The sequence below is a fragment of the Paenibacillus sp. DMB20 genome (assembly GCF_000987955.1).
GTDB lineage: Bacteria > Bacillota > Bacilli > Paenibacillales > Paenibacillaceae > Paenibacillus_AQ.
In genome coordinates, this window is record NZ_LAZU01000026.1 from 1 (window position 1) to 57,671 (window position 57,671).

The 57,671-nt window shown below is 41.0% G+C and carries 57 protein-coding genes and 5 pseudogenes (1 of these 62 running past the window's edge); 47 read left to right on the forward strand and 15 right to left on the reverse strand.

Annotation, left to right across the window (positions count from 1 at the left end; translation table 11 throughout):
* Positions 1-200, reverse strand: a pseudogene (locus XI25_RS12695) (IS110 family transposase); the annotation flags it as partial.
* Between the two features lie 532 nt (positions 201-732).
* Here XI25_RS12695 and XI25_RS12700 point away from each other — a divergent pair.
* The 5 genes and pseudogenes from XI25_RS12700 (at position 733) to XI25_RS12720 (ending at position 4,092) form a co-directional block, all read left to right on the forward strand.
* On the forward strand, positions 733-1,386 hold the full coding sequence (locus XI25_RS12700; protein WP_046678937.1) for a hypothetical protein: 654 nt from the start codon (positions 733-735) through the stop codon (positions 1,384-1,386).
* A 392-nt stretch (positions 1,387-1,778) separates the two neighbouring features.
* Complete coding sequence (locus XI25_RS12705) at positions 1,779-2,456, forward strand: hypothetical protein (RefSeq protein ID WP_046678938.1); 678 nt, start codon at positions 1,779-1,781, stop codon at positions 2,454-2,456.
* A gap of 94 nt (positions 2,457-2,550) precedes the next feature.
* Positions 2,551-2,859 carry a hypothetical protein gene (locus XI25_RS12710; protein ID WP_046678939.1) on the forward strand — a complete coding sequence of 103 codons (309 nt, stop codon included), beginning with the start codon at positions 2,551-2,553 and terminating at the stop codon, positions 2,857-2,859.
* A gap of 344 nt (positions 2,860-3,203) precedes the next feature.
* A pseudogene (locus XI25_RS36830) lies at positions 3,204-3,464 on the forward strand (DUF7878 domain-containing protein); the annotation flags it as partial.
* A gap of 142 nt (positions 3,465-3,606) precedes the next feature.
* Positions 3,607-4,092: an RNA polymerase subunit sigma gene (locus XI25_RS12720; protein ID WP_235439851.1), complete on the forward strand. Its 486-nt coding sequence runs from the start codon at positions 3,607-3,609 to the stop codon at positions 4,090-4,092.
* Between the two features lie 178 nt (positions 4,093-4,270).
* Here the strand turns inward: XI25_RS12720 and XI25_RS36835 are convergent, their stop codons facing one another.
* The 6 genes from XI25_RS36835 to XI25_RS12745 all read right to left on the reverse strand — a co-directional run bounded on the left by XI25_RS36835 (position 4,271) and on the right by XI25_RS12745 (position 7,781).
* Positions 4,271-4,528: a transposase gene (locus XI25_RS36835; RefSeq protein ID WP_082112339.1), complete on the reverse strand. Its 258-nt coding sequence runs from the start codon at positions 4,526-4,528 to the stop codon at positions 4,271-4,273.
* Positions 4,461-4,667: an IS110 family transposase gene (locus XI25_RS12725; protein ID WP_046678941.1), complete on the reverse strand. Its 207-nt coding sequence runs from the start codon at positions 4,665-4,667 to the stop codon at positions 4,461-4,463. The genes XI25_RS36835 and XI25_RS12725 overlap by 68 nt, the downstream gene beginning before the upstream one ends.
* 95 nt (positions 4,668-4,762) lie before the next feature.
* Positions 4,763-4,987 (reverse strand): IS110 family transposase, encoded by a 225-nt coding sequence (locus tag XI25_RS36840; RefSeq protein ID WP_082112341.1) that lies wholly within the window; start codon positions 4,985-4,987, stop codon positions 4,763-4,765.
* Between the two features lie 380 nt (positions 4,988-5,367).
* Positions 5,368-6,078, reverse strand: coding sequence for a class I SAM-dependent methyltransferase (locus tag XI25_RS31300; RefSeq protein WP_052759584.1), 711 nt, complete (start codon positions 6,076-6,078; stop codon positions 5,368-5,370).
* An 84-nt stretch (positions 6,079-6,162) separates the two neighbouring features.
* Positions 6,163-6,666 (reverse strand): hypothetical protein, encoded by a 504-nt coding sequence (locus XI25_RS12740; RefSeq protein WP_046678943.1) that lies wholly within the window; start codon positions 6,664-6,666, stop codon positions 6,163-6,165.
* A 50-nt stretch (positions 6,667-6,716) separates the two neighbouring features.
* Complete coding sequence (locus tag XI25_RS12745) at positions 6,717-7,781, reverse strand: LLM class flavin-dependent oxidoreductase (protein WP_046678944.1); 1,065 nt, start codon at positions 7,779-7,781, stop codon at positions 6,717-6,719.
* A gap of 267 nt (positions 7,782-8,048) precedes the next feature.
* Here XI25_RS12745 and XI25_RS12750 point away from each other — a divergent pair, with 267 nt between their 5' ends.
* The 10 genes from XI25_RS12750 (at position 8,049) to XI25_RS12795 (ending at position 18,283) form a co-directional block, all read left to right on the forward strand.
* Positions 8,049-9,305 carry an MFS transporter gene (locus XI25_RS12750; RefSeq protein ID WP_046678945.1) on the forward strand — a complete coding sequence of 419 codons (1,257 nt, stop codon included), beginning with the start codon at positions 8,049-8,051 and terminating at the stop codon, positions 9,303-9,305.
* A 636-nt stretch (positions 9,306-9,941) separates the two neighbouring features.
* A complete protein-coding gene (locus XI25_RS12755; RefSeq protein WP_046678946.1) occupies positions 9,942-10,178 on the forward strand; it encodes a hypothetical protein in 237 nt (78 codons plus the stop codon).
* Between the two features lies 1 nt (position 10,179).
* Positions 10,180-11,217 (forward strand): nucleotidyltransferase family protein, encoded by a 1,038-nt coding sequence (locus XI25_RS12760; protein WP_046678947.1) that lies wholly within the window; start codon positions 10,180-10,182, stop codon positions 11,215-11,217.
* Positions 11,189-12,142, forward strand: a complete 954-nt coding sequence (locus XI25_RS12765) for a hypothetical protein (RefSeq protein WP_046678948.1) — start codon at positions 11,189-11,191, stop codon at positions 12,140-12,142. Before XI25_RS12760 ends, XI25_RS12765 begins: the two co-directional genes overlap by 29 nt.
* A gap of 61 nt (positions 12,143-12,203) precedes the next feature.
* A complete protein-coding gene (locus XI25_RS12770) occupies positions 12,204-13,292 on the forward strand; it encodes a hypothetical protein (protein WP_046678949.1) in 1,089 nt (362 codons plus the stop codon).
* Between the two features lie 16 nt (positions 13,293-13,308).
* Positions 13,309-14,091, forward strand: a complete 783-nt coding sequence (locus XI25_RS12775) for an alpha/beta hydrolase (RefSeq protein WP_046678950.1) — start codon at positions 13,309-13,311, stop codon at positions 14,089-14,091.
* Complete coding sequence (locus tag XI25_RS31305; RefSeq protein ID WP_082112343.1) at positions 14,051-14,668, forward strand: dTMP kinase; 618 nt, start codon at positions 14,051-14,053, stop codon at positions 14,666-14,668. Before XI25_RS12775 ends, XI25_RS31305 begins: the two co-directional genes overlap by 41 nt.
* Positions 14,665-16,407 carry a (d)CMP kinase gene (locus tag XI25_RS31310; RefSeq protein ID WP_052759586.1) on the forward strand — a complete coding sequence of 581 codons (1,743 nt, stop codon included), beginning with the start codon at positions 14,665-14,667 and terminating at the stop codon, positions 16,405-16,407. The genes XI25_RS31305 and XI25_RS31310 overlap by 4 nt, the downstream gene beginning before the upstream one ends.
* A complete protein-coding gene (locus XI25_RS31315) occupies positions 16,407-17,135 on the forward strand; it encodes an alpha/beta hydrolase (RefSeq protein ID WP_052759587.1) in 729 nt (242 codons plus the stop codon). Before XI25_RS31310 ends, XI25_RS31315 begins: the two co-directional genes overlap by 1 nt.
* Positions 17,135-18,283 carry a glycosyltransferase gene (locus XI25_RS12795; RefSeq protein WP_046678951.1) on the forward strand — a complete coding sequence of 383 codons (1,149 nt, stop codon included), beginning with the start codon at positions 17,135-17,137 and terminating at the stop codon, positions 18,281-18,283. The genes XI25_RS31315 and XI25_RS12795 overlap by 1 nt, the downstream gene beginning before the upstream one ends.
* On the opposite strand, the gene XI25_RS12800 is transcribed toward XI25_RS12795, so the two are convergent.
* A complete protein-coding gene (locus XI25_RS12800; protein WP_046678952.1) occupies positions 18,272-19,381 on the reverse strand; it encodes a hypothetical protein in 1,110 nt (369 codons plus the stop codon). The genes XI25_RS12795 and XI25_RS12800 overlap by 12 nt on opposite strands.
* Entirely contained in the window at positions 19,374-20,570 is a 1,197-nt protein-coding gene (locus tag XI25_RS12805; protein ID WP_046678953.1) for a M16 family metallopeptidase, read from the reverse strand. Before XI25_RS12805 ends, XI25_RS12800 begins: the two co-directional genes overlap by 8 nt.
* Positions 20,571-20,640: 70 nt before the next feature.
* Between XI25_RS12805 and XI25_RS12810 the strand changes: the two genes are divergently transcribed.
* The 7 genes from XI25_RS12810 (at position 20,641) to XI25_RS12840 (ending at position 25,550) form a co-directional block, all read left to right on the forward strand.
* Complete coding sequence (locus tag XI25_RS12810; RefSeq protein WP_046678954.1) at positions 20,641-21,219, forward strand: O-methyltransferase; 579 nt, start codon at positions 20,641-20,643, stop codon at positions 21,217-21,219.
* 1,204 nt (positions 21,220-22,423) lie between these two features.
* Positions 22,424-22,630, forward strand: coding sequence for a hypothetical protein (locus XI25_RS34585; protein WP_046678955.1), 207 nt, complete (start codon positions 22,424-22,426; stop codon positions 22,628-22,630).
* Positions 22,627-22,980 (forward strand): acylphosphatase, encoded by a 354-nt coding sequence (locus XI25_RS12820; RefSeq protein ID WP_052759588.1) that lies wholly within the window; start codon positions 22,627-22,629, stop codon positions 22,978-22,980. Before XI25_RS34585 ends, XI25_RS12820 begins: the two co-directional genes overlap by 4 nt.
* 239 nt (positions 22,981-23,219) lie before the next feature.
* Complete coding sequence (locus XI25_RS33700; RefSeq protein WP_200901417.1) at positions 23,220-23,768, forward strand: NUDIX hydrolase; 549 nt, start codon at positions 23,220-23,222, stop codon at positions 23,766-23,768.
* Between the two features lie 80 nt (positions 23,769-23,848).
* Positions 23,849-24,238: a nucleoside-triphosphatase gene (locus tag XI25_RS33705; protein ID WP_235439852.1), complete on the forward strand. Its 390-nt coding sequence runs from the start codon at positions 23,849-23,851 to the stop codon at positions 24,236-24,238.
* A gap of 81 nt (positions 24,239-24,319) precedes the next feature.
* Positions 24,320-24,958 (forward strand): class I SAM-dependent methyltransferase, encoded by a 639-nt coding sequence (locus tag XI25_RS12835; protein ID WP_046678956.1) that lies wholly within the window; start codon positions 24,320-24,322, stop codon positions 24,956-24,958.
* Between the two features lie 223 nt (positions 24,959-25,181).
* Positions 25,182-25,550: an NUDIX domain-containing protein gene (locus tag XI25_RS12840; RefSeq protein ID WP_442950384.1), complete on the forward strand. Its 369-nt coding sequence runs from the start codon at positions 25,182-25,184 to the stop codon at positions 25,548-25,550.
* Between the two features lie 15 nt (positions 25,551-25,565).
* Here XI25_RS12840 and XI25_RS12845 read toward each other — a convergent pair whose 3' ends face one another.
* Positions 25,566-25,979: a DUF3888 domain-containing protein gene (locus XI25_RS12845; RefSeq protein ID WP_046678957.1), complete on the reverse strand. Its 414-nt coding sequence runs from the start codon at positions 25,977-25,979 to the stop codon at positions 25,566-25,568.
* A gap of 107 nt (positions 25,980-26,086) precedes the next feature.
* Here XI25_RS12845 and XI25_RS12850 point away from each other — a divergent pair, with 107 nt between their 5' ends.
* The 8 genes and pseudogenes from XI25_RS12850 to XI25_RS12885 all read left to right on the forward strand — a co-directional run bounded on the left by XI25_RS12850 (position 26,087) and on the right by XI25_RS12885 (position 36,026).
* On the forward strand, positions 26,087-26,665 hold the full coding sequence (locus XI25_RS12850) for a hypothetical protein (protein ID WP_046678958.1): 579 nt from the start codon (positions 26,087-26,089) through the stop codon (positions 26,663-26,665).
* An 818-nt stretch (positions 26,666-27,483) separates the two neighbouring features.
* The gene (locus XI25_RS12855) at positions 27,484-29,109 is read left to right on the forward strand and encodes a cache domain-containing sensor histidine kinase (protein WP_160308909.1); all 1,626 of its coding nucleotides are present in this window, start codon (positions 27,484-27,486) and stop codon (positions 29,107-29,109) included.
* 30 nt (positions 29,110-29,139) lie between these two features.
* Complete coding sequence (locus XI25_RS31320; RefSeq protein ID WP_052759589.1) at positions 29,140-30,759, forward strand: response regulator; 1,620 nt, start codon at positions 29,140-29,142, stop codon at positions 30,757-30,759.
* 113 nt (positions 30,760-30,872) lie between these two features.
* Positions 30,873-32,216, forward strand: a complete 1,344-nt coding sequence (locus tag XI25_RS12865; RefSeq protein ID WP_052759590.1) for an ABC transporter substrate-binding protein — start codon at positions 30,873-30,875, stop codon at positions 32,214-32,216.
* 89 nt (positions 32,217-32,305) lie between these two features.
* On the forward strand, positions 32,306-33,196 hold the full coding sequence (locus tag XI25_RS12870; protein ID WP_046678960.1) for a carbohydrate ABC transporter permease: 891 nt from the start codon (positions 32,306-32,308) through the stop codon (positions 33,194-33,196).
* A complete protein-coding gene (locus tag XI25_RS12875) occupies positions 33,193-34,029 on the forward strand; it encodes a carbohydrate ABC transporter permease (RefSeq protein ID WP_046678961.1) in 837 nt (278 codons plus the stop codon). The genes XI25_RS12870 and XI25_RS12875 overlap by 4 nt, the downstream gene beginning before the upstream one ends.
* A gap of 142 nt (positions 34,030-34,171) precedes the next feature.
* A pseudogene (locus tag XI25_RS36845) lies at positions 34,172-34,530 on the forward strand (ISL3 family transposase); the annotation flags it as partial.
* A 251-nt stretch (positions 34,531-34,781) separates the two neighbouring features.
* Positions 34,782-36,026 (forward strand): chloride channel protein, encoded by a 1,245-nt coding sequence (locus tag XI25_RS12885; RefSeq protein WP_046678963.1) that lies wholly within the window; start codon positions 34,782-34,784, stop codon positions 36,024-36,026.
* 136 nt (positions 36,027-36,162) lie between these two features.
* On the opposite strand, the gene XI25_RS36850 is transcribed toward XI25_RS12885, so the two are convergent.
* Positions 36,163-36,495, reverse strand: a complete 333-nt coding sequence (locus XI25_RS36850) for a transposase (RefSeq protein WP_082112348.1) — start codon at positions 36,493-36,495, stop codon at positions 36,163-36,165.
* Positions 36,496-37,326: 831 nt separating this feature from the next.
* On the opposite strand from XI25_RS36850, the gene XI25_RS12895 reads away from it, so the two are divergent.
* From XI25_RS12895 to XI25_RS12925, 8 genes are all read left to right on the forward strand, one after another.
* Complete coding sequence (locus tag XI25_RS12895) at positions 37,327-38,997, forward strand: sugar ABC transporter substrate-binding protein (RefSeq protein ID WP_046678964.1); 1,671 nt, start codon at positions 37,327-37,329, stop codon at positions 38,995-38,997.
* 76 nt (positions 38,998-39,073) lie between these two features.
* Complete coding sequence (locus tag XI25_RS12900; protein WP_046678965.1) at positions 39,074-40,027, forward strand: ABC transporter permease; 954 nt, start codon at positions 39,074-39,076, stop codon at positions 40,025-40,027.
* Positions 40,028-40,041: 14 nt separating this feature from the next.
* On the forward strand, positions 40,042-40,938 hold the full coding sequence (locus XI25_RS12905; protein WP_046678966.1) for a carbohydrate ABC transporter permease: 897 nt from the start codon (positions 40,042-40,044) through the stop codon (positions 40,936-40,938).
* A gap of 46 nt (positions 40,939-40,984) precedes the next feature.
* Positions 40,985-42,784, forward strand: a complete 1,800-nt coding sequence (locus XI25_RS12910; protein ID WP_052759592.1) for a glycoside hydrolase family 36 protein — start codon at positions 40,985-40,987, stop codon at positions 42,782-42,784.
* 228 nt (positions 42,785-43,012) lie between these two features.
* Positions 43,013-44,149 carry a hypothetical protein gene (locus XI25_RS12915; RefSeq protein WP_235439853.1) on the forward strand — a complete coding sequence of 379 codons (1,137 nt, stop codon included), beginning with the start codon at positions 43,013-43,015 and terminating at the stop codon, positions 44,147-44,149.
* 15 nt (positions 44,150-44,164) lie between these two features.
* Positions 44,165-44,608: a LacI family DNA-binding transcriptional regulator gene (locus tag XI25_RS34595; RefSeq protein WP_052759593.1), complete on the forward strand. Its 444-nt coding sequence runs from the start codon at positions 44,165-44,167 to the stop codon at positions 44,606-44,608.
* Positions 44,599-45,189 carry a substrate-binding domain-containing protein gene (locus XI25_RS34600; protein ID WP_235439859.1) on the forward strand — a complete coding sequence of 197 codons (591 nt, stop codon included), beginning with the start codon at positions 44,599-44,601 and terminating at the stop codon, positions 45,187-45,189. The genes XI25_RS34595 and XI25_RS34600 overlap by 10 nt, the downstream gene beginning before the upstream one ends.
* A gap of 351 nt (positions 45,190-45,540) precedes the next feature.
* On the forward strand, positions 45,541-46,545 hold the full coding sequence (locus XI25_RS12925) for a LacI family DNA-binding transcriptional regulator (RefSeq protein WP_268794506.1): 1,005 nt from the start codon (positions 45,541-45,543) through the stop codon (positions 46,543-46,545).
* A 204-nt stretch (positions 46,546-46,749) separates the two neighbouring features.
* Here XI25_RS12925 and XI25_RS12930 read toward each other — a convergent pair whose 3' ends face one another.
* Complete coding sequence (locus tag XI25_RS12930) at positions 46,750-47,214, reverse strand: hypothetical protein (protein ID WP_200901418.1); 465 nt, start codon at positions 47,212-47,214, stop codon at positions 46,750-46,752.
* A 284-nt stretch (positions 47,215-47,498) separates the two neighbouring features.
* Here XI25_RS12930 and XI25_RS12935 point away from each other — a divergent pair, with 284 nt between their 5' ends.
* The 4 genes and pseudogenes from XI25_RS12935 to XI25_RS12950 all read left to right on the forward strand — a co-directional run bounded on the left by XI25_RS12935 (position 47,499) and on the right by XI25_RS12950 (position 52,047).
* The gene (locus tag XI25_RS12935; protein ID WP_235439855.1) at positions 47,499-47,978 is read left to right on the forward strand and encodes an anti-sigma factor; all 480 of its coding nucleotides are present in this window, start codon (positions 47,499-47,501) and stop codon (positions 47,976-47,978) included.
* 303 nt (positions 47,979-48,281) lie between these two features.
* The gene (rpoN, locus tag XI25_RS12940; protein ID WP_046678970.1) at positions 48,282-49,601 is read left to right on the forward strand and encodes an RNA polymerase factor sigma-54; all 1,320 of its coding nucleotides are present in this window, start codon (positions 48,282-48,284) and stop codon (positions 49,599-49,601) included.
* A 93-nt stretch (positions 49,602-49,694) separates the two neighbouring features.
* Positions 49,695-50,587: pseudogene (locus tag XI25_RS12945) on the forward strand (dihydrodipicolinate synthase family protein).
* A gap of 20 nt (positions 50,588-50,607) precedes the next feature.
* Positions 50,608-52,047 (forward strand): aldehyde dehydrogenase family protein, encoded by a 1,440-nt coding sequence (locus tag XI25_RS12950; RefSeq protein ID WP_046678971.1) that lies wholly within the window; start codon positions 50,608-50,610, stop codon positions 52,045-52,047.
* A 133-nt stretch (positions 52,048-52,180) separates the two neighbouring features.
* Here XI25_RS12950 and XI25_RS12955 read toward each other — a convergent pair whose 3' ends face one another.
* Genes XI25_RS12955 through XI25_RS32145 form a run of 3 tightly spaced genes read right to left on the reverse strand, consistent with a single transcriptional unit; the run spans position 52,181 to position 54,014 of the window.
* On the reverse strand, positions 52,181-53,383 hold the full coding sequence (locus XI25_RS12955) for an NAD(P)/FAD-dependent oxidoreductase (protein ID WP_046678972.1): 1,203 nt from the start codon (positions 53,381-53,383) through the stop codon (positions 52,181-52,183).
* 2 nt (positions 53,384-53,385) lie between these two features.
* On the reverse strand, positions 53,386-53,718 hold the full coding sequence (locus XI25_RS12960) for a (2Fe-2S)-binding protein (RefSeq protein ID WP_046678973.1): 333 nt from the start codon (positions 53,716-53,718) through the stop codon (positions 53,386-53,388).
* Positions 53,715-54,014, reverse strand: coding sequence for a (2Fe-2S)-binding protein (locus XI25_RS32145; RefSeq protein WP_327204777.1), 300 nt, complete (start codon positions 54,012-54,014; stop codon positions 53,715-53,717). The genes XI25_RS12960 and XI25_RS32145 overlap by 4 nt, the downstream gene beginning before the upstream one ends.
* Positions 54,015-54,254: 240 nt before the next feature.
* On the opposite strand from XI25_RS32145, the gene XI25_RS12965 reads away from it, so the two are divergent.
* From XI25_RS12965 to XI25_RS36260, 5 genes and pseudogenes are all read left to right on the forward strand, one after another.
* On the forward strand, positions 54,255-55,163 hold the full coding sequence (locus tag XI25_RS12965; RefSeq protein ID WP_052759596.1) for a M24 family metallopeptidase: 909 nt from the start codon (positions 54,255-54,257) through the stop codon (positions 55,161-55,163).
* A complete protein-coding gene (locus XI25_RS36855) occupies positions 55,109-55,360 on the forward strand; it encodes a M24 family metallopeptidase (protein WP_442950385.1) in 252 nt (83 codons plus the stop codon). Before XI25_RS12965 ends, XI25_RS36855 begins: the two co-directional genes overlap by 55 nt.
* Positions 55,361-55,434: 74 nt before the next feature.
* Complete coding sequence (gene opp3b / locus XI25_RS12970) at positions 55,435-56,361, forward strand: oligopeptide ABC transporter permease (RefSeq protein WP_046678974.1); 927 nt, start codon at positions 55,435-55,437, stop codon at positions 56,359-56,361.
* Positions 56,361-57,376: pseudogene (gene opp3C, locus XI25_RS12975) on the forward strand (oligopeptide ABC transporter permease). Before opp3b ends, opp3C begins: the two are co-directional and overlap by 1 nt.
* A gap of 12 nt (positions 57,377-57,388) precedes the next feature.
* Positions 57,389-57,671, forward strand: partial view of an ABC transporter ATP-binding protein gene (locus tag XI25_RS36260; protein WP_046678975.1) — the start only. It continues 1,706 nt past the right edge of the window; the window shows 283 of its 1,989 coding nt (coding positions 1-283); it begins with the start codon at positions 57,389-57,391; the stop codon falls past the right edge of the window.

Sequence of the window (57,671 nt, forward strand, 5' to 3'; positions counted from 1 at the left end):
TTCCCAGTGGCTTCAAGAACCACTTTTGGTTCTTGACCGGAGACAGACTTCAATTCCTCCAGAATAGCCAGGACCCGCTGAAGATCTTCTTCTGAATGGTAAAACGGAAACGGTTTATACATACAATCTTGGTAAGAAAGAAACGCAGCAGCAACGCTTTTTCCTTTCGCAACATCGATACTTAGAACAGGTTGATTCATATAACCTCCTTAAATAAACCGGGGCAAGCACTTTTGCTCTCCACAGGTTGGCACGGTGATACGGGTTCTAGACCCAACCAGCTGAATCGGGGTATGAACAAAAGGCTAGGGCGTACAACACTTTATGCGACAGGATCTGTGTCCTAACAAAACATATGTTTTTCAGCCCGGTGTTTTCTCCAGTATAAAAGAAAAAGTTCATCCCCGAACCAGTCGGTTATGAACTGAGAATACCAACATTATATTCACGCAACGGAGTCTGTCGGCTCTTCGGTCCGCGAGAAGTGATCGGCAGGGGAGAAGATTCAACGAACACATCCGCACCGACTAACCGTATCGCGATCGGCTCCTGACGGAGCCTTAAGTCGGGGGCGACGTCGTGAATTCAGGAGCGTTATCTGAAAGCGAGGTAAACTTATAGAGAAACACTATATTATATCATTTTTCTATTTGATGGTAATATAGTGATATGAGATAAACTTTTGATTCTTAAGTCCCAAGTTACATTAAAATTAAAGGAGCAATTAAGAGAATGAAGTTATGCAAAAGTTTTATTAGTCTTATTGGTATTTCTTTAGTATTAGCAGGATGTGTATCACAGAAAGATTTTAATCAAGTAAAGAATGAAAAGAAGACTACTGAAGAAAAACTAGCTAGCTTAGAGAAAGAATTGGAATTAGCGCGGAAGAAAATTGATGATCAAGCTAAAGAATTAATTCAAACGAATCAGATTACTAACGAAAATAGAGAATTGAAAGAAAAACTGGATTTATACCGGAGCGAGGCAAATCCAAAGAATAATAACGTAAATAACTATAACACTACAGTCGAAGATGAATACATTAATAACCTTCTACAGGTATATGATTTTAAGGCAGTGTACATGGATTCATGGCTTGATGGTAAGGTTCCAGGGGTTGTTTTCAAAATTAAGAACAAAGGGAAAAAGACTCTTTCTGAAATAGAAGTTACAGTTTATTTTACAGATGGAAAGGGAAACAATATTGCTGAGGAAACATATTATCCAGTTCTAGACTCAGGAGTAAGTGACTTTAAAGAATTAAAACCCAATTATACATTCCAGTTCGATAATGATCATTTTTATTCGGCAAAACTTGTTCCAAAAGAATGGAAGTCAGGAAACGCTACTATAAAGATTACGAGTATTAAATTCAAAGAAGAATAGCTCATATAGCTGCCATTTTAGCAGCTTTCTTTAATTTAATAAATTTTTTGAATGTAATACAAGAAGCTCTGCCATCAGATAACAAAGTGTTCACACATCCGGCATCAGCCCTCGTTCTGCAGAAGAAGAATTGGGGAAGTCAAGGCAGCAGACAGATCCTTCCCCTAAGATAAGAGCTATCTAAGAGGGAAGGACGTCGTGAACACAAGAACGCTATGAGAAATTTTAGGTCTATTGAAGAGTTTATCAACTGGAAGGTTTTGGATAATCATAAAATGAATAGTAAGTCAGAGTTGTAAAGTAATGCGATGTATAGAAGGTATAAAATAACTCAATAAATAGTAATTTGAATTCGAACTATAAATTATTTGATTTCACTGTGAGGTAAGCACATGAAAAATGTTGATGAATACAAAGTAGAAATAATAACTGGACAATATATAACAGCTCCTTTGGAGCAAAAATTAATGATAAAAAATTTATTAGGTGAAGATGTAGAATATAATTTTGAAATATATTTTCATTGGTATAATATGATTCATGAATTAGGACATGCAGTTTTTGAATATAATTGTCCAAACCGTCCTCATCCTGTAGACGAAGAACAATTTGTTAACAATTTTGCGATTGCATATTGGCGGCACTACGGAGAGATAGAAAAACTTGAAACCGTATGTTCAATTGTCCATGAAGCACTCAGTAAGTTTACTGCACCAACAACACACAATAATAAAAATCATCTTGTTTATGCAGAAGAACAATGGGGTAAAGAAGAATTTTACAGTTTTAATAACTATGGCTGGTTTCAGTTCAATTGTGTCGAAAATTCTATTTCTCAACAAATATCATTAGAACAAGCATTAAGTGATATGGGGCTGATAAATGCACAATTTCAAAAAGGAGTGCTTTTGAAATATAAGGTAGATGAAACGATGCCGTATCAAGTTATTAAGGATGCTAAAAATATATTATGTTCATGGGGAATTACTTTACCTAAAGAAATAAGCGTTGTTTTATCAGATGACCCCAATTGCCATATGTGTCAGAGTAAACGCATATGTGCGAAATAAACATAATACGAAGCTGACATATTCCAATTTGATTAGTTGATTAAACTAACCGTCATAATTGTTGAACAAAAATATAGAAACAGGGGGACTTGATATGATTAGTTTGCTTAATCTTGGCAGCCTCGTGCTTGGACTAATTGCTTGGATACTTCCTGTTGTTAATCTCGTGCGATATGAAAAACATGAGCATAGGAGTTGGGGCATTCTTTCCATTATGAGCATCAGTGCTTGTGCTATTTCGCTATGTCTCCAGATTTTCTATAACTATCATTTGGTAAAGATTGAGGATTGGGCTGCTCTTTTGGACACAACGGGTGCTGTGGCATTCGTCGCAGCAGTTCTTCTCATTGTTACCATTATATTAAATGCAATTACTCTGATTATATATCGTGACAGAAAGTAGATATCAAATTCCAGTTTGGAAGGTTGAAATAATTAATTCATAATGCAAAAGGATTAATTCGCACTTTTCTTATGGTGTACCGAAGATTGTGAAAGGGTGTACTTAAGGTAACGGGTACGATAATTGAATAGTGTAAGTATTTCGAAGAGGGCATTGACATCCTATAATAAAAGTTTCACGAAGCGGACATTCGTCCTTGGTTGGAAGAAGTAGTTTGTATAGAAGAATATTCACCAACACAGAATCCCACCTAATAAAAGCGAATAGCAAGAAGTAAATGAGTTTCCGTCGTTAACCTCTGAACGTTATGCGAAACCCCTGGGGATTTTAAAGAAGTAGCTGTCTCGTTGCAGCGATGGTTAAATGAGAAGAGAAAGAACAAAGTTAACTATTATTACTATTCAATGGATCATGATACTGAGGTAATATTTGAATTTCATAATGTTAATGTTGATATGTGGAAGGTTTATTCTTCATGGCATACTGCAGATCTTGATATTTTAGTGAATGATCATGTATTAAGTGAAGAGATAAAAAAATTAATAAATGACATTAATACAGATATTAATAATAGATTTGGGATAAGTATTAATGATTTTTTATAGTGATTTCAATGATGCCAGGGACATCTCATAACACAGTATCTACGCACCATCGCGTTCGCTCCTCGGTCTGCTCGAGGATTTTAAAAGAAGAGTTTTCTAAAAATGTGAAAACCTATAAAACCTAATAAAAAAGGAGATGCTAATGAAATTTTTAACTTCATTTTTTCCTATCATTGCTTTAATAGTAATCCTCGGATGTAATAAATCTGTCGATAGTCCTCCTAATCTGACATTTCAACTAAATCAAAATGAGAAGAGTGTATATGAAAGTTTGAAACAAGATCTTGACGAATCAGCATTGCAGAATCTTGATCCGAAAAGTGTCGCTAAATTATATGTTTTCTCGAGGTTTGAAGCTGACCATGATGTTGCTTACCTTTTATATACCCAAAGGAAAGGTCATGTTGCTTGGTCCAAGAAAGAGGATGAGCAGATTCCCGAAAAAGATCGAGGAACAAAAGAACAAATCCTAGCCCAATATAAGAATCTCGAACATGGACGATTTGTTCAAATCAGCGATTATGAGGGTTATATCGAATATGAAGTAATACCTGGGGAAAAATCAGGTTTTCAAATGATTTTGGACGAAACCGGCATATGGAAGGTATCCTTCATGCCAATACAATAGATTTGCAGGTATTTTGGTGAAGTCGAGGTCTTCGTATAAACAGCTAATCAAAGTCAACTCTATCGATAAAAAAGATTTCGTTTGCAGAAAGTAAGCATACCTAAATAGAACTACCTAGAAAAGTAGATATCACTGGAAGTTAAATACCAACTTTGGAATTTAACCAGCTTGAAAAGCTCTACCCGAGTTCAACATACCAAAAATAATGCGTAAAAGCTTGTGAGAGGTTGCGACAATTGCGACTTTTGCCGGTTTGCCTTCGTTTCGTTTTTGCTGAGAAAATCGAATTTTTTGGGCCGTGAATTTGCTTGGAGATGGCTGCGACAGTGGCCTGATAAAGAGCCGTTCGCAGGTAGCGCGATCCTCGTTTAGATATTCGATTCTTCTTTGATTTGAAGGTTCCCCGATTCGTGAACAGCTGAGTCAAGCCCGGCAAAAGCTGCTAGTTGTTTCGCGGAGGGGAACCTTTTTATATCTCCAATTTCAGCAATGATTATGGCGGCTGTTAATGGACCCACGCCTGGAATGGTGCGAAGAAGATGGTAGATTGCAATAGATTCAGCGAGTGATTGCATGGTATGCAAGAGATCCTCCATACAATCTTGGTAAGTCTTAAGCAGATCGATATACTGGATCAGAACAACTCTTTGAGCTTGAATTACACGAAGAGCTAGAAGACTATGACTAGAAATTTCAGCTGTACTTGAGCCTGGGGAGATTGTAAGTAGAAAACATGAGCAATACGAATTACATCAATGGGATCGGTCTTAATCTTGCGTATGGCTTTTTGTTTGAGCTGATGAGTAAGTATGGGATTCAGAAGGACGACGGAATAACCATGCGAAGAAAAGAACGAGACCAGAGGTTTCGAATAATTAAGGTGGCTTCGAGACATCCTTGGGCTCTACCCCGTGATGTTTTTCATCTGCTCCAAGATAGTCAAGAGTCGATGAAGTTCCTCATTTGAATGGCGTACAACACTTTATGCGACAGGATCTGTGTCCTAACAAAGCCATACGTTTTTCAGCCCGGTGTTTTCTCCAGTATAAAAGAAAAAGTTCATCCCCGAACCAGTCGGGTATGAACTGAGAATACCAACATCATATTCACACTTCGGGCCATTCTGCCCTCGGTCCGCAAAGAGCATTTAATAGTTGATGCAAAAGCTGCGAATCTACGTTAAATCTGACCCACATTTGGAACTGTTTGAAATCGAAAGAGCTTACTTTGCAGAGGCAGTGGCTCCGTAGTACATTTTCTTCTATGTTTGTATATTTAACGAGTGGAAATGAAAATAGTTGATCTACGTGTTGCAGTAAAGGGGACAGACAGTTCTGGTAATAATGATACTATTTCTTCACCTCTAATATGCCGTTCGATAAATCCTTCAATTGAAGAGCGATTTTCAAATAAAACGGTACCTTTTGTATTGATATATTTAACATCTTTGAAATATTTACTTAACAGGTCATGGCCATTTTCACTACTGAAAGAGAACTCATACGATGGAGATTCAAAAATTAATTCCCAGATTTCTTTCATATGATAATTGCTATTTGTTGTTGCTATGAACTTCCCATCAACTTGTAAAACTCGGAAAATTTCTGAGAGTGCATATTTAGGTTTGCTTACATAATGTAAAACCCAATTAGCTATTACGCAATCAAATGAATGGTCAGGAAAAGGTAGACAGGTAACATCTGCAACTTGAGAGTGCAAACCTTTTTGCCGACTTAATTCAACCATACGTTCTGAGATATCTACTGTAGTGATTTCAGGGATTGGATTAAGCTCATTCAATAATCGGTGAGAAAACTCTCCCATACCACAGCCAACTTCAAGTATCCTTTTGGGTTTGCTTTCTAAAATAACTTTAAATGATTCCTCTTCAGCATCCAAACCATCGATACTGGAAGAATATACTGCTTTTTGCGCAGCATAGCGTTTTTCATCAGTAAACGCTTGAAGAATATCTCCTTGCTTCATTATGAATACCACCTTAACAAAGTAATTTTGGATAAAAATAATAAAATCGGACAGTCATTACGAACACGTTTACTTTTTAATTTCTCAGATTTTGTCCGGATTCGGGTAGTTATGATCAATTGAGAAAAATGGACGAATTTCGGGAGGGGGCCATGGAGCACCTCTATGAAGAAATGAATCTAAAAATAATTGAGTTCTTGAAAGAATGCCAGTAACTTGACTAATAGTAAATTCACCAGATTCAAGTCTCTCTCCAAGATCATCCAAATCAAGAATCCGGTAAGTAGGGCCCATATTTTCAACGACAATATCAAGTGCCATATCAACGACTTTATATATATAGGGGTTATTAGATTCAATCTTTATATCGACTAGATCAATTCGCCATTCATTCTTCCAATTAATAGGATCAAATACCATCTGAACTTTATGTTCTAATAGCCAAAAGTATCGTCTTACAGAGTTATTTCTCGGATCATTTTCGTCCCGGAATATTACATTATTAACTTGAATAGCTGGAACTGTTTCAAACTGATGATTTCGATATTGAATGAATACGTGAAGCGGAGTTGGATCATCTATTATCATAATTAATCTCCTATCAAATGATTGATAATTGCTGGGGGATTTTTGAAAAGTTAGTTATTCATATTGAGTTTTGTTTTTAAAAGTGGCATTACCATTTCTCCAAATCTGTTTGCTTCATCTAATTTGGGGTATCCAGATAGAATAAATGTATCGATGCCTACGTTCCAGTATTCTATTAATCTTTCAACAATTTGTTGGGGATTACCGACTAAGGCAGTTGCATTCCCTAGACGTGCAGTACCAATACCCGCCCAAAGATTTGGACCAATGATCAAGTCATTACTTGTTGCCAGCATTTGCTGATTCTTCCGATCCACAGACTCACTATGCTTTTGGGAACATAAAAAAGCTTTTATTTCTGGATCCACCCTTGAAATAAGTTCATTAGCTGCATTCCAAGCCTCCTCTTCAGTTTGACGGACAATAATGTGCATTCGAAGACCAAAGCGAAGAGAACTGGAATCTTTCATTGACTTTATGAGTGCTATTCGATTGCGGATTTTTTCTACGGGTTCTCCAAATAATAAATAGGTGTCGCCATATTTTAACGCTATTTCTGTTGCTTCCTTAGAGCCACCCGAAAAAAATATTTCAATACGTTGTGATAATTTTGGGTGGAAATAGTTTTCTTCTAACTTATAAACAACGCCATTATAGGTGAAGATATCGTCCTCATACCAAAGTGCATTCGTGATTTCGAACCATTCCTTAATTCTCTGATAACGTGTCTCTCGATCATCAAAATTTCCAATCCATTTGCATTCTTGTGTTTGTCCAGTAACAACATTTAAGGCAATGCGTCCAGGAAATAGTTGACACAAACTTGCAGCCATCTTAGCCAATTGTGCAGGGTGATATTGATTTGGACGTACAGCCAGAATCAATTGGGCGCGTTCGGTTTTTCCTAACACAGAAGCTGCTGCCACCCAGGTCTCTAGTGTAAGTGAGTAGCCTGTATGTACCAGTAAACCATCAAAACCTCCGTTTTCAGATGCTTTGACTATTTTAGAAAGGTACTCGACGGTTGGTTCAGGACCAATAGAAGGCCAAGTACCAATATATGACACATCTGGTTCAAGGGGGAAAAACCAATACATTTTCAATTGTCTATTCATATTATCCTCCCAAAAAACAAACAAATTAGGATATAATCTTTTATTTTTATGTTTTTGGATTTATTATTAACTTTACATAATTATGGATATGATAATTATCATGGTAAACATAATAATAATCATGGTCAAGACCGCTTTTTCAAATATAGAGAATATCTAAAAAAATAGATAAGGGGGTTAGCCTAAAGTGTGGAAATAAGGATAGTTATAAAACTGTTTTAGCGATTAAAATGTAGTCATTTTTCTTTCAACGAAAGGGGTGAAATTTTGAAACAAGATAACGGCAATAGTAAAGAACGTATTATGAATAGTCGGAAATTTGTGGTTTTCCTGTTAGGACACATTACCTCCCAGATTGGAATGGCTATTACAACATTCTCATTATCTTGGTACATCCTGCAACTCACTGGGTCACCATTGCAATCAGGCATAATGCTAGCATTAGGTTTTTTACCGTACATTATTATGTCGTTTCCTGCAGGTGTATGGGCAGATCGTATGAACAGAAAAACTCTGATGGTTATTTCAAGTGTTGGAAGAGTAGCGCTTCTGTCCAGCTTTCCTATAGCAGAGGCAATTGACAACGTATCGTTAATCCAAATTTATCTTGTTCAAATACTCATGAGTGGACTTTCTGCAATATTCGATACTTGTAGCTCTGCAGCCTTACCAAGTATTGTAGAAAAGTCGTTATTAAGAAAGGCAAATGGCGCCTTTAATTCAGTCTCATCAATCACTAAGATGGTAGGGACTGGTTTAGCTGGATTATTAATTGCATTTATAGGTGTTACTAATACAATAATTTTAGACATAGTATTCTGCACAATAACAATGCTATGTTTGATGACTTTTAAAACTAGCCTTTCTGATCATAATTTCAGAAAAACCAAGATGAAAATGTGGAGAGATATAAGAGAAGGAATTTCCTTTTTGAATAATCAAAAATTAATACGTATATTGGCATATATGACAGCAGGTTTAAATTTTGCTATACAAGCCTCAAGTGCTGTTGTGCTTTTCAGATTCAAAGAAGAACTTTATCTGTCATCAGAAATAGCAGGTGTACTTATGGTTGGAATATCTCTGGGAGTATTTATTGGTTCTGTTATAGCTGATAAAGTTATCGGAAAAAAAAGAATTCATTTGCTCATGATTTTTGTATTTATGATTCAAGCTATTGGACTATTAATTATTGGAATTAGCAATATCTTATGGCTAATATTTATGGCAGAAATATTCATCGGTATTACAAATGCTGTATGGAATGTTGAGATCGTGTCTTTAAGACAAAAAATAATTCCTAGTGAATATCTTGGCAGAGTAAGTAGTGTAACACGATCCATGTCCTGGATAAGCATTCCATTAGGGGCAGTTCTAGGGGGAGTTATTGCCAAAAACTTTGGGTCATCTGTTGTATTTGAAGTTGGAAGTTTGATGCTCTTGATAATATGTGTTATTGGTTTCATTTACCTTAGGGCGCAAAAAGAACGAGAGATACAAACCGAATTGGAAACCACCATATAGAGTTTGGTTTAAATTCTTTAAAAATAAAGAAATATGTAGAAATTATTTCAAAATTATGATAATTTTTAAGTATTATGAAAGGTGGTGTTACGATGAAAGTTTTTAATGATGCCCCACTTCCGTGGGCAAAACCGATCGTGAGAAAACCTGACGTTAAGCCACAACCGGAAAGCAAAAAGAAATAATTTACTCTAATTGACTTTACGGTTAGCAAGCCTCTACCTAAGTAGGCTTGCTAATCGTTACTTCAAAGAACAATAACTTCGAGTTACCCTACCATGTAGACGGCATTAAAAATACCGTTATACCTCAATGCAAAGCCGATTAATCAACCACACTTCACCGATAAATTCACTAAGATGTTCCTCTGCGTCAAAAAACAAATTTACTAACTTGGCTCCGCAACCAGGGGGGCCGATGTTTGAAAGTGCCCATCAGTATGCGATTACCCCACTATTTATTTCTGCAGCTCTTGTTCAAGATGTTAGACTTCATTCCCTTCAAAAGTAATGATCCTAGAAAAGAATTTAGATGTTAATGACATGTGCTCATTTATCGAATTGACGGAATGTTATTGTCTTTTTACATAAAAATCAAAAAAATTTTATATAAAAAGTTTTAAGTTGGAGGAAAAAATTGAACAATATCAAAAAACTCCAAGCAACACAAGCATTACTATATATGCTTCGAAACTGGCCCAATGTTGAACACAAAGACTCTCTATTTGACTCTCTGTTGGATCTAAAGGGTGCTGATGATGAAAAAGTAACCCCTCAAGTATTGTACATGATGGATAAATTAGGGGTTCTTGACTCTGATGTTACGCAAAAAGCTGAGAAAGTGAGAAATAAAAAAAAAAGTTCTTATAGATGAAGTGAGTTTAATTGTTCGCCATTTATCAAAAACAAATATTAATTATGCGTTACTAAGAGGATTTGGTTTTCAATCATATTATCCAACAGGGTATAATCGCCAATTTAATGACATCGATATTATTGTTAAGACGATTGAAGATTTTAATAATATTATGGATTTGCTTTTAGGATTAGAATACTTCATAGCTAAACCAATGGTTATCAGAAAACAAAAAAGCAAGTTTGATAATGATTCGGTATGGATTGGAGTTGCTCTTAATAAACGAACTGATAAATTGGATCATCCAATCATGGTGGATATAACTTTAGGAGGACCTTCAATCAGTCATCAAAGCCATTATCCACTAGACGAGAGATCCTGGAATAGTCTTCAATTCATTGAAATTGGAAATGTAAGCGTTCCGATTCTCTCGGATACAGATAACTTTTTATTATTGCTGTGTGAATCTTATGAACGAAATTCTCTCTATATAAGAGATCTATTGGATATGGAACAAATCATTCAAGCGAATATTGATATTCACAGAGTTAAGGACAAATTGAAAAAACTTGAATTATTTGGTCAAGTCCAACAATTCAGGCAATATGCAGAGAAAATAAATTTGACAAACATACTTTCTTTTTTGGATTCTTTACAAGATCAATCTGCATTTTCAAATCATAAAAGTAAGCAGACTTTACATATTAAAAAAGTCATGAAATATCGTCCATTTCTCAATAGAATTGTTGGCATCTACTTTGAACCACTTGTCAGTCGTATGGAACAATTTGAAAATAAGTATCCTGAGAAAGCAATGAATATATATTCCAGGGTTCCTTTGAATTTTATTTTTAATATTGGGTGGCCTTTATACCTATTCCCAGAATCGCGTAAAGAACAATTATTTTCTTCACCCCCAATGTTTATTAGGGACAAACAGGAGGGGAACTGGAGAACAAATTTAAAACTTGGTTCATTTGTCACCAGGATTAGACCTGTAACTTACATTGATGAATGGGTGTTAGATCATGACAATTCAAATTCTTCATTCCATTGATTCTTTAAATTGTATTCACTATATTCACAACTTAATATTCGAACGTGCCAAACAAAATCTAAATCCTATAGATTCAAATCTTAGTTTGGATTATATTCGCGATCGTATCGAATTGGAATATTCCAAAGCTGTTTTAGAGGAAGCTATTTTCTTCACTTGTAGATTAGATGGGGAATTAAAGGCTGGGGCAATATTTGGTTTTTCAATAAATGAAATCACAAAAGCCAATGAAATTCATATCGTTGAAGTTTTTGGTGATTATGATACCAGATGGTTTGCAAAAGAACTATGGCAACAAGTAATTGAAAGTGCAAAGTGTACTAATTCAACAACAATTGTAATTGAATTATCTCTAAACAATGAAAAAGACATGCGCTTAAGGAATTTATTAATGGAGTATGGAATGACAGTACACCATCATGTACTTCGTAGAGAAGTTTCAAATGATAATTATGAAATCCAGGCAGATAATATTAAATTAACTGATGATGCTAATCAAAAATTTGCCATTGATTGTCTTACCAAGGGATTCATAAATACTTATGGAACAGAGGGTAGTGATGATATCATTCACGAATATGTTCTGACTTCTTACATCCCTTTAAACACTGATGCTCGTTTTTCTGCAATCGGTTTCAACATGGATGGGGACCCAAAGGTTCATGGAATGTTTGTAGTCGTTGATAGCCGAATACAAAACTGTAAAGAGATCAGGTTAGTAGATATCTTCGTCCCAGAAGAAAGACTATCTGGTTGGTCGACAAGAATGTGGACATATATAGAACAACGATCTAGTAATTTTGGAATTCGAAGAGCCGAAGCTACGCTTTTTGGAAACAAGAATTTGCAAACATCCAAGTTGGTGACCAATCTGAATAAATCAGGTTGGACTGTTGATAGAGTAAATTTACATTTTTATCGATAATTTTCGACCCGTATGTGTATTGCTGTTTTACTAATATATCAAAGAAAGAAGGATTTTTTGTATGATAAATTCTAAATCCGAAAGCGACAACATACTTTGGTATGACCTAATTCCGATTTCAGTAAACGATACCTATGGGGACCCATTCATCATTGAACAAGTTGACAACACTATAGATAAACTTCAAAAACTTTATAATCATAAAGCTCCAGTTGCCATATTTACAAAGGCCCCTATGAATGAATCCGTGATAGAAAAGCTATATCAAATCGTTGCTAATCATCCCAAAGTTGTTGTTTATTATTCTCTCACCGGGCTTGACGAAGGAGGCTACTCTTTTGAAAATCGCGTAAGGATGATCCATGCGTTAGAAGAGGTTTTTAATAATGTAGTTATTCTTACAAGACCAATCATACGAGGTAAAAACGATAACATTGATAATCTGAAGAGAATTGTTAATGTTGCATCTACCACGAAAAGTAGACTACTGGTCTTAGGCGGCTTACACGATAAATATAAAAATAAACATATCGAGTTTAGTGTTGAAGAAATGCTCATTCAACTTTGTGATGAGGTTGGCGTTAGGACATTCCACAAAACGAGTTGCTGTGCAGCATATATATTTGGTGAGTCTTGCTGGATGCATGAACTTAATGGACCTAAAAATTTAGATATTGCGGCTGCACTTGGTTATAAATTTGAGGTTGGAGAAGATCGAATTGTTTTGAGTGAAGCCACAACAGGTGATTTGAATTTCTTGAGAATGTTAACTCGTGCAAAGGTATTTTCGCAAAAAATCATTAGCAACTATAATCTATTAACGCTTAAGACGGGGGAAGTAAAGTATGAAGCGACTTCTAGTTGGTTTGCTTGGGCAGAAAATATTGATACTTGTCTAGATTGCAACTATTGTATTATCAAGCAAATCGAGTATCTTAAGAAAATGAAAGTAAAGATTGGTACACACCCTAGTGAAATGTTTGATATTGTACGTGCTAATAATAATGGTCATGACTTCTCGGCATTCCGTCTAACAAAACTTCGAAAAGATAATACAGATATGCATGAATACGCTGATGTTCGGATTACCAAACCATGTTTCATTAAAAGATATGATAGTTTTAAGGAAACAGCAATAACTATTGAATAATAGGAGAGTAGAGGCTATGTCTCAATCGTCCGAAATAATAGAATTTCATCATAATAATATTAAATGGTTCGGTCTGCTTGAAACTTGCATATCAAATTGCGATAATACGACCCCATCTTTAGGTATTATTTTTTTGCATGGATTAGGAGAGAATCGTACTGGATTAAACTATATCTTCTCACAGATATCACGAAAATTAGCTGATGCAGGCTGTAAAACGATTCGTTTCGATCTTGCGGGTTTGGGAGAAAGTATGCTCCCCCTGTCCATAAGCATCTGGAAGGAACAATATAAAGAAGTATATACATTATTGAAAAATGAATGTATAGAAATCTGGACCATTTGTCGAGGGACCGGATGTCTAGCTATTCCGGAAGGCGAATACGGAAAAGTATTCGCTTTAAATCCTTGTTCGCCTGAAATCTTTAATCAAACGAAAAAGAACATTTTATCCAAGGAGATAAATGGGATCATTGAACCGAATACCAGATCAGCGGTTGAATATTATAAGTTCTGGAACAATCTAGGCGTCGAAATAGAAAGCATCGGTGGCCTTCGAATTTCAGTTGATTTCTTTGAAAGCATTGATCATTATGTTAACTTTTTGCAATCTAATTATCACTACATATGTACAAATTCCGAAATCGATATCTATGATAGTAGCACTCGATTAACTGTATTAGGAGAAGACAGTCTCTTTCGTATGGAAAATGAACGAAATATGCTTATTGATTATTTTTTGAAAGGTGTTGAATGCGTTGGGACACAAGCCGCTCTTAATAGCCATGTGCGGCCCTGATGGCTCAGGGAAATCTAGTGCCGCTGGATACGTTCAAGAAATGTTAAACCAATATAGCGTTCCGAATATAGTGATTAAGCCTTTGCTTCCTGAAAGGCGTTTTGTCACGGGTCTTCATGATTTGAAAAAGCATCGATTGAAAGGCTCAAAGAAACTAGAAAGCTTTATGGCTGATTACTTTAGTTTTAAATTGTTAAATACGATTCATACGACAATACTTCCGGCTTTAAGCGATGGTAAAACGGTTATTTGTGACAGATATGTTTATTCGCATTTTGTGAATCAATCCGTTTTTGGAAATGACATTGAAGAGGATCCTGATATATGGGGCTGGATACCAAAACCGGATTTAACTTTTTATTTCGATGTCCCAGTTGAAGTAGCAATCAATCGTTTGAATAGACGTACAAAGAAGGGGGTTGGAGATAATCTGGAATTCCTCACGAAAGCCAAAAAAAAATTTGATGAATTCGCTGAACGGGAAAATTTTTATCGTATAGATGCTACAGGTGATCAACAGTTATTGTGTATAGAAATATTTTCAGAAATCAAAAAAAAATGGGGGGAGCCTGGATGACTTGCATCACCATTGACGGATTAAGCGGAGTTGGGAAGGGCGCTGTCTCCCGACAATTAGCGAATGATCTGAATTTTACCTATTTAAGCATTGGATTAATATTTCGTTCGGTTGCTTGGGTTAAAGTCTACACCAATAATGATCTTTCTTCTATTCCATCAATGATTAAGATTAACCTAAATGAATCGAAGGAACCTCGAATATTCCTATATCATCAGGATATAACAGATCATTTGTTTGGAGACGTGAATATAGAGTCGGAAGTTCCACTTTTGGCCATGGATCCATTAATACAAACTCAAGTATATTCGATAATAAGAGCTTTTTGCGAAATACATCATACTATTCTCGAGGGGCGTATAGCTAATAAAATTATGCCTGATGCGATAATAAAAATCTTGCTTTGGGCAGAACCTATTGAACGGGCCAATAGAAATTATGCTGAATATTTTCGTATAGGAAAATCAAAGCAAGCTGAAGAACTTCTACTAAAAGTAAGAGAGCGGGATCAATTAGACCTTTCTCGAGATAATGATCCATTACGTTACAAGACTGGAATGATTGCATGGGATTCTAGTCATTCAACTTTTGGTGAAACCGTTAATCAAATGAATCGATACATAAAACATTATATGAATGAAATTCCTTTTACCGTATCAGTGATTATTCCTGTGAAAGATCGTGAAAATCATTTATACTCCTGTCTAAAACATTTAGCCCAACAAGATATTGACAAATCTCTTTATGAAATCATTGTCGTCGACGATCATTCAAGCGATAACTCCGTTAAAATAGCCGAAAAATATTCAGACAAAGTGATTATTTCTGACGGGAAAGGTCCAGCATATGCAAGAAACTTAGGCTTACAGGCAGCTAAGGGCGATTTTATTATATTCCTTGATTCAGATATCCTTGTTCAAGAAGATTTTATAAGGCAACATATACAGCTTCATGAATTAAATAATAAACTTATTGTGATTGGCGCCAGGAGGCATTTACCTAAAGATCAAAATGAATTAGACATTCATCTTTCCCGCAAAGATAGTCGGGAAGTCTTATTGTCTTTGAATTCGATGGATCTGAACTATCTGGCTCATCCTTGGAGTATCGCTTATACCTGTAACATCTCGGGTCCTAGATGGTTATTTCTTGATAATTTATTTGATGCGGATTTTTACGGATGGGGTCTTGAAGACATTGAATGGGCATATAGGCTTCATCACAAAGGAGTACGATGGGCTTTTTCATCGAGAGCAACAGGATATCATTTATGGCATGATCGGGAAATGACGGATAACAAATTTTTGCAATGGAAAAATAATTTGGATTTATTCCTTAGAAAACATACCGCAGAAGATGCAAAAAAATTTAGGTTGTTTGAAACTGTCTTTGATCCAAATCAAAAATCGGATTACATGGGAGTATATGGTATATTCCAAAATAATAGTTTTCGAAATGCAATGATTGTTGATTTATCAACAATTAACACAGATCATTTATTATATCTCCAAGACTATATTTTTAGAAAATGGAACAGGGATGTTGATTTAATTATTCTTGATTCAAAAACGGAAGCCGAAGGTTATAATTATGAAATTAGCATTGGTATCTCGACTGGCTATCAAAAAAACATTCGATTTTTTACTACATGTGAATGGAATAAACATGGTTATGAAGTTGTTGAACAATATAATAAAAACGGATTTGAAATATATAATTCCTCAATAGGAGTAGGATGATGAATCGCACCGAATGTATTTTAAATACAGATCCAGGCTGGATAACTATGGTGATAGATGAACCGAAAATAGGTTTCAAAGGGAATATTATCGTTTGTCATGGATTAACCGGTGATCGTTCCGGGCCTCAAAACTTACTCTCGATTTTAAGCAAGTCATTAGCCGAAAATGGTTTCAGAGTCATTCGTTTTGACTTTAGAGGCTCTGGAGATTCGAGTGGTATTTTCTATAACACAACATTTGAGTCAATGCTTGATGACTTCCATAAAGTAAATAATTTTTGCAATGAAAAATTCAATTCACCGAATATTGGAGTATTAGGAATGAGCATTGGAGGGGTTGTAGCCTCACTAGCTTCTATTCAAGTAAAAGCTAAGGCACTTGCATTAATAAGTAGTGATCTAATAGAAGGAATTACTTTTGGTGTTCATGGTCAATACGCAATCCGAAACGGACATTTTCTTCTTCCTGAATCCTTTTGGAGGGAAAGAGAAAAAATATATCCGCGTTATGAATTAAGTATTCATCAACACATGGAGAAATATCTATGTTTTGGAGAATTAGATCATAAAGTCAAAGAAGCGTCATCTGAACTCAAAAACATTGGTTTTTCATGCAGGAAGTTTAGTGATGTGAATCATCTCTTCGAAAAATACAATGCCAGAATAGAATTAGGACATGAATTAAGTTTATTTTTTGAATCGAGTTTTCAGGAGGTTATGAACTAATGACTACAGGGATCACATTATGTTTAATGGTAAGAAATGAGGAAAAGTACGTTGAATCATGCATTAAATCTGTCTATAACATAGTCGATCATATTGTTATTGTGGATACTGGATCCACGGATTCAACAATAGAGATTTGCAGACGATATACCGATAATGTTTACGAGATTCCATTCAATGATGATTTTAGCTCAATACGTAATGCAACCATGGATTATGCAACAACTCCCTGGATCTTGTTCCTCGATGCTGATGAAGAATTCGAACCGCAAGAAGCCCTGAAAGTTGTTGAATTAGTTAAAACGGCTCAAACGGATGTATATGCCTACAAGGTACTGAGGTATAATTTCTTCTCAACAGGCGGATGGTATTCTGGACGTAATGTTAAACTAATTAGAAATGATCCTAATGTAAGGTTCAGAAAAAAAATAAATGAATCCATTGAAATGAGCATTCAAGATATAGGGAAACGTGTAGAGTCTGCTCCTATTGTATTAAATCATTATGGGCATTGCCGATCGGTTAAAGAAAGAGATGAAAAAAGTCTGCGATATATTGCTCTTATGGAAGAACAATTAAAAGAGACTCCAAATGACGCTATAGTAGAAGGGTATATTGGGCTTATTTCTCGAACATTGGGGCGATTTGATACAGCATTGGAGAGAACTGAAAGAGCTTTACTTATGAATCCTAACTCGGCTACATTACACTCCTTTAGAGGCCATGTACTTCGTTCAGTGAACCGAAATGAAGAAGCTCAACTATCATATAGAAAAGCTGTGGAAATACGTCCATCTGATGCTGCCGCTTGGAACATGATAGGAGTAACGCAGCTAACAACCGGAAACTTCCCGGAAGCAATTAATTCTTTTGATAAGGCGATTTTATTAGAACCAATAGCAATTCATGCAAAAATAAATAAGGGATTAGCATATCAAGCAATGGGTGAGTATGAACAGGCTGTCATGTGTTTCGTTGATGTTATAGAGAAAAATAGAGGTTTCTTGCGTGAGAATTGGCTTGGAAAAGTTGAATGCGATCCCTACCGTGCATTTTACTACGAAACTATCATGCAGTTCGCTGGATTAGGATATCACCTTTCATATTGTCAAATGAAAATCGAAGAACCGAAGGTATTATCGTATTAATGACGAAGGCTCTAACACTGTTTTTTCTTTTAAAAAAGATTTTTTTCCAATATACACCCATTTCCATGCTGAAACGTTCGTACTGGATACATCCTCCATTAAATGATCAAAAACTTCATTCCGATCCCAACGGATTAGTGGGATCGGACCGCATTTGAAGTTACGATAAAACAAAAAATCCCAGTACCAATTCGCTTGAGTAGCAGGCGCTTCTGAAATGATTTCAAAATATTGTTTTGCTTTATTATATCCTTGAAGAATATACGGCATAAAATTTTTGTTGTGAAAGTCTCGCATTAGTTCATCAAGAAGCCGGCAACTCTTAAAATAATCTGTTTCGTTTATAGTGGTTGAAAATAATAAATGATTACCTCTGGAGTAAACATTTACTCCATATATCATTCCAGACTGTATACGTAATCGATCCATTACCATCATTTCTAATATTTCAGAAAGTACTAATAAACTATTTGCACTTTGAGGTGACGGAAAGGAGACACCTCCATATATATTTATCATTTCTCCCATATTATAGTCTAATGCTATATGTGTATCTGAAATAGGCTTGAATTCTGGTATGCAGAGCTTCATATCAAAGGGAGATGGAGGAATGTTCAGAATGTCAATAGGACTTCCAATATAGACCATTTGGATTTTGGTAATATTATAGTCAGGAGCATAATTTATACTATTCGCTTCGTTCAGCAGTAATTTGTTGTTTAACATTCGGGCTAGAACAGTCATGCCAGCTTGGTAGGGTGATAATTCATATTTCACAACATCTATAGATCCAGGATTTAAAGATATGATATGGGAGATAAGTAAGGACAACAATTCAGATATTTTTTTGCAGGATTTAGTGGTTAAGCTCATTAAAAGATATCCATATGAATATGTAAACTCAATATCTATACCTAAGGTATCCAATTCTCTTAGTATCTTCTTAATATATGGATCCATTGATATTATAACGGGAGAAGTATTTTGAGATATCATGGAATGAGGAATACCGATTTTCACTTCGCTAAACCCTGAATAACTTGGTCGAGAATAAAGCCAAGATTGTGTGTTTTTTGTTGAAGAATGTTTTTTAATCATTTTCCTCACCTTCACAGATTAATATATATCGATTTTCTTTTCTGAATATTTTTTTAATTATTTTTGTAATCAAATCGGTGGATAAAGACATAAATTTTAAACTTAATGGGTATCTAACTTCGGTTGTCATCATATCAACCCGACTTAATGAATGATCTAAGAGGATTTTTTTCTCCTTATGCTCTCTTAATACAGCCCGATCTATCTCTGACGAACTCAGTTCACACTCTTCCATGATATAAATCAAGCGGGATTGACCTGTTTTAATATCTTCTCGTTGACCGACTGAACACCACGCCACGAAAACAGAGTCATGTTCTAAAGGATAAAGCTCACAACCATAATCCAGGAACTGCAATGCATTAAATCTACAATTCACTCCATCGCTTAAAACTCTTACAAATAGATTTGCACAGTAACGTTCCAGCGAATGTATATTTGATACCCTATAAGCGATATAGATTCGAGAAGGTTTTTCTTTATAAGTCATTTTTTTTGTATGGATTCTCCCGAAAGAGAATAGGCCATCTAATGGTTCACTTAAGCGTGGCTGAATGTCGTCAAAAGAATCATATATCATGTTTATTACTTCATCTTTGCCGAGAGGAGTCGATACCGATAGGATGGAATTGTTTGGTCCATAATACGATTCGTGGAATTTTTTTATATCTAGAGAAGTGCATAAGTTAACAGATGATTTTGAACCATAAGGTAAATTTCGGTAAGGATGATTGGAACTGAATATCATGTGGATGAGCTGCTTCTCCACTTTCATAAATGGATGATTGATCAGCATTTGTTGATATTCTTGATGAATTATTCTTTTTTCAATGCTAAGGTCTTCCTCAGATATGATTAACTCTTTCATTCTGTTTGCCTCAAAGGCTAATAGATCTTGAAGATAGGCAGTATCAATAATTGTAGTATAAGTGGTGAAATCAAGCCAGGTCGCTCCACTTGATATACCACCACAATCGTTTATAATTTGCCGGAATGACTTATCAGGAAATAATTTATGTTGATACATCATATGTTCATTGATATGAGCGATCCCTTTTCTATGTCGAGAGTCGTTTCGGGAGCCTACCTTGTAATGCAACTGCACAACTGAAAATGGTTGGAGCGCTTTTGACTCGATTGCACAAGTTAGTAAATTGGATAATGTGAATGAATCATAAATAAATTCCATAAAACCTCACAACCCATGTTCTTGTATTTTAACCAATTATATCATAATTTTTAAAAAAGGGGATGCTTGTTTGACAACCCAATCGATCATACCTCAATTAGTACAGCGTGCTCTTGAACTTGCCGGCAAAAATAATTTTGCACAGTCTTGTACATATGAAGTTGGGAAATTTCTGCAAATTTCTAGCGGTCTGAAAAGGAAGGCCAGAATTGCTGAGATTGGAACGGGTTATGGAGTAGGGAGCGCATGGATATTATCCGGCATGAGCCTAGACTCGAGCCTTATAACGATCGATCACGATCAGGAACAAATTGAGCTGGTCAGAACAATATTTATCAATCACAAGATTGAAATCTTACAAGGTGATTGGAAGTCGATTTTGCCATATGGGCCATTTGATTTTGTGTTTATTGATATCAAAGAGGCTAAATTCATTGAAGCGGATCTGGTGATTGATGCGGTAAACTTGGATGGAATCATCATTCTTGATGACTTTACCCCTATGGAACATTGGCCTGAGGCTTGGAAGGGAAAACCTGATTTAGTTAGAGAAAAATGGTTGAAGGATGCGCGTTTACTATGTATGGAAGTGCGAACGTCAGAAAAAAGTTCAATACTTTTTGCTAGAAAAGTGAAGCAAAATCTATAGAAGAACCGGTTAATCAATTTACCGGTTCTTCTACGGTATGGGCCTGAAGGGATGCTTCTTCATTTGCTTCTCATGTCCGAATCGCCGAAAGCGTACTCGTAAACAACTCTTTTTTGGTCAAGCATAATGCGATGCCCGGCTACCGGAAGCATAAGCAGACGCGCTCATTTTCAAGCATGGTAATGACCTGCGCTACGCCGATAAAATAAGCAACCTCGTCCGGGAACCTTTGATGAACTTGTCTTTATTGTTCATCGGCGTTTTTCCGGCGTCGTGTTGCCAATTATGGAATTATTTGAGAAATAATAGATGTGAACTAATCGTTCATGTAGTTCGCATAGGACCTAGAGGAGATATATATATAGACGACAACACGCCCATACGTGAAAATGTTCGGGCGTGTTATCATTTTATGGACACTCCTTTGGAATCAAAAGTACGCTTTATACGTTTTACAAGCATCAGACGAGATTTTGGATTGGTTTTATTTTGATTCAGATATGCCAGATCTTGATGTTAAGATATGAGAAAGATCCTCAACTGTCCCGATTAAAGGTGAGATGAGAGTTGCACAAGTTTATTTCCCGTTCAATATGAATGTTGGGGATCTGTTTTGGACGTTGTTTTTACCTGCTCTATCAAGTCTCAATGGATGGGAAGATTATCCGGAAGAGATAAGTAGTTCTGCGATGGTTAAGTGTGCTTTTAAAGACATTATTATTCGAAATGAAAAGGCTTGGGATTCGTATTTATATTGAAGAAGTAATATTATAAAGTAGAGATTAAGATTGAAGTTACTCGAAGATTTCAGGCACATCAGCTAACAATGTGTTCATGCTGTGGATTGCAAGCGATCCTTGGTCTGCCCGAAATATTCTCAAAGAAACAGTGTCATGCAGACAAACACTGCGAGGCAAAGTCTTCGCTCCGGCGCGCTACGCCTTAAGCTTTTCAAGTTCATAGATATACAAGAACGTTATAGGAAATTACCGAGAAAAATAAAAATAGAAGGACAAAACAAAAGATGATCTATAGAAGAAAAACATATATAGTTGAGCCATCATTTATTGATGAGTTTAATCAGTTATTTAACGAGATATTACTACCATCCCAGTTAAAGTATGGTGCGCTATGTGGGAGTATGACAGTTACGAAGATTATGAAAGGATAGAAAGTCAGATAAAATCAGGATGAAGAACATGTAATGAAAGTACGACAACGTTTTGATCTTATTGGTAGAGAACGACTAAAGCAGGTACTTAAGGAAGACATTAAACAGGAATTTGTAAAAAGCACAGTACCAAGAGAAAAAAACGATATTAAATTAATTCATGACTTGGTTTCGCTACAGCGCGAAAAATTATTAAATTCAAATCCTATCAGTAATAAAAAGGAGTCTACGGCAGAATGAATGTTTTTAAGAAATTAAGAAATGAATATGTAATTTGGCATGCAAACCGCGTTAAGTTACCGAAATTTGGAGCTGGCAATATAGTCAGAAAAAAAGCCGCTTTTTCTGGAAGGGTGCAAAAGGTAGGATTCCGCTTGGAAATATATTGTATTGCTCGGAGAATGAAATTAACTGGATGGGTGAAAAATTTAAAAGATGGAAGTGTGGAGGCAGAATTACAAGGGGAAGAGTCGCAAATTGATTTTTTAGTCAATTGTATGCAGTCATTGAAACGGGCGTCAGTAAAGAAAATGACTATAATTGATCTGCCTATTAGAGAGGGTGAAGAAAGTTTTACAATAGTGGAATAAAGTACATATAGTATAAGTGATTTATTGCCGCAAAACATGAGCATCAGAGGGGTGAACCTCATCCAGAAATTATAAGAACGTTTGAAAACTATAATGATTGCATAGAGATGTATCAGAAGGGTCTTCCAGAGAAATTGAGTGAGTAACTCAAGTAAGGGTTCTTGAAGTATAAGGAATTTGTCTAAATGGATCAACATCGAATGATACACTGGAAATTATTAATCGGGTGGTGTTTAACAATGCATGAACAGCCAAAACATATGATTGCTGTTTTCGCAATTGTTACGAATGAACATGGGCATGTTTTAATGGTTCGCACCCATTTGCGTTCTGACACTTGGGAAATCCCCGGAGGATTTGTTGAAGCTGGCGAGCCATTGGATATAGCGGTGTGTCGAGAATTTCTGGAGGAAACAGGAGTTGTTATACGTCCTCTTGGAATATCCGGAGTCTACTACAATGAGCGGATTCATGTTTTGTCCGTGGTTTTTAATGCAGAATATGTTTGTGGCGAAATCACCATTCAACCTGAAGAGATCCTGGAGGCAAAATATTTAAACTTGGATGATACGAATATGGATGAATACATAAAAAGGCCCCAACTAAAGTCGCGCATAGTGGATGCCCTGCAGGCAGTAAACTCTGTCCCATATGAGACATGGGATTTGAATGCACCTAACTATAAGCTGTTGTCAAGATTAGACGGGGAACAAGAGAATTCTAAAAATGTATTTTTACTCACGGGAAAGCCTAGAATGGGCAAGACAACGATAATAAAAAACTCATAAATGAGATTGGTACAGATCTTTGCGGTGGGTTCTATACGGAAGAAATAAACGATTCAGGTGATCGAATAGGGTTCAGATGCGTGTCCGTTAGTGGAGAAAGTGTAGAAATCGCGAATGTAAAAAGTTCTAGCGAAATTCGAATTGGAAGATATGGAGTTGATATAGAAAATTTCGAAAATTTTGCTATAAAAGTATTACAAGACGCGGTGTCTTCCAAAAAAATAATTGTCATTGATGAAATTGGATTTATGCAGATGTTATCTGTTTCTTTCCAAAAAATAGTGCAAGACATTGTTGCCGATCATCGTATTGTTCTTGGGACAATTCCATCAGACAGTCATCCTGAAATAGACAAAATCAAATATTTAAAGGAAGTAAAGATCATAGGTTTAAATGAATTCAATCGTGATAAGATCTCAGGATTTTTGGTAAAGGACATATTGAAAGCTTTAGACTCAAGTATATTGTAGGAAGTTACGGGTGAACTTGGGATGAAGGTTAATGTATTCACATGGCGGATAGCAAGATGATTTTTGGGAGGATGACTGATTATGGATAAATCCTTTGAAAGTAGGATGATGAAAAATAATCAATATTATAACCTGCATTTTGAAAAAGTAAGAGAACGAACCGAGAAAAGAGATTACAAATATCTACTGGATCGATTTCTTGGTATGCTGCCCAATAACACATGTATTTTAGATATTGGTTGTGGGACCGGGGAACATCTAAATTACTTTCACGAGAGATCTTATCAAGCTTATGGAATAGAACCAAGCGAGCATATGAGAAATTATTGTTTGAATCGCGGTTTATTAGTTATGGATGGTTGTTTCGAGAACATTCATGAAGCAATCAAACCGATTGAACAAGAAATAGGTGGAATTTGGTGTGCAGCGTCATTATTACATGTCCCAGAGGAATTATTTGAAAGGACAGTTCAATCTCTTTACTCGATATTAGATGACCAAGGTGTTTTCTTTTTTACGCTCAGGTTGGGTAATGGATATATCTCTGATCAGTTTGATAGTGAACACGTTGAGGCTGAAAGGTTTATCCAACTTTATACTGAAGATTTTCTTGAAAAAATAATCCGAAAAATCGGATTTAAACGAAAACTTAAACTTATAGAAGAATCGTACTGGGGAAGAAAAGTGGAATGGATATCTTATATCTTGAGTAAATCGTGAAGTGTAATTAGAATGAAAAGTCCCAGCGCAATCGCGCTAAGGCTCTCGAAGTCATGATTGCAAGGGTGTTTTAACAAATCGGCGAAGTACACTTAATATCAAAATGAATTGGAGGCTTGACTGTAGGATATATTGAAGATTTAAGAGAATTAGTAGGGAATAGACCATTGATTTAGTACGCCCAAGTATCGCTATTATCAATAAGTTTGGACAAATCTTATTGGTGAAAAATCAAGATTATTCTTGGGGAATTCCAGGAGGTCTCATGGAATTAGGAGAATCGACAGAAGAATGTCTTAGAAGAGAAGTCAAAGAAGAAATTAATTTAGACTTAAAGTCACTTCAGTTGTTTGGAGTATTTTCCGGGAAAGAACTTTTTACTAGACTTAGAAATGGGCATGAATACTACAACATCATTATTGGATACATCTGTACCGATTTTGAAGGAGAATTGAAACCTGATGGACATGAAGTTCTTAAAGGGCAATTTTTTAATCTTGATGAAGTGCCAGAGAATACAGATCCATATATTAAAGAGAAATTAAAGCAATTGGGACCAAAGCTAAAAGAACTCTTGAGAGCAAGAAAATAGATAAAGGAAAACACATCAATTTTCTTTTTTGATGTGTTTCCAATGAGGTGGAAGTTCCTCATCCTTAATATGTTTTAATTCATCTACAGTAATCCCATCGAGGTCGATGGTTAAGGTAAGAATGTCCTGCCCTACGCCAAGATGAGGTCCTACATAAGGATTAAGTTCTATCACTAATTGAAATTTATACTGATTAGTAGTATCTGGTTTATTTATTTCGATAATTTTCATGGCATACGGTGGAAGTGAAACGGGTACAGTAAGATATTTTTTATAATAATTCTGTACTTCATTATTGATTGTTGGACTTAGTAAAGTCAGTATCACTTCCTTGTTTACTGAAATCTCAGAAGTTTTCGGGGTTGCTAAAGATTTATGAGCCGGAATTGAAGAAGCAAAAAGGACTAGGAATAGAATTAATTTATACATAATAGTACACAATTAAAAATATTTCTATCCAGAAATCAACTTTTTAGGGGACCTCATACGTCTTACTTATGTACGGAGACAAACAAGAATAAATGGAGGTATTAAAGATGAAAAAGCAGTTCGTAAAGAAAATTTCATTTTTAGCGCTGGCAGGTTTCATTTGTGCAGTTGGAATCGGGCCACAAGTTTCATTGGCAAAACAGACAGCCTCAGTCCCAAAAGTGATCAATCAACAGTCACAAAAAACATCGCCAAAAATAGAAATTGGTCAAAAAATTAGAGTACCCGAACTTAAGCTAAAGGAAAATACGTATGTACTTGATTACAAACCGTCCGATATCAACGGTGATTCCGTTAAGGACAAAGTAATATTGGTGGGGACAAAAGAAAAAATTGATGGGAAGCTGGACGCGTATGCAAGTGATTTATCCGTTATCGTGCAGGATGGAAAAACCAAAAAATACGTAAAATATGATTGGGTGTACAAAGGTACGGATGGAAAATTGTATGGAGAAATTGGCAGAGAACCGAATTTGATTATCGGCGACTATACAGGCAACAAAGTGGACGATATTATTGTAACAGCCCCTCAAGGAGGAAATGGTGGAGACGTGGGTCATCTAATCTTGACTTGGGAAGGAAACAAACTCAAAGCTGTTTTTACGGATAACCAAAACACCATTTGAATATATAAAACATCGAAATCCTAAATACGTTAATGAGAAATGGTAACGCAGAATTATAAGCATCTGCGTTACCATTTTTATGTTATAAAATTCAATACAAATTGATTTACAGAGGCTTGATATAGTTGTAAACCAATACTGACCTTCCGCTAGAATATGAAAATTACCTATATGCTGATAAGCATCTATTAAAGATGGATAATCGTGATCTTCGGGTGCAACGATTCTTTCGATGATTCCGTCAGTATTGACACAAAAAGATGGTCCTTCATGATTTGAATTTCTTGGGGAGAAGTACTAGAAAAAGCATTCCCTAGAAATATCTCCTTATATTTATCCGTATATACCGCCTTAATGTTCGTATTTTGGGTGTATTGGTTATTATAATCTGTATAAAACCAGAAGTTTATACTAGGAAACACGTAAGAATGAGTAAATAAAGGGATATTCGAAATATATGGAGAAAAAAGATCATGTAACAACAAGAAATATCATTAACATGAGCAGACTTCATCTTTAAACTATTCTTTAACAAAGTAGATCTCCTGCTCCAGTGTTCTACTGAAGGTGATCTTCTTTGTTATCTTTTTTTGCATTCGAACGGTCTATCCTATTTAGCTGAAGTTATTCGTAATCGAGCCCGATAATGAATGGCATATACAAGTATGGAGGGAATCATGTTCAGACATAGAAAAAGAGGGATTACGAAGCATTTTATACGAACCTTTGTCTTGATTATCGTTGTGCCATTCATTTTATTCATTACGATATTTTATAAATATTACTCAGAGTCCTTAATTCAAAGGTCGATTAACCAGGTGGGTCAGCGGCTGGACATCGCATCCAACAATTTGAACTCTGAGCTGAAGCGAGCCTCTCTTACTATTGCGACTATTGCTAATGTGAATGACCATATGATCTTGGATGCTGTCTCTAAATGGAACAGGTCAACGTCCTCAGTAGACAAAATCCAGCTGGCGCGTGATATCGATTCCTACTTGAACATTATTTCTAATTACAGCAATGAAATTGTCAGTATTATTTTCACCCTAAAGGATGGTGGTTATTATTATTTTAAGAATCCGCCCACCATTTCGGATGAGTCCTTCCGCGCTCTTCCCTGGTATCAGGAGGCTTTAAGAAGCAGTAATGGAACAACCGTTATTGTGGATAGTCTGAACGGTATTACTTCTGATAAACAGGATATGTTTAGTTTTTTGATTCAGCCGGAAAGTTCTTTGGAAACCGAGGTAGAGATGGTGTATTTGACGAGTCATGCCTCGCTGCCTGATTTCATACATACCAATTCTGAAGTCCAGCAATTTATTGTTGATCGAAGCGGGAATCGAATTGTGAATCAGAATAACCAGTATAAGGTAGATTCCGAAACGATGTCAGAAGTGTCCAAGCTGCTAGAGAAGCAGTCGCAGAATCAAGATAAGGATTACTCTTTCATTAAGATTAATGGAGAGGATAAGCTGCTGAAGCTCTATTCGTTTGAGAAGGCACATTGGAGCATCGTTAATATTTTGGATAAGAGTATTGTGACAAGTGATGCAGATCAATTCCTGAAGCTATCCCTAGCTTTTTTGTTCGGGAGTATCGCATTCTTTCTCGTATTTATTCTCTGGTTTTTTCGGGATATTCTCAGGCCGCTGCAGAATCTTATTCGCGCAATGAGAAAGGTCGAGAAGGGGAATTTTCAAGCAGAGGTGAAGGCAGATGGAAGAGGTGAGATTCGCCGACTAGGTTATTCGTTTAATCGCATGGTTTCTCAGATCAAGGATCTTATGGAGGAACGTGATTTGAAGGAGAGAGCGCGCAGTCAGGCGGAGATCGAAGCGCTGCAGTCACAGATTAACCCGCATTTTTTATCGAACACATTGAATTCTGTACGGCTGATGGCCATGATCGCCAAGACAGATAATATACGTAAAATCATTGATAGTCTCTCTGCTTTGCTCACTCATGTATTCCGTGATCCGAACTCACTTGCTCCGATCGGCCAAGAGATTAAAACACTAGAGTCGTATGTCCATATTATGCAGGTTCGATACGGGGGAAAACTGAATATTCAATTTAATATCGATGGATCGCTTCTAGATTATCGTATGCCTAAAATGCTGCTTCAGCCGATTTTGGAAAATGCTATTTTTCATGGACTCGATCAGCAGAATTTGAATGAGCTTATTGAGGTAAAGGCTAATCATCATGACTTGGGAGTATGCTTTACCATCACGGATCATGGCAAGGGGATGACTGAAGAGCAGGTTAGAGGGCTGCTGCAGCAGGGAGAAAAATACCAGCGTGGCAATTTCAGCGGACTCGGCGTACATAATGTGCTGCAACGAATCGAGCTTAATTATGGATATCCGTACGGGTTGAAGATTGATAGTCAATTAGATTGGGGAACTATCGTGACGATTCTGCTTCCACTGATATGAGCATTTGATTTCTTTGAAAGGACGAGCCGCATGATGAATGTAATGATCGTAGAAGATGAAACGATTATGAGACTGGCTATGACGACCTTGATTGATTGGGGATCGAACGGGTTTCGGATTGTTTATGAAGCAAATAATGGAGACCAGGCCCTTCAGTATATTAAGGAACAGCCAGCCGTCGATATCGTAATTACAGATTTGAAGATGCCAGTGATGGATGGCTTAGAGCTGATTGATGAACTTAATCAGTTAGAGGTGACTCCGCATGTTGTCGTGTTAAGCGCTTACGATGATTTTGAATTGGTCCGTAAGGCATTTAAGAGAGGAGTTCATGACTATATCCTTAAATCGGAGATGGACCCAGATGTTGTTCTTGATCTTTTGAATCGAATTAAGAATGCTTATGAAGCGAAACAGACGTTATCAAGACAATCGAAAGAAATTTTTCACGGGGAACGGCTGCGGCTGAAACAGCAAACGATTCGGGAATGGCTTGAAATTGGTGTTGCTCCTCAGATGGACCCTTATGTGCTGGAAGATTTGGATATGAGACTAGAGTGGACCAATATTACGGTTTCCATTCTTCGAGTCGAAGGATTTGCTCAGGTACAGGAGCGTTACGGTTCGTCGATTGGGGAATTTGTAAGCTCTGTGCTTAAGTCGATCGATCAGGTACTGGCTGAAGCAGGGACAGGTGAAGTAATCAGCTGCAACCCCTATGAGTACGCGGTGCTGTTATCGTTTAAGACCAATAGTTTAATGTACGTCAGGCAGAGTATTTCGCAGATTTTGGATCAGATCATTTTTGTTCTGAAGGAATACATCAACATACACGTTACGGTCGGGGTAAGTGAGCTGTGCGAGGAGATGAGTCAGCTCAAGACCTTCTATCTTCAAGCACGCAAAAATGCTGATTTACGCTTTGTCATTAATAAGCACCGGATCATCTATCCCGAGGATGCGAAGCAATTCCTACAGCAGTCAGGTGAGACGTTGATCGGAAAAGAGAAGGCCTTGCTGGATGCATTGAAGGAGGGCGATGAGCAAACGGTTCTGCATGAGCTCGACAGCATGTTTGCACTCATCAAGCGTTCGGCCTCTATGGGAAATGAAGCTCTGCGTACTCGATATATGGAGCTGTTAATGATACTTGTGAAATTTATGCATGATCATGGGTATGTGGATAGCCAGCAGGTCAATAAAATAGAGGATCTGTATCAGATGGCCTGGCTGGTGGATTCAGCCGATAGCCTGCAAGCCTGGATTTTAAGCCTGGTTCAGCAGCTATTGAAAGAGATCGATAAGAAGGCGGGTCAGATAAACCGGGTGATCGCAATTGCACAGGCTTATATTAAGGACCATTATCGCGAAGAAATTACGCTGGGAAAAATAAGCGAAATGGTGCATTTAAGTGAGAGCCATTTCAGCACGTTATTCTCCAAGGCGGTCGGAGAGACCTTTAAGGAATTTGTAACGAAGGTACGAATAGAAAAAGCGATGGAGAGCATGAAGAATGAACCTTATCTCAAGATTTATGAGGTCGCAGAGCGCACAGGTTATGCGAGTACGGAGCATTTTAGCCGGGTGTTTAAGAAAACGACCGGAATGAGCCCACATAAATTTATGAAAACGATTTCCGAAATAGTCTAAAACTAGATCATAATTTCGAATGTTTTATCATTCTGACCTCATACCGCAAAAGGCTATGATATAAGCAGCAGAGGAAGCATCGCCTGTATTCAAATAAAAAGGGGGAATGTTACATGCATCAGGTTCGACTTCGTATGACACGTATTTTAAGCACGGTTCTAATCGCAGTCTTAATGGTATCACTGTTCTCTGGTTGTGGAGCTAAAGGAAACACGGAGGCTGAGGGGCCATCGAATGAGCCGAATACACCACCACAGCAGGAAGCAGAACAGAAAGATCCGGTTACTTTAAAGTTTCCAATCTGGTCCACGATTACAGAGGATTTATTGAATGATCTCGATCTTGTAAACGAATACAAAAAAGTAAACCCTCATGTAACGATCGAGCTCGAGCTGCTCAAGGATACGGAATACGAAAACACAATGAAGATCCGGAATGCGGCTAATGAGCTGCCGGATATTATGCCGCTGAAATCGTCATGGCTGATTAATTTCAAGGATAACCTGCTGCCTCTGGATGACATGGACATTGCCAAGAATAATATGTTTGCCGCTGATTTTGCAGTGGATGGCCATATTCTAGGAGTTCCAGAAAGCCAGTTCAATGAGTTTGTCTGGTATCACAAGAGTATCTTCGAGGAATATGGAATCGAGATTCCAAAGACTTGGGGAGAATTTGTAGCCGCTGCTCAGAAAATTAAAGACGGAGGCAAGTATATTCCGGTTGCGATGGGCGGTAAAGATGCTTGGCCGAACTATCCATTTAACGAATTTATGCCTTCTCTAGTCGCTAACGATGGGGACTACTGGTCTACCATGGCGACAAAGGATGAGCCGTTTACGAAAGGCGAGGCCTTCTATGAAGCTTATGTAAAAATTCAACAGCTATACGATGCCAAGGTCATGGGTCCTGATCCGCTCGGTGTTGGTTTTGACCAATCCAAGCTGATGTTCGGTTCCAAGCAGGCAGCGATGATTGCGCTCGGTCAATGGTTCGGCAGTGACTTGAAATCGATGACAGATGTAGATATGAATGATATCGGTGCCTTCTTGTTGCCGGTTCGTGATTCGGAAGATGAGCCGTTCAACACGGTTTCCATGGTAGATACATTCTACACCATTCCAAAAACGTCAAAGCATCCTGAAGAAGCAGAAGAATTCTTAACCTGGTTCTTCAGTGATGCATGGTACCCTAAATACATGACTGAGGCTCAGCTTCAATCAACCATGAAGGATGTTAAGATTGACCTCGGAACGACGTTCAATGGTGCCTTCGAGGTATCCAATCTGAACTACGTGCTCAATAAGGCAGGCAATGAGGATTACAAGAAAATTGAGTCGGCAATCAAGTTTGACGTGAAGAAAATGGGACAGGACATGATGGCAGGCAAGGACTTCGATAAGATGATGGAGGAAATGAATAACAGCTGGAAGAATGCCCGTTCCAAATTAAAATAAAGCTCCTTTAACAAAGGGAGCCATGAATGGAAAGTGGCTAAATTAAGATTAGCCACTTTCCTTATATATAAAGAAATGGAGGGGAAGACATGAAAACAATGTCAATGCAAAGAAACATACTGTTATTTAGTTTTCTATTTATCCCTGTAGTGCTGCTTTTAATGTTCGTGCTTTATCCTCTGACAGAGCTAATGCGCTTAAGCTTTACCGATTGGAATGGAGTGGATGCCCAGCAGACCTACACAGGCTTCGATAATTACATCAAGATGTTCACCGATTCATCCGATGTATGGCTGTCTTTACGTAATAACGGGATCTACTTTATTTTTCACTTAATTATGATTCCGCTAGAATTAATGATTGCGGTTCTACTGGACAGCAAGATTCGAGCAAGCAAGTTTTTTAAGACGTTTATTTTTATGCCTTATATTATTAATGGGGTTGCCATTTCGTACATGTTTGCTTTCTTCTACAGTCCTATTAATGGCGGTTTAAACGGTATTCTTGAAGTGTTTGGAATGGAAACTCTCATTCGGAATTGGCTGACAGATGAATCGATCGTGAACCTGAGTCTGGTGTTTGTTTCGATTTGGCGATTCTCGGGCTTTCATATCATCTTATTCCTGGCAGGCTTGCAATCGATTCCTCAAGATCAATTCGAGGCAGCTAAAATCGACGGTGCGAACAATATCCAGAACTTCTGGTATATTATCGTTCCTGGGGTGAAAAAGGTGTTGGAGGTTATTCTGTTCTTGAATGTCGTTGGTGCCCTGCAGGTGTTCGATATTCCTTATATTATGACACAGGGCGGTCCGGGACATGCTAGTAGCACCTTTACGTTATATACGCTTGAGACAGCCTTTAAATTTAATAGCTTCGGCATGGCTTCAGCGATGGGTGTCACCATGCTCATTCTTATCATTGTCCTGAACGGTGTACAGAACAAAGTGTTCAACCTGAAAGGAGTTGATGAAGAATGATACTGCGATTGGAGAACGCGGCTAAGAAGTTTATCTTATATTCCATACTCCTGGCTATTTGCCTGGTTATACTCATTCCCTTGCTCATTACGCTGTTCGCTTCATTTAAGACTTCCTTGCAGATCGGCTCTGAATTTGCGCTAAAGTTGCCTTCTAATTTTGATTTTGCTAACTACCGAGTCGTACTGGATAAGGGGAAATTTCTACAAGGGTTTGGCAATTCGATGTTCTTGGTGATCGTCAGTGTCATTATTAACGCCATACTGGGAACCATGACGGCCTATGCGATTAATCGATTTGATTTTCGTTTGAAGAAGGTTATTCTGGGCCTATTCGTAGCGGGAATGATCATGCCCGGCATGATTACAGAAATTTCTCGTTTTACGATCATTAAAAATCTTGGACTTTATAATTCCATTTGGGCTCCGATCGTCATTTATGCAGCAACCAATCTGGTTCAGCTCTATATTTATACACAGTTTATTAACGGTATTCCTAAAGAACTGGACGAGAGTGCGATGCTGGACGGCTGCTCGTATTTTAAAGTGTTTAATAAAATGATCTTCCCACTTCTGTTGCCAGCAACGGCAACCCTAGCGATTATTAAAGCGGTTGATGTGATGAATGACATGTATGTCCCGTATCTGTATATGCCTTCCAGTACACTGAGGACACTCACGACAACCCTGATGTATTTCAGCAGTTCCAAGTTTGGTAGCTGGGATTATCTAAGTGCTGCAATTATTCTGGTTATGCTGCCAACGCTCGTAATTTACCTTCTGTTCACAAAGTTTATCTTCAAGGGTATTGTTGCGGGTGCGGTGAAAGCATAAGAAGGAATGCATGTTCAAATAAATGAGCTAGATACGCTGAACGAATTTCAGGCTATTCTCCTGATGTTCGTTCGGCTTTTTGCCTCTTCGCTGTTATAAATATGAACACCTGTCAATATTGGAAATTAAAAGACCAGTAGAGCCAATGAGTGCCATTAGTCGTTTTGGCGGTGAACACGATAATCGCTTGTGGCGGATTCTCCATCACTACGTTGATAATGCCATTGCCGCGCAGGATCTCTCGTACGTCACAAAGATCAACATGGACGAAACGTCAGCCAAACGCGGTCACAATTACATCACCATCTTCATGGACCCGGAGCAAAAGAACGTCATCTGCGCGACCAAAGGCAGGCAAAGATCCCAGCACGGTGGAGCGAATGCAAGAAACAACTGGAAGCCGACGGCGGGAAAGCAGAAAACATTACCGAGGTTTGCATGGATATGTCGCCAGCATTTATCAAAGGTGCAGAAGAGAACTTCCCTAAAGTGTCGATTACCCACTTTATTTTAGAGCATGCTTATTCATTGATAAGTGAAAATTTTCACAGTTAGATTAGGTGTGAGTAAAGGGTAACTATGTTATATCTATAAGCAAACTTGTTGTATCTCCATCAGTACCATTGTGTCTCTAATCAGTTGTGAAGTATAGATTACTCTTTATCAGCCCAAAATACTATAATTATATGTATGTCTGAAACCACCATTCTTGTAACAACTGGAGACTTAAGGAAGGAGGAAAAAACAAAAGAATGAGATGGGTAGGTATAGGTTATATAGCGTTGTATAGCATCATTATTGGCGGGATTGCTGGACTTCTGACCTGGAGTTTTTTAGCGGCGACCTCTTTAATGACTCGTTTAATATGGGATGTGGTCCCCGGTGCGATTGATGTTCCGTATTGGACGATTATCGCGTGCTTCATTGGTGGTATTCTGGTAGGGCTTTGTCAGAAGTACTTTGGTGATTATCCGCGGAATATGGAGCAGGTGTTGACTGAGTTCAAGACAAACAGAAGAATTGACTATAGCTCCGGATTTAGAAGCGCGATTACGGCAATTACTGTTCTTTCTTTTGGAGCAAGCCTTGGACCGGAGGCCGCTTTGTCGGGCATTGTCGGAGGTCTGTCCACACGGGCGGGGGATATGCTTAAATCTAGAGTGAAGAAAAAGACCATCGAAAACGAATATGAAGAAATCATTATTCAATACAGTGTTGAAACGACTATAGGCATGATTTTTAGAGCTCCACTCCTCGGGACAACTCCTATTATTGAGGATCGGCATGACTCCAAATTAATCAAGAAAATCAAGACGATCGTGTATACAATTACGACAGCTGCAGGATTTGGAGTATTCTTATTGTTATCTAAAATCGATAATCGTCAGTTTACGATAGCTGATTTTGGGCCGGCTGCCTTCGGTGTTCATGAGATATTGGCCTTCATTCCACTGATAGCTGTAGGTATATTGTTTGACCTTGTGTATAAGTTTTTAGGCGATGCATTACATAAGGTGTTCCGCCCCCTTGATCGTTATAAGGTTGTTAAAGCTACAATCGGCGGATTGATTCTTGGAATAACGGGTACGATTCTTCCGCTAACGATGTTCTCGGGGGAGCATGAGCTAACCGATCTGGCAGTAGGCTGGACGAATATGTCCATTTTAATGCTATTGATGTTAGGTATTGTAAAATTATTTTTAACGGAATTGTGTTTATCTACCGGATGGCGCGGAGGACATATCTTTCCGATCATTTTTGCAGGAGTAAGTATAGGGTATGCTATAGCTTCCCTGTTCCCGATTGATCCCGTAACATCCATTACGATCATCACGACTTCAATGACGAGTACGGTTCTGAGAAAGCCACTTCTCGTCGTATTGATCTTTATTATGATCTTCCCGATCCAATTGATCATCCCGATGACCGTAGCCGCATACGTTCCAGTGCTTTTGTATAACGCCAGGGAAAAACGTAGATCGGCTGAATCTGCTTAATATGAAAGCCAGAAAGCTGCAATGAAGTCAAGAGAAAACGTGGAGATGAACCGCAAGATAGGAACCTTGCTCAAAGGTGACTGCTTGTGGTTTTTTGTGCTTTATTTCCATTCATATCTTATATTTATGAATCAATTTATTCCGAAGGCGCTCCAATTATCGAAACAGGCGACAGGTCAGAAATTATGAGAAGGAAGTCTCTCAGCGTGCGCGCAAGCAGGACAAGGCCAATGCTGACTTGAATCTTATGAAGCATTACCACCACTGACGGATGGAATAGGAAGACAATGCATGTATCAATCATCACGCTTTCGAAGTCAGGCTCTATTGATACATGCTTCAGAATACGATCCCAGATACCCGCGGCTTGCCAGCGGCGAAATCGGCTGTAAACAGTAGACCAGGTGCCATAATACTCTGGTAGATTCCGCCAGGGTGCGCCGGAGCGTACTACCCAAAAGCATGGCATTTATCATTTTTCGGTGTCTTTCGCTGGTCTTCCTCCTTGCGGTTTTCGTTCAAGCGGCAACACATCTTTGATCCGTTTCCATTGGTTGTCTTGCAATTCGTATCGTCTCATCATACTATTCTTTACCCAGATTTTCACATTGTTACAGTTTGCATACACGCCTTAGCAAGTAATGCTTATATAAAATAAAAATTCAGAAATCTACACTAACGTTTTGTTGGTGCCTGCAGACTGAGACCAATAGCTTCGCGTTGTTGGTTTTTTCTTTTTGTTATGAATTAGAAAGGCCGAAAGCAAAATAGGTGAGCCCGATATAAGCCTTTCATAATAATAAACGATATAATACCATTTAGTAAACAAATGATTATATTTTAGTAAATAATTTGAATTGGAGATGTTGAGGCGAAGGGGATTCCTTTTTCGCTGTATAGTCTGTTGTGGACATTAAATGGCGCGCTTATTTTGGCACCCCACCCCCTAAAATCATAATGGGCTGCGGCAAACGTATGGCAAACGTGGAAAGGGAAGGCGATTATACATGAGAGAATGGTTTTCCCGATCTGAACGATAGTCATCTCGAGAACAACGCCAGTTTAGGCGACGATTTGTTTTCTTTTTATTTTTCCATAATTTCTATTGATAATGCGAAACGACGATGGTAAAATAACCTCAATAAATTTACTAAAATACTTGATATTTATTTAGTAAAATTATTGAAGTTCCATTCATTCATATGCGGAGGTGAAGTCAGCGCAGTACATATGACTTCGTTGTGGTATTTTATTCTAGCAATGATTTGAAAGCGGATACAAATCGAGGGAGGTCAATTTAGTGAAGAAATCCTTGATGTTGTTATTTACAGTTATTTTTTCATTGTCAACGCTTGCCGGGTGCGGCGGATCAAAGCCGGAACAGGAAGCTGACGGAGACAAGCAGACCGACGCGGGCCAGAAGACGGAAAAAAAAGTCAATGAGTTCGGTTGGGAGGTTCCCGAAAAAACGATCGAGATCAGTTTCTATTCCGGACAGGATAACCCGGATAAAGTCAACAAATACCAAGCTGAACTTCAAAAGTACATTCTCGAGAAATTCAACGTAAAGCTGACCAATATCGTATACGACGTGGACCAAAAGGAAAAAGTGAACCTCATGCTTGCAAGCGGCGATTATCCCGAAGTGATTACGGGGCTGAGCGAGTCTCAGGCGCAGCAGTGGGTCAACCAAGGTAAGGCAGTGGAAATCGGACAATATATGGACCAGTACGGCGGTAACATCAAGTCTCAGCTGGAGCCATGGTTCAAATCGTATTTTAGCCAAGACGGCAAGATTTACATGCTGCCGAAGTTTTGGGGGATGCTCCCGATTCCGGATAATTCGGCCCATGTTCGGAATGATTGGTATACGGCCATGGGATCGCCGAAATTTGAAACGCCCGAGCAATATTACGACATTCTGAAGCAAATGCAGGTTGCGCATCCGAAGAACGCAAAAGGCGAAAAAACGTATGCGCTTTCAGGAATTGCGCCCGTTACAACGAATATGGTACCGACGCTTGCAGGTATGTGGGGGCTTCAGAACGGATACAAAGTCAGTCCGGAAGGCGATACGACACATTGGGTCAATACGCAGGAAGGACTTGAGCTTACGAAATTCATGTATCAAATTTACCGTGACGGCTTGCTTGATCCGGATACTTTCGTCAATAAATTCGATGAGTGGAAGGCGAAATTCTCGTCTGAACGTATCATGGGGCACATCGGGCCATGGTGGCAGTCGTGGAACGCGGGGCATGAAGTATGGCAGAAGACGAATAAGGAATGGAAGGAAGACCAGCGTTACGTGCAGGTGGGATTAAAAGCTGCCGGCGCGGAAAAAGCCTACTTATCCCCTAAAAATGCACGCGGCGGCACGTTCACGATTATTACGGATAAGGCGAAACATCCGGAGGATATCGTCAAATGGATGAACTTTTCGATTACGGATATGGGGACTCGCCTGATTGGTTGGGGCGCCCCGAACCAGCCTGATTCGGTCTGGAAGTTTGAAAATGGCAAATGGAGCTGGGTAGAGGAAGCCAAGCAAGCGATTATAAATGCAACATGGAATTATGAGAAATCCGATATGCTGGGTCAGGTGTACTTGATGTTGGTTGAAGGCCAAGGGACCATGAAGGACGACGGCAAGAGTACCCTCTGGTTCGACCAGAATTTTAACAATGAAGCCAAATGGAAAAAAATCATGAACGATAACTTGAAGGATACGATCTACGATAACTCGATGGGCTCGATTACGATCCCGGCGAATGATCCGCTTCTCATCACGAAGCAGCAAATCGACGACCAGTTGGAAACGCTGTGGGCAAAAGCCGTTATGAGCAAAACGGAGGATGAGATGACGAAAAACTTTAATGATATGAAGGATAAGTTGAATAGCGCTGGACTGCATGACATCGAGAAATACAGATCCGACGTGTATAAAGATCGCATGAAGAACTGGAAATAACGCAAATGAGCCGGGGATGAAGGCATCCTTCCTCCCGCTTCGGAAATTTTTTTGACTTTAGAAAGAGGGTGGCAGGGTGAACACCGGAGTCGTACATACACCAACACAACGAAAATCACGATTCGATCTTATCAAGCGGACCTTATATAAGGAGCGCCAGTTATGGTTGATCAGCATTCCCATGATCATATGGGTGGCTATCTTTTGTTATCTGCCGATGTATGGAATCATCATCGCTTTTATGAACTACATTCCCGGCAAGCCGATAATCGGGAGTGAATGGGTAGGTTTTTTGCATTTTAAAACATTTTTCCACTCTCCCGATTTTTGGCATGTGCTCCGCAATACGCTGGCAATCAGCGGGCTCGGCATCGTATTCGGTTTTACGGCGCCCATCGTATTGGCCCTGCTGCTCAATGAACTGCGAGGACGATTCTTTAAGCGTTTTGTTCAGACGGTATCGTATTTGCCGCATTTTATTTCTTGGGTAGTTGTAGCCAGCATTTTGTTTGCTACGCTGGGCAATGAAGGATTTGTGAATGACATGCTGATGAGGCTTGGTTTTATCGACAAGCCAATCGCCTTCCTGGGCGAAGGCAAGTACTTTTGGGGCGTGCTGACCACGACTAATATATGGAAGGATGTCGGTTGGTCCACGATTATATACTTATCCGCGATCGCCGGCGTGGATTCCGAACTGTTTGATGCGGGTAAAGTGGACGGTCTGGGGCGGTTCGGTATGGTGTGGCATATTATACTGCCAAGCATTCGTCCGACCATCGTATTGTTGTTTATTCTCGGGATCGGCGGCATTTTGAATGCGGGCTTCGAGCAGCAGCTGCTGATAGGTAACTCACAAACAAGGGAATATCACGAAGTTATCGATACGTATGCCTATAAGTACGGAATTCAGCTAGGCAATTATTCGTACGGCGCAGCGATCGGATTATTGAAGGGCGTCATCTCGCTTGTGCTTGTGCTCACTGCGAACCGTATCAGTAAAAAAGCGCTGGATACTTCGATTTTATAGGGAGGCGGACAACGGTGAATTCGAAAACAGTAAAACCCGGCATCGGCAGTCGTATTTTCGATGCGTTTAACATTGTATTCATGATTGTGTTTATGTTTCTGATGCTGTATCCGTTTGTAAATTTGCTCGCGATCTCCCTGAATGACGGAGTGGATGCCGCTCGGGGCGGAATCTACTTTTTTCCCCGGGTTTTTTCGCTGGATTCCTATATGTTCTTACTGAAAAACGAAAAGTTGTTTTCAGGCTTATGGGTTTCCGTCTTACGTGTGGTTGTTGGAACCGTTACCTGTGTGTTCATGACCGGACTTCTTGCCTACGTCGTTACGATCCGCAATTTTTCCGGAAGAAAATTCATGCGCATATTGTTCCTGATCACGATGTATTTTGGCGGCGGCTTGATTCCTACGTATTTGCTGATGGTTAAGCTCGGGCTGACCAATACGTTTAACGTATATTGGATACCTGGCCTTCTCAATGCGTATTACATGCTTCTGATGGCATCATACATGCAAGGTTTGCCGGAGTCATTGTTCGAGTCCGCGCGGATCGACGGCGCTTCCGAACTGCGCATTTATGTCAATGTCGTGATTCCCATTTCCATGCCGGTATTTGCTGCCATTGCGGTGTTCAGCTCGGTAGGCCATTGGAATTCATGGTTTGACGTTATTTTGTACAACTCAAACGGGAAGTGGGATACTCTGCAAACGTATCTCCGCAAGCTTCTGCTGGAAGTCGAGGCGCTGCAGCAAATTCAGGACGCGCAGGCGGCTTATTCGAAATATCGCAATATATCCAGCAATACGCTGCGTGCTGCCGTAACCATGGTCGTTACGTTGCCGATCGCATGCGTATATCCATTCTTGCAAAAATATTTTGTCGGCGGCATCACGCTGGGGGCCGTGAAAGGCTAGAAAACATCAAACAAGCAATAGACGAGTAAAAATGGAGGGCATTTCTGTGAATCTAATAATGATAGAACAAAGCAGGCTAAATACCGGAAAATATCATTTTTCAATTCTTGGCGAGGATCATCTGTTTCAAATTACATTGTCATCCCAAAAAGTAAGCAATGGCATCGAACTGCTGCAAATTCGGTTGGAAGCGAATGCTCCGGTGCAGCCGTCGCCGGTTGAAATCGTATGGCATATTCCGGCCGTTGATATTCATGGTTATTGGCATCCCGCCGCATACCGGAATCGGCGCCTGCATGTGGATTGGGAACGGGAACTTATCTCAAAGGCAACATATTCCGCTCCCGTGGGCTGCCTGTTCAATACGATGGGCCGGAATCGGTTGACTTTCGCCTATTCCGACGCATTAAACGCGGTTGGCATGTTGGCTGGTGTCCATGAGGAAACGTCGGTATTCAAGTGTTCGGTGAAGCTGTTCACGGAGCCGATGGCTCCGATCCGGACGTATGAAGCCGTTCTTCGCCTGGATGCGAGAGATATACCTTATTATGAAAGTCTCAATGAAGTGCAGCGCTGGTGGGCATCCCTCCCGGGATTGGAACCGGCTCCTGTTCCGGAAGCGGCAAAGCTGCCCGTATATTCCACATGGTACAGTTTCCATCAACAGCTGAACCCCGAGGAAATCGAAAGGCAGTGCCGCCTGGCGCAAGATCTTGGATGCGGGATGGTCATTGTTGACGACGGATGGCAAACCTCCGATAACGCCAGAGGGTATTGGTATTGCGGGGATTGGCTTGTATGCGAAGAGAAAATTGACGATATGAGAGCCCATGTCGAACGCGTGCATGCGATCGGCTTGAAATACATGTTATGGTACTCCGTGCCGTTTGTTGGTATGAAAAGCGATGCCTGGCACCGATTCGAACATAAAATGTTGACCGTGTTTGAAAATCTTGGTGCCGGTGTGCTTGATCCAAGATATCCCGAAGTTCGCGAATATACGATCAGACTTTACGAAAAGGCCGTTAGCGATTGGGATCTGGATGGATTTAAGCTGGATTTTGTGGACAGCTTTTATGCGACGGAAGAGACCAAAGACAAAACGGATCCCGAAATGGACTTCACTTCCGTACCGGAAGCCGTTGACCGGTTGATGAGCGACGTGATTACAAGACTAAAGGCAATCAAACCGGACATCCTGATTGAATTCCGGCAGAACTATATCGGACCATTGATGAAAAAATACGGGAACATGCTTCGAGCCACCGATTGCCCGAATGATGCCGTCGAGAACCGGATTCGGACGATTGATGTTAGACTTCTCAGCGGCGAAACCGCTGTCCATTCGGATATGATCATGTGGAATCCGAGTGAGCCGTTGGAAAGCGTTGCGTTGCAGCTGATTAATATATTGTTTTCCGTACCACAAATTTCCGTAAAGCTCGACCAAATCCCGATAGAGCATTTAGAAATGGTCTCTTTCTGGCTGTCTTTCTGGCACGAGCACCGCGATGCTTTGATTGAAGGAGATTTTAAACCGGGAAAACCGGATTCGCTGTATGCTACCGTCTGTGCAGAAACGGAGGGAAAACGGATTATATGTGCATATGATGATACGGTTATCCGCGTGGGGGATCACGTCCCAGAAAGGCTTATTATCGTGAACGGCACGTTTCATACGCGGTTGGTTCTTGAGACCGATGAAGATATGGGAGCGGCCCAAGTAGAAGTTCGCAACGCCCGAGGTCACGGGGTCGATTCCTACGAGATGAACTTCAGCGCAGGCATTCACAGCCTTCAAATTCCGGGTGCCGGTCTTGCCTTGATCAAAAGAGAGGTGAAATGATTGAATACGCTGCCCATCGGCCATATCACTTTCGATTCCTCCAGCTCCGAGTTAAATGAAACCTTTGAATGGGCTAAAAAGCAAGCCCTGTTTTACGCTCATGCCGATGATCCGGTCGGTCCATGGTATGAGGCCGCTTTGCCCGGGAGGGACGCATTTTGTATGCGTGACATAGCCCATCAAAGCACCGGAGCGCATTTACTGGGACTGCGGGAACATAACAAAAACATGCTGTACCAATTTGCCAGGCATATTAGCGCAGACAGAGATTGGTGCTCCTATTGGGAAATTACGAAGGATGGAGTTCCTGCACCTGTGGATTATGAAAATGACGGTGATTTTTGGTATAATTTGCCTGCGAATTTCGATGTGATCGATTGTTGTTTACGGCAATATCAGTGGACTGGAGATAAGGACTATATTGAAAAACACGAAATGCTCCACTTTTATGACCGTTCGGTAACCGACTATGTTAGACGTTGGGATATAGATGGCGACGGGCTGCCTGAACATTATGTCCACTACGGCCGCAGAGGCATTGCTTCTTATGTGGAAGACGGCCTTCATCCGCTTGTGGGCGGTGATCTCGTGGCGGCGCTCTATGCCGGGTACCGCGCGTATTCTCAAATCCAGACGCTGCGCGGCCATCAAGATCTTTCACATAAATATGCCGAAAAGGCTGCACGTATCAGCGGGATATATAATCAAGACTGGTGGAATGAGAAGGCAGGACGTTTTAACGGAGCAATCATGCAGGATGGTTCGCCTTATACTGCATATTACGCTTCAGCCCATTATTTTCCTTTATATTTCCGTTTGGTGAAGAACGGTGTTCGGATGAGTTCTGCGCTGTCGGATGTAGTCAAGCATGGCGGAAACAATGTAGAGGAACGTTCTTATTTAGCGGAAATCTATTATAACTATGGATTACATGAAATCGCATACTCAATGCTGCTGGATCTCTCCTCTCCACATACGTCGAGACGTTCATATCCTGAAGTGTCCTACAGCGTCATCTCTTCTATAATCACCGGAATGATGGGCATGGCTCCGAATGCAGCCGATCGAATATTGGTGACTTTGCCGCGTTTACATCCCGTACAATGGGGTACGGCGATGAATGTTCCGTTATGGGACAATGAAATTCACCTGTCGCACAGAAACAACCAGGAAAGCATCTTGGTAAACGCCTCCGGTCCGAAATTCGTTTGGGAAGCCCGTTTTCCGGGCGAATGGGGCGTATTTTCCGTAGATGGCACTGAATGTCAAGCGGAGGTTCAGCATGTTTATGGCTCTGGAACCGTCAGTTCAATTCGCCTCAACGTGGAACCGGGCCAGAAAATAGTCGTATGGGTAGTGAAGTAACCCCGAGGAAAGTGTGTGATTCTTATCGCCACCATTAAAGAAATTGCAAAAATAGCAAAGGTATCGAGTTCCACCGTTTCACGGGTCTTAAGCAAGGATTACTCCTTCAACGTATCGGAAGAAACCAGAAGAAACATCCTCGAGATCGCCAAGTCATTAAACTATCGCCAAAGACCGAGCAAAAAACAAAACAACCTTGGCGTAAAGAAGAACTGGAATGTCGGTTTGTTATTCTGGTGCTCAGAACAGTTTGAGTTATCCGATCCATTCTATATGTCCATCCGGCACGGGATCGAAAAGGAATGTACCAAACAAGGCGTGATGATACAACGAATATACCGTTGGATGAATGATACCAGCCCTGAAATCGAATTTTCGGATATAGATGGGTTGATCGTTGTCGGCAAAGTCGAGATCAGCCTGGAACGCTTCGCCCGAATTTTCCTATCATTTTCGTAGATTACAGGTCCTCCGAAGAGCATGATTCCGTTCAGTTTGATGTTTCCAAGGCAGCCCGTAAGGCAATGGAGCATCTGCTGAAGTTAGGGTACACGGAGATCGGTTACATTGGGGGAACAAGTTACATCAGGACAGCGGACGGGATTGAGTTTTACAAAGACGAACGGCAGAAGACATATGAAATAATGTTGGAAGAACGCGGGCTGTTCAAGGAAGAGAGCATGTTCGTAGGCAGTTGGGGAGCGGAAGAAGGCTATAGGCTGATGAAGGGTGCAATAGGAAAAGGGAATCTTCCGAGGGCTTTTTTTGTGGCCAGCGATCTCATGGCAATCGGCGCTTTGCGAGCACTGCATGAATCGGACATTAAAATTCCGGAACGAGTAGGGATAACCAGCATTGACGGGATTGATGTATCCAAGTACGTCAATCCTCCACTTACAACAGTCAAAGTTTATACGGAAGAGATGGGATGCACGGCCGTAAAGCTGATGATTGACCGCCTGACCGGGAGGGACTATTCAATGCATGTGAATGTAGTGACAGAGTTGATGATTCGGGAAAGCTGCGGGAACCTCATTTGATAGTGAATGGATTGGACCACTTTTAATCTGAAAGTTTAAAACCTGTTGATCTAGTAGATACTAGATTATACAGGTTTTTTAGATTATGGTAGTAAAAGTTTTAAACGGACGGAGCTTAAACATACTATAATCGCATAGAAAACTACAGCTAAGTGCGGCCATCGCTTCTTAGAAAGCAGATGGATAGACGTTTTTCTTATGCAAGTTTCGGCATTTCATATTCGCAACTTGAAAATCAAAAAGGTATAATTGAATATATATGTAAGAGTTCTTGCCCTGGAATGATAATCCCGGGAGACAGCTTGAGTATAGTGAAGAAAGCGTGTGATTTAGATAGCTACCATTAAGGATATTGCGGAATTAGCGCAGGTATCGAGCGCGACCGTTTCCAGAGTGCTCAATAACGACCTTTCTTTTAATGTGCCAGAAGAGACAAAGAATAAAGTTATTGAAATTGCAAAGAAACTGAATTACTGTAAAAAAACAGAGCGTAAGCGTAAAACTAAAGAGCAGCCTGATATTAAAGTGGGCCTTCTTATTTGGTGTTCGGAGCAGTTGGAGTATTTCGATCCGTATTATTTGTCTATCCGTCTTGGTGTAGAGCGGGAGTGTTTGAGACGCGGGATCGAGATTCACAGAGTATTTCGCTGGGTCGAAGGTTCAAATCGGGATATGGATTTATCGGATTTGAACGGCATTATCGCAATTGGAAAAGTAAACACCTCGTTTATTACGAGTTCCAAGAACCCGAATATGCATGTGGTTTCCGTGGATCATATTAGCTCCGATCAATGCGACGCTGTCGTTTTTGATTTGGAAAAAGCGGCAAAACAGGCAATGGAGCATCTTTTTGAATTGGGTCACGAAAAAATCGGTTACATCGGAGGAACAAGTTACATCTTCTCTAAAGATAACAAGCAGTATTATATCGATGAACGCCAACGAATGTATCGTTTTCTAATGACGGAGAAAGGTTGGTTTCGGAACAAGGATCTCCATACAGGGGGATGGGGGATCGATGCGGGATACCAGCTAATGAAACAAGCCATTGAACAAGGCGATATTCCTTCAGCTTTTCTGATTGCCAGCGACCCGATGGCTATCGGAGCGCTTCGGGCTTTGGATGAATTCGGCTTGCGTGTTCCTGAAGATATTGCGATCGTTAGTATCGACGACATTGATATAGCGCAATATGTCAAACCTCCTTTAACGACGGTTAAAGCCCTGCCTGAAGAAATGGGGACGACTGCTGTAAAGCTTCTGGTAGACAGAATCGAAAGCGGCAGAGAAGCAGCGCTGCACGTTACCGTACCCACGGAGCTTGTGATTCGTAAGAGCTGTGGGGCTAATTCATGATTTTATTGAGTTCTTGGAAATACGATAGTCTGTCTTTTAAGCTACTGGGACCGACTTCATGGTGTGAGGCAAATTGAAACATCTTCAAGGATATTCAACCATATCGGATGATATGGAGAATACCTTGAAGGTGTTTTTTTCGCGGCAGCAAGGTGAGTTACCTGCCATTGATGTACATAACAAAAGTGACCTCTTCGTTACCGTTCATAAAGTGACGGGATAAAATTGATCATTTTCAGAAGACGCTTTGGCCTGCAGACACACAAAAGCACTGCGGATGCCGTCTATCAGCGGGCCTACGGATTCGGTGGTTTTGTCTTGCATCAGGTGCACGAAATTGCTCACGAGTACAATATCGTCGCCGCCATGACGCGAACCTTGATCATCAAGACGCACGGCGGTTACTTTATCGCTCATATGGTTAAATACTTTGATTTCATTCGTGATGAAATCGAATTCCACGGTGCCTTTGTAGCCGTACAGCCTTGTACCACGCCGCCCAGCACCTTTGCGGGCAAAGAAGTTCTGCGAATACATGGCGTGCATGCCGCTTTCGTATTTCACAATCATGCTTCCGGAGTCTTCGTTTCCGGTATCTACCGCAAAACCGCAAAAATCGCTGCGTGGAGTATTATTGCGCAGATTCATGATATTGTAAGTGCTGTCCATGCAGGTTTCCCTTAACGAGTAAAAACGAATAATATTGCGACGGCGAAAAATCAAATTGCCGACGGCGCAAAGAAAATTAATCGATTTGCTTTATTGGTAAGGGTATTCTCTTTTGTTGAACATTTAAAGAATTGTACGGACTGTAAGAAAGAATATCAGGAATTGTCCCAGGCCTGGCATGCTTTGCCGTTTGATTATACCGAAATCGAGGTGCCTGAATCGCTAAAAGGCGAAGTGCTGGGGGTTGTTTTTATCACAAAAGGAAAAGCGGTACGGAATCATTCATGGCTATGATAAGCAAACTTGCCTTGATGCTCAAAAGCCAGTTCACTCCTGTTTCAGCCAGTATCGTGGCCGTCTTGTTGCTTTCGATTCTTGGTCTTGGAATAGCGAATGTACAGGAAAAAAATCGCCATGCCGCAAAAATACCATTTGAAATTTTAACGGCCATTCCCTTAAAAGCAGCCAATCAAAGCAACCCGGGAACAAACGGCATCACCTATATTGTCCAGCAGGGATCAGAGAAAAATTTGGTGGTGCAGGTTCACGAATTGCCCGGCGTCGAAGGTTCACAGGTTTACCAAGTTTGGCTGCTGAAAAACGGCACGAGGGAAAATGGAGGCATATTCAAGCCGGACGAAAACGGATCCGGAATACTGACTTACCGGCTCGCCGGAGGTCAGACTTTTGATCAAATCGGAATCACCGTCGAACCGGACGCCAACAGCAGCCAGCCAAGGGGAGGAAAAATAGCCGGGTCATAGAGAGTCAGGCGGAAGATCTAATGAATGTCATTGCAAAAGAGATCAGGCGGGTATTTACCTAATCAAAGAATCTTAATAAATGTTAAGTAACACGAATGTATTTGTTTAAAAGTCCGCATGAATAGCGTTTTTTTTATTTATGATCATAAGTTCCTCCCTTTAAAATTATACATCACGACTCATTTTTCGGCTCTGTCTTAGAGAAAAATAGGTTCGAGATGAACATCTGCATTTCTTTACACTGGCATGAAAATTGCTTTGTTGTTAATGAATAATACCTGGATTACGGGAGGGATGTACTATATGCAGATGGCGTATCGACTGAATCAGGAACAGCACTTAAAACTGTTCATTACCCCTGAGCTGAAGCAGTCCCTTCACATTCTTCAGCTAGCTGGAATGGATCTTGCTTCATACCTTCAGGAACAGGCAGTAGAGAATCCTTTTATAGAGATTGAATGGTTATCTGAGTCATTCTATTCCGGCTCCGGCGTCAAAAATATGGAAAAATCCAATTTCAGCCCACTTGACGCTTACGATACTAAGGCTACAACAAGGGATACGCTGGAAAACTGGATGATAAACCAATTCCGAATGACTAGCTACTCCTTAGAACAATTTAAAGCGTTTTCCTATTTGGCCGGTAACCTGAACGAGGCCGGTTATCTGACAGTAAGTCTGGAGGAAGCCGCACAAGGGCTGAATTTGTCAAGCGATGTGATGGAAACCGCACTCAGGACGCTTCAATCGTTTGATCCCCCGGGTGTTGGAGGGAGAACCTTGCAGGAATGCCTAACGATTCAAATAGAAAGAGATCCGCTTGCAATAAAAGGGGCATTGGAGGTGGCTTCAGGTTATTTGCAAGATCTTTCCAAAGGAAGAACCGATAAAATTTCCAAAGAATTGAACATCGAACCGTTGCAGGTGTCTAGAATCCTAAAATATATTCGCACACTCAATCCGCGTCCTGGTCTAGCTTTTGTGCCAGATGAGGAGCAAAACATCATCATCGATGCCCATGTCTACATGAACAGCAACCAGTATGTCATCGAGCTGAATTACCGAGATCACGTAAAAGTCAGCGTTAACCAAGAGTATCTTCATATGGTTGACGGTCTTAACGATATAGCAGTTTCTCGCTTTTATGAAGAAAAAATAAAGGAGGCTCATTGGCTGCTGCGCAGTTTGAACCAACGTAATCAAACGCTGTTAAAAGTAATTACGGCCATTGTGGAGGAACAGGTTGGTTTTATTAATGGAACGGCATCGGGAATTAGACCGATGACTTTGAGAAACATCGCGCAAAAGCTTGCTTTGCACGAGTCCACTGTCAGCCGCGCGGTTAAAAATAAGTACATTCGTACGCCAAGAGGCATATTTGAGCTGAAGTTTTTTTTCTCAATCGGCATTCAAACCAACGGAGGTGAAGACATCTCGGCTCAAAATATCAAATGCATGATCAAGGAAATGATTCACGGGGAAAACAAGAGAAAACCGCTTTCCGACCAAGATATTACGAATATGCTCAATGAGAAAGGAATCTGTTTATCGCGCAGAACCGTTGCCAAATACCGTGAAGAGGAACATATCTTATGCTCCTCCCTGCGGAAGAAAAACGGATGAGACCGTGAATTACGGTAAGGAGGGATGCGTACTCGAACATGCTTTGCGAGTTGTACAAGAAAGAGCATAAAAATTGAGAGGAGAATACGCAGAATGAGCAAATTTCCCGGGATTTATGTTGCAACTGTAACACCTTTTACCGTTTCTTATGAAGTTGATTTCAAACGTTTAAAGGAACATGTTGACTGGTTGATTCAAGAGGGCGTAGACGGCATTATTCCGACAGGGTCGCTCGGCGAGTATGCCACTCTGACAAGCGAAGAACGAGCCCAGGTGATCACGGCAACCATCGACGCGGCTGCGGGACGTGTGCCGGTAGTTATCGGCGGAGCAGCACCTTCCACCAAACAAGTGGTCGAATTGATCCAGTTTTCCAAAGAGAAAGGTGCAGAAGGAGTTATGGCGCTGCCGCCGATCAACTATAAGCCTACTGAAGATGAGGTCGTAGCCCATTATAAGGCGGTTTCCAATGCGGGATTGCCGGTTATCGTATATAACAATCCTTATGATTACCCGGTTGATTTGACGCCTTGCATCCTTCAGAAGCTGTCTAAATTCGAAAACATCGTTGCTGTCAAAGAATTTTCCGGTGACGTGCGCCGGGTTTACGACATTCTTCGGGAGACCGATTTGGAAGTGATGATCGGCGTTGACGATCTTGCGCTTGAAGGTGCTTGGCAGGGGCTACCGGTTGGATCGCCGGATTCGCCAATGCATTTCCGAGAGAAAGCATCGAGGTCTTTAACATGACAAGAACGGGCCGTGTAGACGAAGCGCTTGAACTTTACCGCTATTTATTGCCTTTATTCCATTTTGATGCCAATCCGCGCCTGGTACAGGCGATCAAATATGTAATGGATCTAGTCGGTCAACCGGCTGGCCCGAGTCGTCCTCCTAGGCTGCCGCTTCCGGAAGAAGACCGGCTTGCAGTTCAGGAAGCGTACAAATATGCTGTCAACCGGCCCATTAGAATCGTTCAAGAATAAAAAAGGTAGGGAGTTTTTTTATGTTAGAAAGCAGAAACTGGATTGGCGGGGAGTGGAGTACGCCGACGGAAGGAAACCTCGTCGTTATGAATCCGTCAGCTCTACAGGAACAAGTAGGCGTTCTTCATCTCTCTGGCAAGTCTGATGTGCTCCAAGCCGTACAGGCCGCACGCATGGCATTTTCAGGTTGGGCGGGACTACCAGCTCCCAAACGCGGGGAGCATCTTTCACGCCTTGCGGTGGCGCTCGAAGGTAATCTCAAAGAATTGGCTACCCTGGCCAGCCGTGAAATGGGAAAACCGATTACGGAGATGAAAGGTGAAGTCATACGGGGTGTAAATTTGCTAAAGTATTATGCGGCGGAAGGTGTTCGTTCGTTCGGAAGCGTGATTCCGGCCTATGATACGAACATTCTGCAATATACGAAGCGTGTTCCGTTAGGCGTTGTCGGTCTGATTACGCCGTGGAATTTTCCCGTGGCGATACCGATCTGGAAATTAGCCCCCGCCCTGATTTGCGGAAACACGGTCGTATGGAAGCCAGCGGAATATGCGTCTCTAACGGCAACCAAAATGGCGGAGATATTCCATTTAGCCGGACTGCCAGACGGCGTGTTGAATCTCGTCATCGGTAAAGGGAGCCGAATTGGCGGCACGCTGCTGGAGGAATGCGATCTGAATGCCGTCAGCTTTACCGGATCAACCGGTACAGGCCTGCGTGTTGCATCCACGTGCGCGAAACGCAATATCAAATACCAGACGGAAATGGGCGGGAAAAATGCAGCCGTTGTGCTGAAAGACGCGGATTTGGACAAAACGGTCCCGGCTATCCTGAGCGGGGCATTCCGTTCGGCAGGGCAAAAGTGCACGGCAACCAGCCGCATCATCGTGGAACGTGAAATCGCCCCCGCGTTTACCGAAGCGATGCAGAAAGCGGTCCAGTCGCTAAACATTAGGCCGGCGCTTGATCCCGCTGCATATCTAGGGCCTGTCGCTTCATCTTCACAATTTCAAAGCGTCATGTCTTATGTCCAAATGGCCCGCGAAGAAGCTCAAGTGATCGCAGAATGCCGCCAAAAAGTGACCGAAAGCCAGGGGCATTACGTTTATCCGTTGCTTGTTAGGGGCATCGAGAGCAATCATGCACTTGTTCAAGAGGAAATTTTCGGTCCGCTTGCCGTCATGCTGGAGGCCGACAATTACGAACATGCTGTTGACTTATGCAACCGATCGATTTTTGGGCTAAGCGCTTCAGTGTTTACAAGGGATTTATCGAACGGTCTGCGCTTTCTCGACGATGCGCAAGCCGGTATGGTTCGAGTCAATCAAGAGACGGCCGGCGTGGAATATCAGTCACCTTTTGGCGGAATGAAAATGTCAAGTTCGCACTCGCGAGAGCAAGGGCAAGCGGCACTGGATTTCTATAGCGATGTGAAAACTTGCGGAATAAGTTATACGTAGCTCATAACATTAAATACCCCCACAAAGTGGAGCCTAAGCTTCGATGCTTATTCCAAATACTTTGCGGGGACTCCAAAACATATAAATTATCTAAAAAAATGCGGCCGGGAATGAGTTATTCCCTGCCGCATTTTTAACTGAAGTTTTCGCTGTACATCGACTCCAGCCGCCGCCGTCCTTCGGCGACTTGAGGGTGAAACTGAATCGAAGCCTTCGCGCGAGTTATACGAAGATTTTGAATGGATTCCCGCAGATCTTCTTCAGTTCCGCTGACTTGATGGAAAGCCGCGATCGATAAGCCGGCAACGGTGCCTTGAGCAGCAGCGATCTTGGCGCTTTCAATGCCGGTAATATTGCCGGCTACGAACAGCCCTGCGAGCGGCGTCTGCATTCGAGCATTGTGAAGCGGAATATGTCCCCCCAATTCAGGGACATACCAGAAGGGGCAGCCGGCGACTGCCGCCAGTTCGGCTAAAGGATAAAGGCCTCCGGCCATGCACACGAAATCGACTGGCAAGCTTCTAGAAGTGCCCGGAACAATATTGCCGTCCGGCGACAAATTCGCCACCCGTACGCTCTCGACTTTCTCAATGCCTTCAATTTCTACTGCAGCTTTGCGCAGCTGGACAGGAATCCCCCAAACCTTAAAACCTCCTTTGGGATATAAGCGAAGTCCCAAGGATTGCAGAGGGGTATAGCGCATGAAGCCGCTGCCAAGGCGAAGTAGGGGAGATGGCGCAAGATGACCGAGGCGGACGATGGACTGCATCACTTTTCTAGGATCCCCCGCATCATTATTGATCATATTTTTAGCGGGAAGCACCATGGCGGCAATCTTGATGCCCGCGAGCTCAAGTTCTTGCGCAATCGCCATCGACAGCACATTGATCCCTACAATGACTCCACGCATACCAACGCGGACTCTGTGTACATTCGTCATAACTTGAGCGGCGCCGATGGACATGACACCCGGCAGCGTCCAACCCGGAATAGGACAAGCCGTTTCTGCTGCGCCCGTCGCGAGTAAGAGGGCCGGCGCTTTGAGGATACCGGTCGACGTATAAACCATCCAGCCGTCTTCCGAATGATTTAAGTCGATAACGGATATGCCAAGTTGAAGCTCGACGCCTAGTGATGCAGCCTTATCTTGAAGTTTGGCCGCTTCTTCGATCCCGTTCCACCAAGAACCGTCCGGTTCCTGATACAACTGACCAAGCAATCTCCCTCCTGGTCTCATGAATTCGTCGATTACTTGAACCTGCAGCCCCCTTTCCGCACAAGAAATAGCGGCAGATAGACCAGCAGGTCCAGCACCGACGATAAGCACATCTGTCATTCTTAATGGACTCCTTTCTTTAACGGGGCAGGAAGCGTCTTGCCTGAACGGATATTCATACCATCCTTCAGCACAGTAAGGCAAGCTCGTTGTCCGGTTATCCCATCGATTGTCACGCGGCATTCGAAACAATGCCCGATATTGCAATAAATGCCTCGGGGCGTGCCGGTTTCTTCATGACGGCGAAGTGTGCGCACACCATTGGCAAGCAAGGCTGCCGCGATGGTTTCCCCCTCATAAGCTTCGAATTCTTGATCATCAAACAGAAAACGGAGGCTTTCTCGTTCGTCTAGAGTCCCCAATACGGGATGATTCGTAACGCGACCATATCTCATGAAAGACCTCCTCCCAAGTTATGAAATGTGACAGGTCGAACGGGCGGCTGATGTTTGAGCGGTATTTCATTGGATGCCTGCGTATCTGTGAGCTGCTGTACAATCGAATCGACAAGCAAGCGACAGGTCCGACCGCCGCAATACCCCATGCCTGCCCGTGAACGAAGTTTCAATTCGCGTGAAGAGCAGGAGTACCGTTCGGCCGTTTCAAGCAATTGCTTCAAGTCCACTTCTTCACATCGACAAACGATTACTGATTGCGTTTCCATTAGATTCCATCCTTTCCTGTTCTTCATTGCAGTCAAGATTTAAAACTTCTCCAGCAAATATCTCGCCAACGATAACCGGATCAAGAAAATAAGCATGAGTCCGGTTTCTTGCGTCATTCGAACCCTAATTTATACACATACAGCATTCGCTGTGTTTAGAAAGCTGACAGAAGCCTTTTTCATTGCATATGCATCATACCGTTTAACTGGCATGATTTTTGCTGAATGGCAGGATGAGCAAATCGCTAAAAAGGAGGTAAAGAAAAAATGAACCGTATGTATGAACAAAGATTAAAGAGATTGCGGGATTATTTGAAGCGTGAGCAGATTGACATTGCTCTTATCACGAATCCAACGAATATTTATTACTTTAGCGGCTTCTGCTCCGATCCGCATGAACGGTTCATGGCGCTGGTCGTCGATGCCGAACGGAAGCAAACCTTCATGATCGTTCCAAGTCTGGATTTGGAAGCGGCGGAACAATATTCTGTCGTTCGAGATATGATTCCTTGCTCAGATAGCGATAATCCGTTTATTCTGCTAAACGCCAAAATCGGCAGCAAACGGATCGGCACGATCGGGTTGGAAAAGAAAACGTTCAGCGTTCATAGGCTGGAGCGTCTGCAAGAGCTGTTTACCGGCATGAATACCAATGACATTGAAGAATTCATCGGGTTAGAGCGGTTGATCAAGTCCGATCATGATCTCGTACAAATCCGCCGCGCGATAGCAATCACGGAAGAAGCGCTCGAGGCTGCATTACGACAGGTATGCGTCGGCATGACGGAGCTCGATCTGACTGCTGAGCTGGAGTATAGGATCAGGAAACTCGGCGGCGATAAGCCGGCGTTCGAAACGATCATATTAACCGGCAAAAGGTCATGTTTGCCCCACGGCAAACCGGGTCCTTATCCGATAATGGAAAACGACTTTTTGCTTGTTGATTTTGGCGTTTATGCGGGCGGATTTTGCTCGGATATCACCCGCACCTTTGTCATTGGGGAAGGGACCAAAAAGCAGGAGGAAATTTATGAGATCGTGCTCGAGTCTAATCTGGTGGCAATTGAAGAAATAAAGATCGGCACCCTTACGGACATATCGACCGGGCGGGAAGAGAGGTCATCGCTGCGCGGGGGTATGGAGCTTATTTCAACAACCGGATCGGCCACGGTTTAGGTCTGGACTTTCATGAAATCCCTTCGATTCACGGGGGAAACACTCAGGTCGTGCAGCCAGGCCATATATTTACGATTGAACCGGGCATCTATCTGCCTGCTATCGGCGGAGTACGAATTGAGGACGATATTTGTGTACACTCGGACGGCAAGGTTGAGGTACTGACGACATATCCAAAACAATTACGCAGATTATAGGGTCATTCACGCTAAACTGCCATCATGGGTAAATGCCTGCGTTTCCGATTTGGAAAATTTATGGAGGTAGGTCTATGGGGAAATACATTGCAGGAAGAATTGGATATATGATTATCACCTTTCTTGTGATCGCCACGTTTACTTTCTTGCTCATGCAAACGCTCCCAGGTTCGCCGTTTAACGACGAGAAGCTGTCCCCGACCCAAAAGGAAGCCTTGTATGAAAAGTATGGGCTGGATAAACCTGTTGCTATCCGCTATGTCAAATACATGACCAATATAATGAAGGGAGATTTGGGAGAATCGTTTCAATTTGAAGGTCGGCCAGTTACCAAGGTTATAAGTGAAAGAATCGGTGCTTCGGCAGTGCTTGGCGGTCAGGCCATACTTCTGGGAACCATCGTGGGACTGTTACTAGGGATGTTCGCCGCTTTGAAGCAGAACAGCGCGCTGGACTATTCTTCGATGATAATATCCGTACTTGGCGTATCCATTCCTTCTTTCGTATTTGCCGGTCTGCTTCAGTACTGGGTAGGCGTCAGACTTCAATGGCTGCCAATCGCGTTTTGGGACGGGTTTGCGAGCAGCATTTTGCCAACGATCTCGATGGCTGTCGGCGTCATTGCAACGATGGCCCGGTTCATGCGCACGGAGATGATCGAGATTCTTAGCCAGGACTACATCGTGATGGCGAAAGCAAGAGGATTAAGCGGTGCTGCCGTTTTGTTCAGGCATGGACTGAGGAATGCCCTGATTCCAATCGTCACTTTGCTCGGACCGATGACCATTAACTTAATGACGGGAACGCTGATTATCGAGCAAATATTCAGCATTCCCGGCCTTGGCGAGCAGTTTACCAGATCCATCATGACGAACGACTATCCGATGATCATGGGAACAACCTTATTTTACGCCGCATTGTTTATCGGAATCGTGTTCGTCGTCGATCTGTTGTACGGCGTCATTGATCCAAGAATACGCCTGACGGGAGGAAAGCAATGATGAGCACTCAAATCAAAACGTATACAGAGGATTTGTTTGAAACGGCTGAAAACTCGATGATAGGGCAGGATGCAGTTGCAGGCCGAACGTTAACGTATTGGCAAGATACTTGCAAGCGTTTTCTTAGAAATAAAGCCGCTTTAATTGGATTAGTGATTATTGCTCTTCTTGTCATTATGTCGATTATCGGCCCTTCGATGAGCAAATTCGGATTCGATGATCAGGATCTGGTACGCTCCAAGCTGCCTCCTAAAGTGCCGGTTTTAGAGAATATAAGCTGGCTTGGCTTCAGCGGCAAGGATATGAACGGAATCGACCAATATGCCAGAAAAGGAGTTACCGACTATTTCTGGTTCGGCACGGATGAGCTCGGCAGAGACCTGTGGACACGCGTTTGGCAAGGCACCCGGGTATCCCTTTATATTGCTCTTCTCGCAGCGGCCATCGATCTGATTATCGGAGTGGCCTATGGCGGCATATCCGCATTTTACGGCGGAAAGGTTGACAATGTAATGCAGCGGATTGTCGAAGTATTGGTGGGAATCCCCAACCTGATTGTTACTATTCTGTTGATTCTGGTGTTGAAACCGGGCATTATGACGCTCACGCTCGCGATGGTTTTAACCGGTTGGATCGGCATGGCGAGGATCGTGCGCGGTCAAATTCTCAAGCTGAAGGATCAGGAATATGTACTGGCAGCCAGAACGCTTGGCGCTAAAGACTTCCGGCTCTTGTGGAAACATCTTATACCGAATACGCTGGGACCTATCATCGTCACGTCCATGTTTACCGTTCCCGGCGCATCTTTACGGAAGCCTTTCTCAGTTTCATCGGGCTTGGCCTTCAACCGCCGGTCGCATCGCTAGGCACACTCGTTAATGATGGATTTAAGATGATGCGGATTAATCCGCATATGATGATCTCATCATCCGTCATTATTAGTTTGATTATGATCAGCTTTAATTTGCTGGGTGACGGTCTTAGAGACGCGCTGGATCCCAAAATGCGCAGATAGGAGGAAGCCTGAATGGTGGAAAATTTGGTTATAGAAGATTTGGCCGTCACTTTTAACACCTATGCGGGAGAGGTTCAAGCAGTTCGGGGCGTCTCGTTTCAATTGCAAAAAGGGGAAACGCTCGCTATTGTTGGCGAGTCTGGTTCGGGTAAATCCGTCATGGTGAAAAGCATCATGAGACTTATCGATACATCCGTCGGCAGCATTAAACAGGGAGAAGTATGGTTTGAGGGAGAGGATCTGCTCCAAAAAACCGAGAAGCAGATGCAGGGCATTCGAGGCTCATACATCTCGA

Coding starts and splice junctions, on each gene's coding strand:
- XI25_RS12700 (WP_046678937.1), top strand. CDS start 733: ATGAAGTTATGCAAAAGTTTTATTAGTCTTATTGGTATTTCTTTAGTA.
- XI25_RS12705 (WP_046678938.1), top strand. CDS start 1,779: ATGAAAAATGTTGATGAATACAAAGTAGAAATAATAACTGGACAATAT.
- XI25_RS12710 (WP_046678939.1), top strand. CDS start 2,551: ATGATTAGTTTGCTTAATCTTGGCAGCCTCGTGCTTGGACTAATTGCT.
- XI25_RS12720 (WP_235439851.1), top strand. CDS start 3,607: ATGAAATTTTTAACTTCATTTTTTCCTATCATTGCTTTAATAGTAATC.
- XI25_RS12725 (WP_046678941.1), bottom strand. CDS start 4,667: ATGCAATCACTCGCTGAATCTATTGCAATCTACCATCTTCTTCGCACC.
- XI25_RS36840 (WP_082112341.1), bottom strand. CDS start 4,987: ATGTCTCGAAGCCACCTTAATTATTCGAAACCTCTGGTCTCGTTCTTT.
- XI25_RS31300 (WP_052759584.1), bottom strand. CDS start 6,078: ATGAAGCAAGGAGATATTCTTCAAGCGTTTACTGATGAAAAACGCTAT.
- XI25_RS12740 (WP_046678943.1), bottom strand. CDS start 6,666: ATGATAATAGATGATCCAACTCCGCTTCACGTATTCATTCAATATCGA.
- XI25_RS12745 (WP_046678944.1), bottom strand. CDS start 7,781: ATGAATAGACAATTGAAAATGTATTGGTTTTTCCCCCTTGAACCAGAT.
- XI25_RS12765 (WP_046678948.1), top strand. CDS start 11,189: ATGACAATTCAAATTCTTCATTCCATTGATTCTTTAAATTGTATTCAC.
- XI25_RS12770 (WP_046678949.1), top strand. CDS start 12,204: ATGATAAATTCTAAATCCGAAAGCGACAACATACTTTGGTATGACCTA.
- XI25_RS12775 (WP_046678950.1), top strand. CDS start 13,309: ATGTCTCAATCGTCCGAAATAATAGAATTTCATCATAATAATATTAAA.
- XI25_RS31310 (WP_052759586.1), top strand. CDS start 14,665: ATGACTTGCATCACCATTGACGGATTAAGCGGAGTTGGGAAGGGCGCT.
- XI25_RS31315 (WP_052759587.1), top strand. CDS start 16,407: ATGAATCGCACCGAATGTATTTTAAATACAGATCCAGGCTGGATAACT.
- XI25_RS12795 (WP_046678951.1), top strand. CDS start 17,135: ATGACTACAGGGATCACATTATGTTTAATGGTAAGAAATGAGGAAAAG.
- XI25_RS12800 (WP_046678952.1), bottom strand. CDS start 19,381: ATGATTAAAAAACATTCTTCAACAAAAAACACACAATCTTGGCTTTAT.
- XI25_RS12805 (WP_046678953.1), bottom strand. CDS start 20,570: ATGGAATTTATTTATGATTCATTCACATTATCCAATTTACTAACTTGT.
- XI25_RS34585 (WP_046678955.1), top strand. CDS start 22,424: ATGAAAGTACGACAACGTTTTGATCTTATTGGTAGAGAACGACTAAAG.
- XI25_RS12820 (WP_052759588.1), top strand. CDS start 22,627: ATGAATGTTTTTAAGAAATTAAGAAATGAATATGTAATTTGGCATGCA.
- XI25_RS33700 (WP_200901417.1), top strand. CDS start 23,220: ATGCATGAACAGCCAAAACATATGATTGCTGTTTTCGCAATTGTTACG.
- XI25_RS12835 (WP_046678956.1), top strand. CDS start 24,320: ATGGATAAATCCTTTGAAAGTAGGATGATGAAAAATAATCAATATTAT.
- XI25_RS12845 (WP_046678957.1), bottom strand. CDS start 25,979: ATGTATAAATTAATTCTATTCCTAGTCCTTTTTGCTTCTTCAATTCCG.
- XI25_RS12850 (WP_046678958.1), top strand. CDS start 26,087: ATGAAAAAGCAGTTCGTAAAGAAAATTTCATTTTTAGCGCTGGCAGGT.
- XI25_RS31320 (WP_052759589.1), top strand. CDS start 29,140: ATGATGAATGTAATGATCGTAGAAGATGAAACGATTATGAGACTGGCT.
- XI25_RS12865 (WP_052759590.1), top strand. CDS start 30,873: ATGCATCAGGTTCGACTTCGTATGACACGTATTTTAAGCACGGTTCTA.
- XI25_RS12870 (WP_046678960.1), top strand. CDS start 32,306: ATGAAAACAATGTCAATGCAAAGAAACATACTGTTATTTAGTTTTCTA.
- XI25_RS12875 (WP_046678961.1), top strand. CDS start 33,193: ATGATACTGCGATTGGAGAACGCGGCTAAGAAGTTTATCTTATATTCC.
- XI25_RS12885 (WP_046678963.1), top strand. CDS start 34,782: ATGAGATGGGTAGGTATAGGTTATATAGCGTTGTATAGCATCATTATT.
- XI25_RS36850 (WP_082112348.1), bottom strand. CDS start 36,495: ATGCCATGCTTTTGGGTAGTACGCTCCGGCGCACCCTGGCGGAATCTA.
- XI25_RS12915 (WP_235439853.1), top strand. CDS start 43,013: ATGCTGTACCAATTTGCCAGGCATATTAGCGCAGACAGAGATTGGTGC.
- XI25_RS12930 (WP_200901418.1), bottom strand. CDS start 47,214: ATGGACAGCACTTACAATATCATGAATCTGCGCAATAATACTCCACGC.
- XI25_RS12935 (WP_235439855.1), top strand. CDS start 47,499: ATGGCTATGATAAGCAAACTTGCCTTGATGCTCAAAAGCCAGTTCACT.
- rpoN (WP_046678970.1), top strand. CDS start 48,282: ATGCAGATGGCGTATCGACTGAATCAGGAACAGCACTTAAAACTGTTC.
- XI25_RS12950 (WP_046678971.1), top strand. CDS start 50,608: ATGTTAGAAAGCAGAAACTGGATTGGCGGGGAGTGGAGTACGCCGACG.
- XI25_RS12955 (WP_046678972.1), bottom strand. CDS start 53,383: ATGACAGATGTGCTTATCGTCGGTGCTGGACCTGCTGGTCTATCTGCC.
- XI25_RS12960 (WP_046678973.1), bottom strand. CDS start 53,718: ATGAGATATGGTCGCGTTACGAATCATCCCGTATTGGGGACTCTAGAC.
- XI25_RS32145 (WP_327204777.1), bottom strand. CDS start 54,014: ATGAAGAACAGGAAAGGATGGAATCTAATGGAAACGCAATCAGTAATC.
- XI25_RS12965 (WP_052759596.1), top strand. CDS start 54,255: ATGAACCGTATGTATGAACAAAGATTAAAGAGATTGCGGGATTATTTG.
- opp3b (WP_046678974.1), top strand. CDS start 55,435: ATGGGGAAATACATTGCAGGAAGAATTGGATATATGATTATCACCTTT.